59 protein-coding genes and 1 tRNA gene (1 of these 60 only partly in view) are annotated in these 55,800 nt (G+C 71.4%); 26 read left to right on the top strand and 34 right to left on the bottom strand.

What is annotated here, in order from left to right:
- From hisS to VEL82_07415, 5 genes are all read right to left on the bottom strand, one after another.
- Positions 1-44 carry the beginning of a histidine--tRNA ligase gene (gene hisS, locus VEL82_07435; GenBank protein HXW67688.1) on the bottom strand. 1,258 nt of this gene lie to the left of the window's left edge, so only the first 44 of its 1,302 coding nucleotides appear in the window; its start codon is at positions 42-44; its stop codon lies off the left edge, out of view.
- Between the two features lie 67 nt (positions 45-111).
- Positions 112-1,227 carry a hypothetical protein gene (locus VEL82_07430; GenBank protein HXW67687.1) on the bottom strand — a complete coding sequence of 372 codons (1,116 nt, stop codon included), beginning with the start codon at positions 1,225-1,227 and terminating at the stop codon, positions 112-114.
- Positions 1,228-1,351: 124 nt separating this feature from the next.
- Complete coding sequence (locus VEL82_07425) at positions 1,352-2,602, bottom strand: DUF1743 domain-containing protein (protein HXW67686.1); 1,251 nt, start codon at positions 2,600-2,602, stop codon at positions 1,352-1,354.
- 104 nt (positions 2,603-2,706) lie between these two features.
- The gene (locus VEL82_07420) at positions 2,707-3,573 is read right to left on the bottom strand and encodes a thiamine pyrophosphate-dependent enzyme (protein ID HXW67685.1); all 867 of its coding nucleotides are present in this window, start codon (positions 3,571-3,573) and stop codon (positions 2,707-2,709) included.
- Positions 3,574-3,575: 2 nt separating this feature from the next.
- Complete coding sequence (locus VEL82_07415; GenBank protein ID HXW67684.1) at positions 3,576-5,375, bottom strand: 2-oxoacid:acceptor oxidoreductase subunit alpha; 1,800 nt, start codon at positions 5,373-5,375, stop codon at positions 3,576-3,578.
- Between the two features lie 159 nt (positions 5,376-5,534).
- Here VEL82_07415 and aksA point away from each other — a divergent pair, with 159 nt between their 5' ends.
- The 11 genes from aksA to VEL82_07360 all read left to right on the top strand — a co-directional run bounded on the left by aksA (position 5,535) and on the right by VEL82_07360 (position 20,434).
- Positions 5,535-6,782: a homoaconitate hydratase gene (gene aksA / locus VEL82_07410; protein ID HXW67683.1), complete on the top strand. Its 1,248-nt coding sequence runs from the start codon at positions 5,535-5,537 to the stop codon at positions 6,780-6,782.
- Entirely contained in the window at positions 6,779-8,062 is a 1,284-nt protein-coding gene (locus VEL82_07405; protein HXW67682.1) for a 3-isopropylmalate dehydratase large subunit, read from the top strand. The genes aksA and VEL82_07405 overlap by 4 nt, the downstream gene beginning before the upstream one ends.
- Positions 8,063-8,072: 10 nt before the next feature.
- Positions 8,073-8,600, top strand: coding sequence for a 3-isopropylmalate dehydratase (locus VEL82_07400; protein HXW67681.1), 528 nt, complete (start codon positions 8,073-8,075; stop codon positions 8,598-8,600).
- On the top strand, positions 8,597-9,730 hold the full coding sequence (locus VEL82_07395; GenBank protein ID HXW67680.1) for an isocitrate/isopropylmalate dehydrogenase family protein: 1,134 nt from the start codon (positions 8,597-8,599) through the stop codon (positions 9,728-9,730). Before VEL82_07400 ends, VEL82_07395 begins: the two co-directional genes overlap by 4 nt.
- Complete coding sequence (locus tag VEL82_07390; protein ID HXW67679.1) at positions 9,727-10,911, top strand: 3-ketoacyl-CoA thiolase; 1,185 nt, start codon at positions 9,727-9,729, stop codon at positions 10,909-10,911. The genes VEL82_07395 and VEL82_07390 overlap by 4 nt, the downstream gene beginning before the upstream one ends.
- Positions 10,908-11,435 (top strand): OB-fold domain-containing protein, encoded by a 528-nt coding sequence (locus VEL82_07385; GenBank protein HXW67678.1) that lies wholly within the window; start codon positions 10,908-10,910, stop codon positions 11,433-11,435. Before VEL82_07390 ends, VEL82_07385 begins: the two co-directional genes overlap by 4 nt.
- A 113-nt stretch (positions 11,436-11,548) precedes the next feature.
- On the top strand, positions 11,549-18,142 hold the full coding sequence (locus VEL82_07380; GenBank protein ID HXW67677.1) for a carboxypeptidase regulatory-like domain-containing protein: 6,594 nt from the start codon (positions 11,549-11,551) through the stop codon (positions 18,140-18,142).
- A complete protein-coding gene (locus VEL82_07375) occupies positions 18,112-18,966 on the top strand; it encodes a hypothetical protein (GenBank protein HXW67676.1) in 855 nt (284 codons plus the stop codon). The genes VEL82_07380 and VEL82_07375 overlap by 31 nt, the downstream gene beginning before the upstream one ends.
- A 9-nt stretch (positions 18,967-18,975) precedes the next feature.
- Complete coding sequence (locus VEL82_07370) at positions 18,976-19,155, top strand: zinc finger domain-containing protein (protein HXW67675.1); 180 nt, start codon at positions 18,976-18,978, stop codon at positions 19,153-19,155.
- 10 nt (positions 19,156-19,165) lie between these two features.
- Entirely contained in the window at positions 19,166-19,432 is a 267-nt protein-coding gene (locus tag VEL82_07365) for an elongation factor 1-beta (protein HXW67674.1), read from the top strand.
- 18 nt (positions 19,433-19,450) lie between these two features.
- Positions 19,451-20,434: a metal-dependent hydrolase gene (locus VEL82_07360; protein HXW67673.1), complete on the top strand. Its 984-nt coding sequence runs from the start codon at positions 19,451-19,453 to the stop codon at positions 20,432-20,434.
- Positions 20,435-20,447: 13 nt separating this feature from the next.
- On the opposite strand, the gene VEL82_07355 is transcribed toward VEL82_07360, so the two are convergent.
- From VEL82_07355 to VEL82_07345, 3 genes are all read right to left on the bottom strand, one after another.
- Entirely contained in the window at positions 20,448-20,726 is a 279-nt protein-coding gene (locus VEL82_07355; protein HXW67672.1) for a 4Fe-4S dicluster domain-containing protein, read from the bottom strand.
- A 93-nt stretch (positions 20,727-20,819) separates the two neighbouring features.
- A complete protein-coding gene (locus tag VEL82_07350) occupies positions 20,820-21,611 on the bottom strand; it encodes an aldo/keto reductase (protein HXW67671.1) in 792 nt (263 codons plus the stop codon).
- Positions 21,612-21,667: 56 nt separating this feature from the next.
- Positions 21,668-21,928, bottom strand: coding sequence for a hypothetical protein (locus VEL82_07345; GenBank protein ID HXW67670.1), 261 nt, complete (start codon positions 21,926-21,928; stop codon positions 21,668-21,670).
- A gap of 155 nt (positions 21,929-22,083) precedes the next feature.
- On the opposite strand from VEL82_07345, the gene VEL82_07340 reads away from it, so the two are divergent.
- Positions 22,084-22,914, top strand: coding sequence for an alpha/beta hydrolase (locus tag VEL82_07340; protein ID HXW67669.1), 831 nt, complete (start codon positions 22,084-22,086; stop codon positions 22,912-22,914).
- Here VEL82_07340 and VEL82_07335 read toward each other — a convergent pair.
- Both VEL82_07335 and VEL82_07330 read right to left on the bottom strand, forming a co-directional pair.
- A complete protein-coding gene (locus VEL82_07335; GenBank protein HXW67668.1) occupies positions 22,907-23,767 on the bottom strand; it encodes an SDR family oxidoreductase in 861 nt (286 codons plus the stop codon). The two genes, VEL82_07340 and VEL82_07335, sit on opposite strands and share 8 nt — an antisense overlap.
- A 65-nt stretch (positions 23,768-23,832) precedes the next feature.
- Positions 23,833-24,171, bottom strand: a complete 339-nt coding sequence (locus tag VEL82_07330) for a thioredoxin family protein (GenBank protein ID HXW67667.1) — start codon at positions 24,169-24,171, stop codon at positions 23,833-23,835.
- Positions 24,172-24,249: 78 nt separating this feature from the next.
- On the opposite strand from VEL82_07330, the gene VEL82_07325 reads away from it, so the two are divergent.
- Together VEL82_07325 and VEL82_07320 are read left to right on the top strand one after the other, a co-directional pair.
- Positions 24,250-25,326 (top strand): alpha/beta hydrolase-fold protein, encoded by a 1,077-nt coding sequence (locus VEL82_07325; protein ID HXW67666.1) that lies wholly within the window; start codon positions 24,250-24,252, stop codon positions 25,324-25,326.
- A 44-nt stretch (positions 25,327-25,370) separates the two neighbouring features.
- Positions 25,371-25,517 carry a hypothetical protein gene (locus VEL82_07320; GenBank protein HXW67665.1) on the top strand — a complete coding sequence of 49 codons (147 nt, stop codon included), beginning with the start codon at positions 25,371-25,373 and terminating at the stop codon, positions 25,515-25,517.
- Between the two features lie 5 nt (positions 25,518-25,522).
- On the opposite strand, the gene VEL82_07315 is transcribed toward VEL82_07320, so the two are convergent.
- Together VEL82_07315 and VEL82_07310 are read right to left on the bottom strand one after the other, a co-directional pair.
- Positions 25,523-26,080 (bottom strand): hypothetical protein, encoded by a 558-nt coding sequence (locus VEL82_07315; GenBank protein ID HXW67664.1) that lies wholly within the window; start codon positions 26,078-26,080, stop codon positions 25,523-25,525.
- A 24-nt stretch (positions 26,081-26,104) separates the two neighbouring features.
- A complete protein-coding gene (locus VEL82_07310; GenBank protein ID HXW67663.1) occupies positions 26,105-26,638 on the bottom strand; it encodes a hypothetical protein in 534 nt (177 codons plus the stop codon).
- 149 nt (positions 26,639-26,787) lie between these two features.
- Between VEL82_07310 and VEL82_07305 the strand changes: the two genes are divergently transcribed.
- A complete protein-coding gene (locus VEL82_07305; GenBank protein HXW67662.1) occupies positions 26,788-27,426 on the top strand; it encodes a hypothetical protein in 639 nt (212 codons plus the stop codon).
- 37 nt (positions 27,427-27,463) lie between these two features.
- On the opposite strand, the gene VEL82_07300 is transcribed toward VEL82_07305, so the two are convergent.
- Positions 27,464-27,829, bottom strand: a complete 366-nt coding sequence (locus VEL82_07300) for a hypothetical protein (protein HXW67661.1) — start codon at positions 27,827-27,829, stop codon at positions 27,464-27,466.
- A gap of 106 nt (positions 27,830-27,935) precedes the next feature.
- Between VEL82_07300 and VEL82_07295 the strand changes: the two genes are divergently transcribed.
- The 3 genes from VEL82_07295 to VEL82_07285 all read left to right on the top strand — a co-directional run bounded on the left by VEL82_07295 (position 27,936) and on the right by VEL82_07285 (position 29,073).
- The gene (locus tag VEL82_07295) at positions 27,936-28,637 is read left to right on the top strand and encodes a class I SAM-dependent methyltransferase (GenBank protein ID HXW67660.1); all 702 of its coding nucleotides are present in this window, start codon (positions 27,936-27,938) and stop codon (positions 28,635-28,637) included.
- 40 nt (positions 28,638-28,677) lie between these two features.
- Entirely contained in the window at positions 28,678-28,923 is a 246-nt protein-coding gene (locus VEL82_07290) for a hypothetical protein (protein ID HXW67659.1), read from the top strand.
- A gap of 43 nt (positions 28,924-28,966) precedes the next feature.
- Positions 28,967-29,073: transfer RNA gene (locus VEL82_07285), tRNA-His, on the top strand.
- Here the strand turns inward: VEL82_07285 and VEL82_07280 are convergent.
- Complete coding sequence (locus VEL82_07280; GenBank protein ID HXW67658.1) at positions 29,074-29,958, bottom strand: HAD hydrolase-like protein; 885 nt, start codon at positions 29,956-29,958, stop codon at positions 29,074-29,076. It lies immediately after the preceding tRNA gene.
- Positions 29,959-30,052: 94 nt separating this feature from the next.
- Here VEL82_07280 and coaBC point away from each other — a divergent pair, with 94 nt between their 5' ends.
- From coaBC to VEL82_07250, 6 genes are all read left to right on the top strand, one after another.
- The gene (coaBC, locus tag VEL82_07275) at positions 30,053-31,366 is read left to right on the top strand and encodes a bifunctional phosphopantothenoylcysteine decarboxylase/phosphopantothenate--cysteine ligase CoaBC (protein HXW67657.1); all 1,314 of its coding nucleotides are present in this window, start codon (positions 30,053-30,055) and stop codon (positions 31,364-31,366) included.
- Positions 31,367-31,428: 62 nt separating this feature from the next.
- Complete coding sequence (gene sucC / locus VEL82_07270; protein HXW67656.1) at positions 31,429-32,562, top strand: ADP-forming succinate--CoA ligase subunit beta; 1,134 nt, start codon at positions 31,429-31,431, stop codon at positions 32,560-32,562.
- Positions 32,559-33,443, top strand: coding sequence for a succinate--CoA ligase subunit alpha (gene sucD, locus VEL82_07265; protein ID HXW67655.1), 885 nt, complete (start codon positions 32,559-32,561; stop codon positions 33,441-33,443). The genes sucC and sucD overlap by 4 nt, the downstream gene beginning before the upstream one ends.
- Positions 33,440-33,667 (top strand): hypothetical protein, encoded by a 228-nt coding sequence (locus VEL82_07260; protein HXW67654.1) that lies wholly within the window; start codon positions 33,440-33,442, stop codon positions 33,665-33,667. Before sucD ends, VEL82_07260 begins: the two co-directional genes overlap by 4 nt.
- Before the next feature lie 3 nt (positions 33,668-33,670).
- A complete protein-coding gene (locus VEL82_07255; protein ID HXW67653.1) occupies positions 33,671-34,333 on the top strand; it encodes a DUF998 domain-containing protein in 663 nt (220 codons plus the stop codon).
- A gap of 238 nt (positions 34,334-34,571) precedes the next feature.
- Positions 34,572-34,988, top strand: a complete 417-nt coding sequence (locus tag VEL82_07250; GenBank protein ID HXW67652.1) for a hypothetical protein — start codon at positions 34,572-34,574, stop codon at positions 34,986-34,988.
- Positions 34,989-34,994: 6 nt separating this feature from the next.
- Here VEL82_07250 and VEL82_07245 read toward each other — a convergent pair whose 3' ends face one another.
- From VEL82_07245 to ndhC, 18 genes are all read right to left on the bottom strand, one after another.
- Positions 34,995-35,741, bottom strand: a complete 747-nt coding sequence (locus VEL82_07245; protein ID HXW67651.1) for an aquaporin — start codon at positions 35,739-35,741, stop codon at positions 34,995-34,997.
- A 58-nt stretch (positions 35,742-35,799) separates the two neighbouring features.
- Positions 35,800-36,942 (bottom strand): DNA topoisomerase IV subunit A, encoded by a 1,143-nt coding sequence (locus tag VEL82_07240; GenBank protein ID HXW67650.1) that lies wholly within the window; start codon positions 36,940-36,942, stop codon positions 35,800-35,802.
- Positions 36,902-38,920 (bottom strand): DNA topoisomerase VI subunit B, encoded by a 2,019-nt coding sequence (locus VEL82_07235; GenBank protein ID HXW67649.1) that lies wholly within the window; start codon positions 38,918-38,920, stop codon positions 36,902-36,904. Before VEL82_07235 ends, VEL82_07240 begins: the two co-directional genes overlap by 41 nt.
- A 63-nt stretch (positions 38,921-38,983) precedes the next feature.
- Positions 38,984-39,802 (bottom strand): nitrilase-related carbon-nitrogen hydrolase, encoded by an 819-nt coding sequence (locus VEL82_07230; GenBank protein HXW67648.1) that lies wholly within the window; start codon positions 39,800-39,802, stop codon positions 38,984-38,986.
- Positions 39,802-40,239 carry a hypothetical protein gene (locus VEL82_07225; protein ID HXW67647.1) on the bottom strand — a complete coding sequence of 146 codons (438 nt, stop codon included), beginning with the start codon at positions 40,237-40,239 and terminating at the stop codon, positions 39,802-39,804. The genes VEL82_07230 and VEL82_07225 overlap by 1 nt, the downstream gene beginning before the upstream one ends.
- 61 nt (positions 40,240-40,300) lie before the next feature.
- Positions 40,301-41,356, bottom strand: coding sequence for a polyprenyl synthetase family protein (locus VEL82_07220; protein ID HXW67646.1), 1,056 nt, complete (start codon positions 41,354-41,356; stop codon positions 40,301-40,303).
- Positions 41,353-42,453 (bottom strand): geranylgeranyl reductase family protein, encoded by a 1,101-nt coding sequence (locus VEL82_07215; protein ID HXW67645.1) that lies wholly within the window; start codon positions 42,451-42,453, stop codon positions 41,353-41,355. The genes VEL82_07220 and VEL82_07215 overlap by 4 nt, the downstream gene beginning before the upstream one ends.
- A 4-nt stretch (positions 42,454-42,457) precedes the next feature.
- Positions 42,458-44,053, bottom strand: a complete 1,596-nt coding sequence (locus tag VEL82_07210; GenBank protein HXW67644.1) for an NADH-quinone oxidoreductase subunit N — start codon at positions 44,051-44,053, stop codon at positions 42,458-42,460.
- A gap of 4 nt (positions 44,054-44,057) precedes the next feature.
- The gene (locus tag VEL82_07205; GenBank protein HXW67643.1) at positions 44,058-45,533 is read right to left on the bottom strand and encodes an NADH-quinone oxidoreductase subunit M; all 1,476 of its coding nucleotides are present in this window, start codon (positions 45,531-45,533) and stop codon (positions 44,058-44,060) included.
- Positions 45,534-47,489 carry an NADH-quinone oxidoreductase subunit L gene (gene nuoL / locus VEL82_07200; protein HXW67642.1) on the bottom strand — a complete coding sequence of 652 codons (1,956 nt, stop codon included), beginning with the start codon at positions 47,487-47,489 and terminating at the stop codon, positions 45,534-45,536.
- A gap of 48 nt (positions 47,490-47,537) precedes the next feature.
- Positions 47,538-47,858, bottom strand: coding sequence for an NADH-quinone oxidoreductase subunit NuoK (nuoK, locus tag VEL82_07195; GenBank protein ID HXW67641.1), 321 nt, complete (start codon positions 47,856-47,858; stop codon positions 47,538-47,540).
- Positions 47,855-48,343, bottom strand: a complete 489-nt coding sequence (locus tag VEL82_07190) for an NADH-quinone oxidoreductase subunit J (GenBank protein HXW67640.1) — start codon at positions 48,341-48,343, stop codon at positions 47,855-47,857. Before VEL82_07190 ends, nuoK begins: the two co-directional genes overlap by 4 nt.
- Positions 48,340-49,119, bottom strand: coding sequence for a 4Fe-4S binding protein (locus VEL82_07185; GenBank protein HXW67639.1), 780 nt, complete (start codon positions 49,117-49,119; stop codon positions 48,340-48,342). Before VEL82_07185 ends, VEL82_07190 begins: the two co-directional genes overlap by 4 nt.
- Before the next feature lie 10 nt (positions 49,120-49,129).
- The gene (locus tag VEL82_07180; GenBank protein HXW67638.1) at positions 49,130-50,260 is read right to left on the bottom strand and encodes a complex I subunit 1 family protein; all 1,131 of its coding nucleotides are present in this window, start codon (positions 50,258-50,260) and stop codon (positions 49,130-49,132) included.
- A 6-nt stretch (positions 50,261-50,266) separates the two neighbouring features.
- Complete coding sequence (locus VEL82_07175; GenBank protein HXW67637.1) at positions 50,267-51,403, bottom strand: NADH-quinone oxidoreductase subunit D; 1,137 nt, start codon at positions 51,401-51,403, stop codon at positions 50,267-50,269.
- Between the two features lies 1 nt (position 51,404).
- Positions 51,405-51,791 (bottom strand): NADH-quinone oxidoreductase subunit C, encoded by a 387-nt coding sequence (locus tag VEL82_07170; protein ID HXW67636.1) that lies wholly within the window; start codon positions 51,789-51,791, stop codon positions 51,405-51,407.
- A gap of 125 nt (positions 51,792-51,916) precedes the next feature.
- Entirely contained in the window at positions 51,917-52,537 is a 621-nt protein-coding gene (locus VEL82_07165) for an NADH-quinone oxidoreductase subunit B family protein (protein HXW67635.1), read from the bottom strand.
- Positions 52,534-52,899, bottom strand: coding sequence for an NADH-quinone oxidoreductase subunit A (gene ndhC, locus VEL82_07160; GenBank protein HXW67634.1), 366 nt, complete (start codon positions 52,897-52,899; stop codon positions 52,534-52,536). The genes VEL82_07165 and ndhC overlap by 4 nt, the downstream gene beginning before the upstream one ends.
- 138 nt (positions 52,900-53,037) lie before the next feature.
- Here ndhC and VEL82_07155 point away from each other — a divergent pair, with 138 nt between their 5' ends.
- Positions 53,038-53,661 carry a GNAT family protein gene (locus VEL82_07155; GenBank protein HXW67633.1) on the top strand — a complete coding sequence of 208 codons (624 nt, stop codon included), beginning with the start codon at positions 53,038-53,040 and terminating at the stop codon, positions 53,659-53,661.
- Here the strand turns inward: VEL82_07155 and VEL82_07150 are convergent.
- Positions 53,658-54,449: an enoyl-CoA hydratase-related protein gene (locus VEL82_07150; GenBank protein HXW67632.1), complete on the bottom strand. Its 792-nt coding sequence runs from the start codon at positions 54,447-54,449 to the stop codon at positions 53,658-53,660. The genes VEL82_07155 and VEL82_07150 overlap by 4 nt on opposite strands.
- Before the next feature lie 105 nt (positions 54,450-54,554).
- On the opposite strand from VEL82_07150, the gene VEL82_07145 reads away from it, so the two are divergent.
- Positions 54,555-55,328, top strand: a complete 774-nt coding sequence (locus tag VEL82_07145) for a glycosyltransferase family 2 protein (protein ID HXW67631.1) — start codon at positions 54,555-54,557, stop codon at positions 55,326-55,328.
- Here VEL82_07145 and VEL82_07140 read toward each other — a convergent pair.
- Positions 55,325-55,555 (bottom strand): hypothetical protein, encoded by a 231-nt coding sequence (locus VEL82_07140; GenBank protein HXW67630.1) that lies wholly within the window; start codon positions 55,553-55,555, stop codon positions 55,325-55,327. The two genes, VEL82_07145 and VEL82_07140, sit on opposite strands and share 4 nt — an antisense overlap.
- Between the last annotated feature and the right edge of the window lie 245 nt (positions 55,556-55,800).

The following is a 55,800-nucleotide window of genomic DNA, read 5'->3' as shown; positions in this document are numbered from 1 at the left end:
GGGGGAGGGTAGTCGCGGAACCCTCGGAGCGGTTGGAGGCCCATGCGCGGGGCAGAAGGGTCCGTCCCTTTAGCGCTTCTTCGTTTCGGCGAGACGGGTCGCTCGCGCCGGTCAGGCCGGGCGGACCCGGCCCGACTCGGGCGCGCCGAGCCCGGCGGCGAGGGCCTCGACGCCGGCCGGGGCGATGCGCTCGACGGTCGAGCGGAGACGCCGGTAGGCGATGACCGTCCCCGCGAAGTTGCGGTGGCTCAGCTCGATCGAGAGCGCCTTGAGCTCGCGGAGCGCCGGATCGATGTCGAGGCCCGCCGCGCGCTCCTCGACCATCCGGTCGCGCAGCCGCTTCAGGTCCGCCATCAGCCGCGGCTCGAGCACCGTCCACAGGGCGATCGCCGCCCGCGCGAGCACTCGCTCGGCGTCGGCGCGTCGGCCCCGGGCGAAGAGCCGCCGGCCCTCCTCGATCGGACCAGCGGCGGGCGACGGATCCCCGCCGAGGTCCCGGATCGCCTCGCTCATCATCTCGCCTTCGGTGACCAGGATCCGCCCGACCTCCCACTCCTCCTCGATGCGGGCGAGGGCGTCCCGGACGTGGGCAAGGCGCCGCTGCGCGCCGGCGAGGTCGCCGACCCCGATCGCGCGGCGCACCGCGGTCAGCTCGACGTCGGCGCTGGGCGTGCGCACCGTCTGCGCGAGCTCGTTGCGGCGGGCGAGGCACGCCTCGTACTCCTCGGCGATCGAGCTGGAGAGGTGGACGAACATCTCGCGCGCCAGGACCTCGAGCGAGTCGACGTCGTCGACGAGCGCTGCGGAGTTGGCGCGCGAGGAGAAGTCCGTGAAGTCGAGCCCGAGCCGGCGACCGAGCTCGAAGTAGTCGCCGACGCGCCGCTTCAACTCGGTGACCGCGGACGGCACGGTCGGCACCGCGGGCAGCTCCAGGGAAGCCGAGATCGGGGGACTCGAGCGCGTCGCGCCCGTGACGCGCGCGTCGACGACCACGCCCCGGCTCGCGCCCGGGCCGGCCGCTCGGTCGGAGCCCGTCGGCGCGATCCCGGCGGCCCCGGGGTCGAGCGTCCCGAGCAGCTCGCCGATCGTGCGCAGGTAGGTCGCGTCGGACGTCGCGTTCGGCCCGGCGGCCTCGCGGACGGCGTCGAACAGGGCCGCCGAAAGGTGGCAGTCGGGGCAGTCGGCGGCGCCATCGGTCTCGGCGCCGCACGCCGGGCACGTTGCCATCCGCCGCCTCCGCCTCCCCGGATCCGTCGACGGCCCGCTCCGCGGGAGGGTAGCGGACGATCGCTCGGTACGTCGGTAGATAGCGAGGGGTGGGTTCAAAAGACCTCGGGCGCGCTCTCGCGCCTCAGGGCTCGGGGCCCCGCGGGGCGAGATGGCGGCGCGCGGACGGGGTGGGGTGGTAAACCCCGGGGGCGAACCGCGCGGCGAGCGGCCGCGGGATGGCGGCCTCCGGGGGCCAGCGTCGATGGCAGCCCGGGCACCGGAATCCGCGCTGCCGGCCGAGCGACGTGGAGGTCCGTTCGCAGTCCGCGCAACGGGGCGGCCGGGGGCGACCGAAGCGGGGCGCCCGGCGAACGATCTCGATCCCCTCGAGCCGGAAGGCGGTGTCGGCGCCTCGGCTGCCCCAGACCCGGACCGAGTCGCCCGCGACGAGGTCGCGCGCGACCGGCGGCAGCGTCTTGGTCGGCTCGAACGCGAGGCAATCGAGGGCGGTCCCGCTCGCGTCCACGATCGCGAAGCGCACGTGGCCCCCGGGGAGTCGCGCCGGCGGCGCCGAGACCCGGCCTCGGACGATGCCCGAGCGGTACGGGCCGAGCGCGCCGGCCGCGCGGATCCGCAGATGATCGCCCGAGCCCTGGTTGGTGCGGAAGAGGGTCCACCGGTCCACCGGCTCGGACTGGACGAGCCGCCGCGCGGCGAGCGGCGATCCTCGCCGGGTCCCGCGGAGCCCGAAGAGGATGGGGCACGCGGTGTGCGGAGCCACCATCAGGCGCCGGGTCCGCGGGTCCTCGCACAAGAACAGGCCCGGGACCTCGCGCACCGCCCGCCGGACGCTCTCCCGGCTGACCGAGCGTGGTCGTCCGTAGCGCGCGGGGGATCGGTAGGCGATCAGCTCCCACGTCGGATGCCGACCCCGCCAGGCGATCGCGGCGGCGGCGCCGACGATGCCGCGATCCGAGCCGAGCGTCCGTACGATCGCTCCCGAGCGCTCGAGGGCGGCACGGACCGCGCCGACGGATACGACCTCCCGAACGGCGTCCCAGTAGAGTTCGGAAGGAAGGAGTCGGCGGCTGGCGACCAGCGCGGGGTCCGTGCCCGGCGCCCCGGACTCGGCGGCCTCGCGGACGATGCGCCAGGCGCGGTCGGCCCACGCGTCGGCGACGGCGAGCGGGGCTCCCGCCGGGAACGACCACACCGGCGCACCGTCGATCTCGCCCAGGCGGCGGCGCGGCCCGGTACCGTGCCCGAAGCGCGCCGCCAGCGCCGCGTTCCCGCGCGTCTTCCACGGGATGTTCGGGTTGAGCCGGACCAGCCGCGGCTCGCCGAGGAGATCGATTCCCTCCGCCCGGGCGCCGCGCAGGAGCTCGGTGAGCACCCAGGTCGTGCAGCCGCCCCGGGGGCTATCGGTGTCGTCGATCCCGATCCAGATCGTCCCACCCGGCGCGAGCAGCCGGCAGGCTTAGATGAGTCGAACGGCGCCTAGGTCACGCCGGCGAGGAGCTTCTGGTACGCCGGAAGGTTCGGCTCGAGCGCGATCTCGGCGCGCGCGGGCCCGACCGCCTCGCCGAGGAGCTTCGCCTCGAGACCGGCCTTGGCAGAGTCCCTGGGACGGTGCATCACGCCGATCGGGATCTTCCCCGCGTCGACGGTGTCGAGGTAGAGCCGGAACATCGCGGTGCGGTCGGTCGGGTCGTAGCCGGGGAGCTTGGAGAGGTCCTGGACCTTCTCGCGCCAGAGCTTGTACGTGTCGTTGTAGGTCACGCACGGCGAGAGGTCCTCGACGAAGGCGAATCCACGGTTCTCGTGGTTGAAGCGGATCGCCTCCTCGAGCACCTGGGTCATCGTCTTCGGGTCGCCGGAGAACGTCCGCGCGATGAAGTTCGGCGCGGGGATGGAGAGGGCGCTCAGGATCGCATCGAACGGCTGCTCGATGTTCCCCTCGAAGCCGATCTGGCTCGTCGGCGACGGCTGGCCCTTCGTCAGTCCGTAGGTCTCGTTGTTCATGACGAGGTAGAGGATCGAGGCGTTCTTCTTGAACGCGTGCATGAAGTGGCCCATCCCGATCGCGTAACCGTCGCCGTCGCCGCCGGCCGCGACGACGGTGAGGTGCGGGTTCGCCAGCTTCACGGCGACCGCTTGCGCCAGCAGGCGCCCGTGCAGGGCGTGGATGCCGTTGACCTCGAGGAAGTTGTGGATGGAGCCCGAGCAGCCGATCCCACCGACCAGCACGAGGTCGTGGGCGGGCACCTTGAGGTCGGCCGCGGCGCGCTTGACCGCGGCGAGCAGGCCGAAGTCGCCGCAGCCCGGGCACCAGATCGGCGGGACGGGCTTGGCGGACTGGACCATCCTCAGGCCGCCTCCTTCAGCTCGGCGACGATCTGCGGCGCGCGGAACGACGCCCCATCGTACTTCAGGATCGAGCGCAGCTTCGTGTGGTGCCAGGGCAGGTGCTCGCGGATCAGCCTCGCGAACTGGCCGGTGTAGTTGTGCTCGACGACGTAGGCGACGTCCACCGAGGAAAGGAATGGGTCGAGCTCGTGGACGGGGACCGGGAAGAGCGTGCGCGCCTGGAAGTAGCGGGTGGCGAGCCCCCGGGTCGACAGGATCGACTGCACCTCGCGGATCGGCCCGGAGGTGGAGCCGTAGCCGATCAGGCCCAGCTTCGCGGCGGGATCGCCGAAGAGGCGGCCCGCGGGGAGCTCGTCGCGCGCACGGACGAGCTTTTCCATGCGCTTTTTCATCATGCGGACCCGGTTCGTCGGGTTCACCGAGACGTGGCCCCACTCGTCGTGCTCGTTACCGGTGATCTCGGCCCACACGCCGGGGGTGCCCGGGGGAGCGTAGGGGCTCACCCCCGTGTCGGTGAACTTGTAGGCCCGGTACTCGGTCATCTGGGCCAGCTCGTCCCCGGTCACGCGGGCCCCGCGCTCGACGCGGACCCGGGCGAGGTCGAACGGCGGGCTCGTCGTCGTGTTCTGGCAGAGCGCCTGGTCGAGCAGGAGGATGACCGGAAGGCGCCAGCGGTCGGCGAGGTTGAGCGCGTCGACCGTCATGGAGAAGCAATCCTCGGGCGTGGCCGGTGCGATCACGAACCGCGGGTACTCGCCGTGGCCCAGGTTGGCGAGGTGGGAGAGATCCGACTGCTCGTGGCGCGTCGGCTGTCCCGTGCTCGGGCCGACGCGCTGGCAGTCCGCGACCACCACCGGGATCTCGGCGGTGCCCGCGTGGCCGATCCCCTCGGTCATGAGCGACAGGCCCGGCCCGCTCGTGGACGTCATCGAGCGGGCGCCGGCGTACGAAGCGCCGATCACCATGTTGATCGCCGCGAGCTCGTCCTCGGCCTGCCGCACGACGCCCCCGAACGGCGGCAGGTAGCGCTGCAAGTACTCCATGACCTCGGTGGCCGGCGTGATCGGGTAACCGGCGAAGAACCGACCCCCGCCGACCACGAAGCCGAGCGCGACGGCCTGGTTCCCCGTCGTCAGGACCAGGTCGTTCGCCTCCCCCTCGACGACGCTGTAACGCTCGGGCACGCCGGGCGCCTCCAGCGCGGCCTTGCGGCCGATCTCGAGCGCCTTCAGGTTCTTCTCGAGCGCCTCCGCGCTCCGACGCTTGAAGCGCTCCTCGATGACCGCGCGCGTGCGCGTCGGATCGAAGCCGAGGAGCACCGAGAGCGCGCCGTAGGCGGCCGTGTTCTTGAAGATCGGCTGCCCGAGCGGCCCGCCCACGAGTGTCGCGAACGGGAAGCCCGCGGAGTTCGGCAGGTCGGTGTGGAAGCCCGTCGAGTCGTAGAGGACGAAGCCGTGGCCGGCGAGCTCAGGGCGTCCCATCTCGATGGCTTCGTTGTCGAAGGCGACGAGCACGTCCACCTGGGGCTTCACCGCGGCGACCGGGTCGCGGGAGGCCCGGACCGAGGCGTCCGCGTGGCCACCGCGGATGCGCGAGAGCACGTTGCGCGAGGTATACACGTAGAGACCGCACTTGCGGAAGTAGCGGCCCAGGAGGTCCGAGACGGTCAGGGTTCCGTCGCCGCCCTGGCCGCCGATCATGACGGAGAGGTCGGTGAGCTCGAGCGGTCGATGGCGTTCGCCCGGGCCGGCGTCTCCGGCGATGGGCGCGGGTGTGGTGCGAGCGGCGGGTGTGGTCATCTCCCTCTCGAGCGAAGCCGGGCGCTACTTGTATCCGTTCGAGGACTGGGGCCTATTTAAGAGGTCATCCACGCGACGTGGCGGCCGGCACGGGAGTCCGGTGCGACGGCGCCCTCGGGCGCCTAAATCCTAAAGGCCCGCCGACGGGTAGAAGCCGGGATGGCCGAGCCGCGCCTGGTCGAGAACTTCCATTCGGAGACCGCGCGGGAGCGGCACGTCCCGGAATCCGTTGTCCTGTGGGACGAGACGCTCCGCGATGGGGAGCAGACGCCCGGGGTTCACTTCACCCCCGAGGAAAAGCTCCGCGTGGCCACGCTGCTCGCCGAGATCGGCGTGCCGCTCATCAACGCCGGGATCCCGGTCGTCTCGGACGAGGAGGCCCGGGCGGTCCGACTCATCGCGGGCGCCGGCCTTAAGTCGAAGATCCTGGCGGCGGCGCGGACCGTGCCTGCGGACGTCGACGCGGTCATCGGTAGCGGCGCGACGCACATCGCGATCTTCGTCGCGGCGAGCCAGGTCCACCTGCGCTTCAAGCTCAAGATGACCCCGGACCAGGTGCGCGAGGCCTCGATCGCCAGCGTCCGTCGGGCGAAGGACGCGGGCCTTCACGTCGCGTTCGTGACCGAGGACACGGTCCGCGCCCCCTTCGACTTCGTTGAGCGGCTCTACCGGGAGGTACAGGAGGCGGGTGCGGATCGGCTGGTCGTCGCGGACACGGTCGGGATCATGACGCCGCTCACGTTCCGGTGGTACCTCGGGGAGTTCCAGCGTCGCGTCCAGCCCCACGACCTTTCGGTGCACTGTCACAACGACTTCGGGCTCGCGACCGCCAACACGCTCACGGCGCTGGAGTGCGGGGCCCGGGCCCCCCACGTCTGCGTCAACGGCCTCGGGGAGCGCGCCGGGAACGCTTCCCTGGAGGAGGTCGTGATGCTGCTCGAAGCGCTCTACGGCGTCCGGACCGGCATCCAGACCGAGCGGTTGACCGAGCTCTCGCGGCTCGTCGAGGAGCTCTCCGGGATCCCCGTCGCCGCGAACAAGGCGCTGGTCGGCTACAACGCCTTCTCCCACGAGGCCGGCATCCACACGCACGGGATCCTCGCCCACACGCTGACCTACGAACCGCTGCAGCCGAGCCTCGTCGGCGCCCGGCGCCACATGATCCTCGGCAAGCACACGGGCAAGGCCGCCGTCGTCGAGAAGCTGAAGGAGCGCGGGCTCAGCGCTCCCGATCCCCTCCTGCTCGAGCTACTGCGCCGGATCAAGGCCGAGACCGAGGCCCGGTCCAAGGAGGACCTCCACCGCTTCCTTATGGAGTACCGCCGTCTGTTCGAGCGACCGGGGCTCTCCGACGACGAGTTCTGGGCGATGGTCGATGCCCTCGGGATCACGGCGGTGAGCGCATGAGCCCCGCCAACGGCCACGGCATGACCCTCGCCGAGAAGATCCTGGCCCGGGCGTCCGGTAACGAGCGCGTCGTCCCCGGTGAGATCATCGACGGTCACGTCGATCTCGCGATGATGCACGAGCAGGGGGCGCAGACCGTCGCGCCGTTCCATCAGATGGGCGCCGAGCGGGTCTGGGACCCGGACCGGGTCGTGATCGCGATCGACCACTGGGTGCCCGCGCCGACCGAGACCGCGGCGATCCTGCATCGGATCCTGCGCAAGTTCGCGGCCGAGACGCATCTGGAGCACTTCTACGACGTGGGCCAGCACGGGATCTGCCACCAGATCCTCGCGGAGAACGGCTGGGTGGTCCCGGGAGACCTCGCGGTCGCCACCGACTCGCACACGAACATGCTCGGGGCGATGGGCGCGGTCGCGGCCGGCATCGGGCCGACCGAGATGGCCGCCGTGCTGGCGCTCGGTCGGCTCTGGCTCAAGGTTCCGTCGACGCTCCAGGTCCGGGTCCGGGGCCGTTTCGGTCGCGGCGTGACGGCGAAGGACCTCGTCCTCCGCGTGCTCGGGGAGATCAAGACGACCGGGGCGACCTACAAGTCGGTCGAGTTCACCGGCCCGACGATCGCAGGCCTGTCCATGCCCGAGCGCTTCACGATCTGCAACATGACCACGGAGATGGGCGCGAAGTGCGGCATGGTCGCGCCCGACCAGACGACGTACGACTACCTCGCCGGGATCGCCAAGCACCCGATGCACCCGCTGGCGCCGGACCCCGACGCCGAGTACGAGCGCGTGATCGACATCGACGTCGACGGCATGCCCCCCATGGTCGCGTGCCCCTACTCCCCCGACAACGTGCGACCCCTCACCGACGTCGTGCACGAGCACGTCAAGGTCGACCAGGTGTTCCTCGGCTCCTGCACCAACGCGCGGATCGAGGACCTGCGCGAGGGGGCCGCGCTGATGAGGGGCCGCAAGGTCGCCCGGGGCGTCCGGTTCATCGTTTCGCCGGCGTCCACGAAGATCTACGAGCAGTGCCTGCGCGAGGGGATCATCGAGACGTTCACGCAGGCGGGGGCCGTTTTCACGAACTCTAGCTGTTCCGCGTGCTTCGGGGGCAACATGGGCCTCCTGGCGCCCGACGAGGTGTGCGCCTCCTCCTCCAACCGCAACTTCCCCGGCCGCATGGGCGCGAAGCAGGCGCGCATCTACCTCATGTCCCCGGCCGCGACGGTGGCCGCGGCGATCGAGGGCGAGATCGCCGACCCGCGACCGTACCTGTAACGGAGGCAGCGTGCAGGAGGTGATCGAGGGCCGCGTCTGGACGCTCGGCCGCGACGTCGATACCGACCAGATCATCTCGGGCAAGTACCTCACGATCATCGACCCCGAGGAACTGAAGAATCACGTCTTCGAGATCGCGCTGCCCGAATTCGCCGCCGAGTCCCGGCCCGGTGACATCCTGATCGCGGGGGAGAACTTCGGCTCGGGCTCGAGCCGGGAACACGCACCGGCCGCGATGCGGGCCGCCGGCGTCAGCGCGATCGTCGCCGACTCGTTCGCCCGTATCTTCTTCCGCAACGCGATCAACCTCGGACTGACCACGATCGAAGCGCGGGGGGTGCGTGCGATCTTCGAGCGGGGCGACCGCGCCCGGATCGAGATGCGTCGCGGCCAGATCACGAACCTCCGGACGGAGGCCTCGGTGCCCTTCCCGCCGATCCCGCCCCACCTATTGCGCATCCTCGAGGCCGGCGGGCTCGTCGAGCACGTCCGGCGCGAGCTCGAGGGGACGACGACCCCCGGCGGGACGCGCGGATGAAGGACGCCGGGTACGAGATCGCGGTCTTCGCGGGCGACGGCACCGGACCCGAGGTCGTGCGGGAAGGCCTCAAGGTGCTCGGGGCGCTCGCCGAGGGCGGCCCCGCGCCCTGGCACGTCGAGGAACATCCCGGCGGCGCGCAGTACTACCAGCGGACCGGTCGGGAATGGGAGCCGGACGGCGAGGCGGCGGCCCGTCACGCCGACGCGGTCCTGCTCGGGGCGGTCGGCTGGCCGGGCGTGACGCTGCCGAACGGGGACCTCGCCGGCCGCGCGCTTGTCCTCGGGCTCCGCGAGTCGCTCGATCTCTTCGCGAACGTGCGCCCCTGCCGGCTGTACCCGGGCGTTCAGCACCGCATCAGCGGCGAGTACCGCGAGGTCTGGTCGCCGCGCAACGTCGATCTGGTGATCGTCCGGGAGAACACCGAGGATCTGTACACGCCCGCGCGCGGTCGCCTGCGCCGGGCCGGCGAGACCGAGGTCGCGATCGATACCCGGATCGTCACGCGAAAAGGCTCCGAGCGCGTGATCCGCTATGCGTTCGAGCTCGCCCGCTCCCGGGAGCGCGGCGCGCCGGCCGATGGCATCAAGCGGGTCACGTGCATCGACAAGTCGAACGTCATGGAGGGCTGCCGCTTCTTCCGCGAGACGTTCGACCGGATCGGCGCCGAGTTCCCCGAGATCGAACGCGACTACGCGTACGTTGACGCCTTCACCCAGTGGCTCGTCCGCAATCCCGAGCGCTACGACGTGGCCGTGGCGACGAACATGATGGGCGACATCGTGACCGACCTCGCGGCCGTCCTCCAGGGAGGCATGGGCTTCGCCGCCGGCGGGAACATCGGCGCGGAGCACGCGATGTTCGAACCGGTCCACGGGAGCGCCCCCAAGTACGCCGGCAAGAACCAGGTCAATCCGATGGCGACGTTCCTGGCGGTCGAGCAGATGCTGCGCTGGCTCGGCGACCGCCACTCCGACGGTCGCTTGACCCGGCAGGCCGAGCGTCTCGACCGGGCGATCGCCCATGTGCTGCGCGAGGGGCATGTGCGGACCTACGATCAGGGCGGGACGGCGTCGACCGCCGCTGCCGGGGACGCGGTCGCGGACGCGGTCCGCGGGGAGGTCCGATGAGCGGTCGTCCGGTCGCGCTCGTCGGCGGAACGACGACTCCCTTCGGGGTGCGGCCGACGACCTGGGCGGAGATGGCCCAGGAGGTCGGCGCCGCGCTGTTCCGCGCCGTACCGGCGCTGCGGGCGGAGGACGTCGATTCGCTGTTCGTCGGCGCGGCCGAGCCCGAGCGCTTCGCCTTCCAGTCGCACGTCGCCCCGCTCGCGGCCGAGCAGATGGGCCTCGCCCCGCGGCGGATCCTGCAACGCACCGAGCTCGCGTGTGCCTCGGGCCAATCGGCGATCCGCTCGGCGTACGCGGCGATCGCGGTCGGGCTCAGCGACGTCGCCGTCGCCGTCGGGATCGAGAAGATGAACCTTCCCTCGATGGCCGAGGCGAACAGCGCCATGGGCTGCGTGATGGACCGTCCGTGGGACGGCCCGCACGGCGCGACCGCCCCGCCGTTCTTCGCGATGGTCGCCCAGCGTCACATGCTCGAGTTCGGCACCACGCCCGAGGCGCTCGCGTCCGTCTCCGAGAAGAACCATCGCTTCGCGAACTCGAACCCGCACGCTCAGTTCTACTCCAAGCGCTTCGCGCGCGACAAGCTCCTCGGGCTCCCGCTCGTGGCCCCGCCGCTGCGCCTCGGCGACTGCTCCTCGATGACGGACGGCGCGGCCGCGGTCGTGCTCGTCGCCGGCGACCGGGCCGCGCAGTACACCGACGCGCCGGCCTGGGTCCGGGGCTCCGGTCAGTTCTCGAACTTCCACAATCTCGCTCACGCCGGCTCGCTCTCGGAGTGGCCGGGCCTCACCCGGGCGGCGCGCGAGGCGATGGGGCAGGCGGGGATCGAGGCCCGCGACCTCGACCTGGCCGAGGTCCACGACTGTTTCTCGATCTCGGAGATCCTCGAGTACGAGGCGCTCGGGCTGTGCGGCCGCGGCGAGGGCGGGCGGTTCGCGACCGACGGCCGGGGCGATGTGGGGGGGGACCTCGTCGTCAACCCGCGGGGCGGTCTGCTCGGCTGCGGCCACCCGCTCGGGGCGACCGGCATCGCCCAGGCGGTCGAGATCCAGGCGCAGTTCGCCCACGCGGTCCCGCCGAGCCGCCAGGCGCCCGCGCCGAACTGGGCGCTCGTTCACAATCTCTCGGGCAGCGCGAACGTGCATTCGGTCATGGTCTACGGACGGGAGGCGGCCGCGTGAGCGCGGGCGTGCGCCCGCGCCGGGGAACGATGCCCGAGGAGCGGGTGGCCTCCCGGCCCGAGGTCGTCGCGCCGCCCGCGCCGAGCGAGCCGCGCCCGAAACGCCCGTTCCTGCTCGACTTCGTGCCGCTCGAGGGCCCGGACCAGACCCGGCTCGCCCGCTTCTTCGAGCGCTTGCGCGAGGGTCGCCTCGCGACGACCCGATGTCCGCGCGACGGCGAGCTCCACTGGCCGCCGCGTCTCGCCTGCCCGAAGTGCCACCAGGAGGAGCTCGTTTGGGTCGACCTTCCCGAGCAGGGCCGGATCTACGCCTTCAGTGCCGTGCTGGGCGGCGCCCCGCTCGGGATGGAGTCGGACGTCCCGTTCGCGGTCGGCCTCGTCGATCTCGATGGCGCTCCCCTGCGGCTGTTCGGGCGCATCGAGGGCCGGCCATGGTCGGAGCTGCGGATCGGCGACCGTGTCCGGGTCGAACCGTACGACGTCGGCGACGGGCGGTACTTCTACCGCTTCCGGGTCGTCGGCTGAGCCCGACGCGCCGGCCGAGCTGCTGACGGCGGCATCGGGCGTTTTTTTGGGGCAGCCTATTTATACACCCCCCCAGTCTCGCGCGCCGCCGGCTCGGGGGTGAGCCGGAGCGGATGCAGGGGTCGCAGCTCGGTTGGTGGCGCCGTCACGGCTGGACCGTGGCGATCCTGCTCGGCGCCTTCGGCATGGCCTTCGCGATCCGAACGATCTGGACCTATCCGATCATCCAGCAGTTCGGCCCGCTCTACACGTACGCGGGCGGCTCGGACTCCTACTACCACTCCCGCGTCACGACCTACATCATCCTGAACCACGCGAACCTCGTCTTCGACCCGCTGATTCACTTCCCGATCGGCGGCTACAACCCGCGCGAGCCGCTCTTCGACTGGATGAACGCCATCCTGGGGCTCGTCTTCGCGCCCGCCTTCGGCGGCAACGCCGTGGTGGCGGGCGCCTGGTTCCTCGACCTGCAAGCCCCGCTCTGGGCCGCCCTCGAGGTGTTCCCGATCTACCTGATCGGGCGCGAGGTTAGCTCCAAGCGCATGGGGCTCATCGCGGCCCTCATCTTCCCGTTCCTGAGCGCGAGCATCGACTCCTCGATCTTCGGCTACGCGAACTACCTGTCGTTCTACACGTTCGTCATCCTGGTGACGATCTATGCGTACCTACGGACCGTCAAGGCGGTCGGGACCCGACGGTGGGTCGCGAGCTACCGGGACCCCAAGCAGTACCTGCCCGGGCTGCGTGGGTTCTGGCGCACGGAGCGCACCGCGATCAAATGGGCCGTCTTCACCGGCGTCTCCCTCGGCGCGCTCGCGCTCGCCTGGCAGGGCTACACCTACGCGATCGTCGTGATCGGGATCTCCCTCGTGATCCTGATGGTCGTCGAGCGGATCCGCCGCGTCGACTCCTTCGGACTCTACGTCGCGACGGCGATCACCGGGCTCATCGCCTTCCCGATGGCGGCTCCCTACTACATCGTCCAGCACCAGTTCAGCGCCTGGTTCGACCTGCCCCTGATCCTGTTCTTCGGGACGCTCGGGCTGATGCTCCCGTTCCTGCTCCTGCGGGACGTCCCGTGGATCTTCTCGATCCCGGCGCTGGTCGGCCTCGTCGGGCTCGCGGCGCTGTTCCTGTTCGTCTTCGAGCCCCGCTACTTCACCAGCATCGTCACGGGACAGGGCTACTTCGTCAAGACGCTGATCTACTCGACCGTCGCCGAGGCCCAGGCCCCGTCGTTCGACCAGCTCGTCGTCGGCTACGGGATCGTGACGTTCTTCCTCGCCTTCGCCGGCATCGGGCTGTTCGTCTGGAAGCTGATCCGGGGACGCTTCCGACGCCAGCACGTCGTCTTCCTCGTGTTCGGTGTCCTGTCGATCTACCTGCCGATCTCGGCCGCCAAGTTCTTCCTCCTCGGCAGTCCGGCCTTCGCCCTCCTGCCCGCGGAGGCGATCGAGCGCGCGCTGGACGTCGCCGGCTACCCCGCCCTTCGGCGCACGGTCGCCTCGCTCTCCGACCGGGGAAGCCAGTTCGCCGCGTTCCGCAAGGCGTTCAAGGCCCGCCACGTGCTGATCTTCCTGCTGATCCTCGTCATCGTGCTCCCCAACGTCTGGGTGGGGATCGACGCCGGGATCCCCAGCAACACGAAGGCCCAGGCCTCCGAACAGGTCTACGACTCCCTGCCGTCCTGGCTGAAGGGAAACGCGACGACCGACCAGAACTACTTCGGCGCCGCCGGCACATCGCTCGACACCTCGAACCAGTACGACAGCGCCGGCTACAACTGGCTCGCGACCCAGGATACGAGCGCCGCCCCGCAGGACCGTCCGGCCTTCGTGAGCTGGTGGGACTACGGCTTCCAGGCGATCGACCAGGGCCAGCATCCCAGCGTCGCCGACAACTTCCAGAACGGGATCGATCCGGCCGGCCAGTTCCTGCTCGCGCAGAACGAGTCGAGCGCCATCGCGGTCCTCGCGACGACGCTGCTGCAGGCCGAGCAACTGAAGACCGGGCTATCCTACCTGCCCGCGGCGCTGAACACGATCCTCGCGCGGGATGGCCTCAACGTCACGCAGCTGCACAACTACCTCGTCAACGAGTCGATGGACTACGCGCTCGTCGTCGCGCACCCCGAGCGCTACCTGCCGGTCGACCCGACGACGCTCACGCTCGACAACGCGATGTACATGGCGGTCTCCTACTTCATCGCCTCCTCGCTGCCCCTCTCGGGGGTCGCGTCGCTCTACAACGACATCCAGGCCTACACGGGCTGGTCGATCCGCTACGACATGGCGGACAGCCGGCTGATCCCGTTCAGCGGCCAGGACACGGGAATCTACTACGCGCCGGCGGACCTCACCGGTCGCATCATCAACGCGGCGGGCGATCCCCAGACGTACTTCAACGTCACCGTCCTGGGCTCCGACGGCAACACCTACCCGCTCGGCGACGTGCCGGCGGACGTCGCCGCCGTGAGCTACACGGTCAACTACTTCGCCCCGTTCTTCAACTCGATCATCTACCGCACCTACTTCGGCTACAACGGGACGGACATCGGACAGGGGTTCGGCATCCCGGGCCTCGAGGGCGCCGTGGCGAGCGACCCGGTCGAGCCGGGATGGATGCTGCAGCACTTCATGGTCGTCTACAAGACGGCCTACTACTGCCCCTCCGCCGCCGAGGCCGCGGTGAACTCGGGCTGCTACACGGCGATGAACCAGCCGAGCGCGCTCAACCTGCAGAAGACCGTCGGCGGCATCGCGAACACCAGCGCCTACCGCTACTTCTCCGGCGGCGAGTCGATCCTGGAGTACTACCCCGGCCAGACCGTGCTGGGCAACCTCGTGCTCCCGAACGGCGCACCCGTCGGCGGCGCGCGGGTGACCGTCTTCGATCAGTGGGGCATCCCGCACATGAGCGTCACGACCGCGCCGGACGGATCCTTCTCGATCGTGCTGCCGCCGGGGAACGACACGCTCAACGTCACGACCGGGGCCCTTCAGGGGCTCACGCAGCAGGGCGCGACGCTCCTCCAGTCGATCCCGATCACGGTGCCCAGCGCCCTCGCGCTGTCGTTCACCCCGCCGAACCTCCCGATGACGATCACGCTGCGCGGCGGGACGGTGTCGGGACTCGTCTACTGGAACACCGCGAACTCGACCACCTACGAGCCGTCGACCGACCGGGTCGTCCCGGGCGCGCAGGTGGTCCTCTGGGGCGCCGGCAACCTGTCGAAGATCACGGCGACGACGGACGCGAGCGGGTCCTTCGATCTCGCGAACGTGCCGCCGGGCATCTACGACTACGACGTCCTCTACGCCGGCCACAACTTCACGCAGTCGGCGCTCACGATCACGCCAGGCGGCGCGACCAACGCGAGCGCCGGTCTTGCGGTCGGAGCGATCAAGGGGACCGTCCTCGACCCCCTCGGCAACACGGTCTCGGGGGCGTTCGTCACGCTCGGCAACGCGTCGGGGACCGTCGCCTCCGAGACCACGAACTCCTCCGGCGGCTTCTCGTTCACCGCCTACGCGCCCGGCAACTACACGCTCAGCGCGGCGGTCCCCGGGACGGCGAACGTCTCGGCCGGGGTACCGGTCGTGATCGCGAACGCCGGGTCGGGCTTCGCGGGCAACCTCACCGTGCGCCCGACGGTCTCCGTCGCGGTGACCGTCAGCGCCGCGGGCACACCGATCGCCGGCCTTCCCGTCCGGTTCACGCCGGTGCCGGTGTTCACGAACACCACGATCTCCCCCCTCACGATCGCCGGCCGAGCGGCCACGAACGGGACGGTCGTGCTGACGGGGGCCGACGGCGTCGCGACCGCGCGCCTACCGTTCGGGAACTACTCGGTCTCGGTGATCGGCTACGTGGGGACGACGCTCGATAGCGGGCTGGCGAGCGTGACGACCAGCGCGCTCAGCCCGAGCGTCGGGCTCGCGGTCCCCCTGTCCCGGGCGATCCGACTCGCGGGGGCGATCGTGCCGGTCGGACCGGTGACCAACCAGACGACGTTCTTCGTCAGCGCGACCAGCGCCGCCGGAGCCCCGTCCTACACGTGGGCGGTCAACGGGACGTACGCGTTCTACCTGCCCAGCGGCAGCTACAGCGTCCTCGGCCTCGGTGGGACCACGACCGCCGGCTCGACCGTCTACGCCGCGCTGACCTCCGTGAGCCTGAGCGCCCCGACCAACCTGCCGCTCGTCCCGTCCGTGGCGGTCGCCGCGCACTTTTCGATCGGCAGCCGCCTGGCGAACGGCAAGCTCTTCCACCCGGCGGCCGCGACCGCCACGGTGTCGGCCGGCTCCGGCGGCGCCAACGCGACCGCCCTCAGCACGGCCTCCGGCACGCTCATCGCCTACGTCCCGTCGGTGGTCCCGGCCCCGGCGACCACGTACTGCCTGACCGTCGCCGCCGCTGGCTTTGCGACCACGAGCGAGTGCGGGCTCTCGCCCAACGGGCTCGGCGCGATCACCGTCTACCCGGTCGCGCTGAGCCCGGTCACCGTCAACCTGCGCATCGTCGGGGGCCCGCCGGGCGGCATCCGGGTCAACTTCACCGCGACGACCGAGACCGGGACGAACACGAGCCTGGTCGGCGGCCCCTCGTTCACGACCGGCCTGTCGCCGGGCCTCTACTCGGTGACCGGCTGGGCTCCGACGGGGAACGGGTCGACGCTCTACCTCCCGTCGCGGACACTGAACGTCGCGCTCGGGATCGGCGCGGCGTCGGCGAACCTGACGATGCTGCTGGTCAACGCCCGCAACTCGACCGGGACCCTCGCGCTGCCGAGCGGCGGCGCGGCGGCGAACGTCACGGTCGCGCTCTCCTCCCCGCTGTTCAACGCCACCGTCAACGGGACGGCCTTCACCCACGGCTTCTACGCGCCCGCCGGTCGCTACAGCGCGCTGGCCACGCTCTCCGCCGGCGGCGTCCAGTACGCGAGCCTCGTCCCGCTGACGATCGGCGCCGGGGGAACCGCGACGCCCACGCTGAGCGTCACGGGCCGCGGCGTCGAGGTAACGGGCTCGCTGCAGCGCTCGACGAACACGACGCTCCTGGTCGCGGTGCCGCTCACGCTCACGTCGACCAGCGGCGCGACCGTCGCGCTCACGACGGCGAGCGGCACGTTCTCGGCGGATCTGCCCACGAACACCACGTTCAGCGTCGGCGCGAGCGCGCTCACCTCGGAGCTCTCGAGCGCGGGGGCCTACACCGTCTCCTGGACCGCGCGTCCCGGCACGACGTGCAGCATCGGCACGAACTCGACCCGCTGCCCGGTACCGATGGTGCCGACGACCGATCTCGTCTGGCTCAACGGCACGCTGTCGGCGACCGGCGTCCCGGGCCTGGTGAGCGGGACGGTCCGGCTCCTCGGTCCCTTCCCCTACGACAACCTGACGATCGTCGCCGCGCCGAGCGGCACGTTCTCGACGCAGGTGCTGCCGGGCACCTACTCGATCTACGCGTCGGGGGGCGGCGGCTCGGAGCCCCTCGCCGGGTTCGCGAGCGCACCGGCCTCGCTGAGCGCGCCGTCCAGCCTCGCGCTCGCGTTGACCCCGACGTGGACGGCGACGGTCCTGGTCGTCTCACCGAGCGCCGCCGCCCCGCTCCTGGGGCCGGCGAACGTCACCCTCACGAACTCCTTCGGGGTCTCGGTCGTCTATCCGGGCGTCGCGCCGGGCGTCCCGTTCACGGTCGCGTTGCCCGCCGGGACCTACAGCGCGCGCGCGAGTTCCTTCGGCGTGCCCTACGGCGTCGCGACGACCGCGACCGCGCTCGTCTCCTTCTCGGTCTCGAACGGCAACGTGGGGGTGACGCTGGCGCTCGCCTACGAGAGCGTCCTCACGGCGGCCGTCACGCCCGTGGGATCGTCGACCGCCACGATCACCTCGCCGGGGACCGCGGTCTTCGCCTTCGCCATGGTCAACACCGGCAACGCCCCCCTGCTCGTGCACCCGGTCGGCAGCCCGTCGACCTGGGGCTTCACCTTCTCGTTCGCGAACGCGACGCTCGCGCCCGGGGCCGGCGCCGGCACGACGAGCGCTGCGGTCTCGATCGCGGTCCCGGGCGCGACCAGCACGCTCCACCCGCCGGTCGTCATCGAACTCGCCCTCGCTAACGGCACCGTCGTCGGTGCGTTCTCCCCGACCGTGCGGATCGTTCCCACCTTCGGCGTCGCCGTGGGCGCGGCCGTGGCGAGCCGGCCGACCGTGGGTCCGACGAGCGCGCTCGTGCCGTTCTACCTGGCCAACACCGGCAACAGCCTCGAGACCGTCCGGCTCTCGATCGTCGACCTGCCGCGCCTCGAGGCCTACGGCTGGAGCGCGACGTTCCTCTCGGCGAGCGGCCCGCTCGGGGCGAACGTCTCGCTCGATCCGTTCGAGAACGCGAGCTACAACGTGAGCCTGAGCGCGAGCGCCGCCGTCTTCGTCCCCGCCGGCTTCGTGACCGTGCAGGCCTCGGTCGTCAACGAGAGCGGGGCCTACCAGGCCGCGGCCGCGCTCAACGTGCCGCTCGCGAGCGTCAAGGCGTCGACGACGAACGGCACCGCCCCGATCCTCGTCACCGGGCCGGGCGTCACCTCGCCGCCGAGCGGCTTGCCCGACTGGTTCGTGCCGCTCGTGAGCTTCGTGCCGGCGATCGCGCTCGTCGTCGGAGTGCTCGCCTACCGGTGGTGGCGGACCCGGAGGTGGACGCGCCGGTGACGACCCCACTGCGCCGGGCCCCCGTGGTGCTCGTCCTCCTCGCTCTCGCGCTCGCCCTCGGCCCGGTCGGGAGCGGGGCCGCGAGCGCGCACCCGGTCGCGTTCGCGACGACGCCGGTGCGGGGGAACGTCACCGGCCCGTCGCTGATCTCGACGCAGTCGAACGCCTCCTACGCGGTCAACGGCACCGGCGGCCCGGCGTTCAGCGCGAACGGCACGCTGATCGGGAACGTGACCTGGTGGGCGTCGACCAGCGAGACGAACACGACCGGCATCTCGCTGAGCCCGACGACCGGAACGATCACGAACGGCATCGCCGGCACGACGAAGCTCACCGTCGGGTCGATCGCCGAGCTGGTGACGATCCTCGTGATGATCAGCTCGCGCAACGCGACGCTGAACCAGACGCTGAACGTCACGCTGCGGGTGAACGTCGCGCAGCCGTTCGTGCTCACGCTGTTCTTGGTGGCGGGCTCGAACGCGGCCGTCGCGCCGTTCAACCTCACGATCGACCTCGACGGCGCGCCGGTGGGGACGCTCGCCATCCCGAGGCTCGCGGCCGGCGCGAACTACACCGCGACCTTCCGCTACCCGACGCTCGGGCTCGCCTCGGGCGACCACACGTTCACGGCCTCGCTTTCGGACCAGCACGGTCTCGTCACGTTCGCCGGCGGCGCGACGTCGTACTCGGTCACGTTCTACGTCGCCGGCCCCGCGCCGGACGACACGGTCTGGTACATCGCCGGCGCGATCGCCTTCTTCGGGGCACTCTTTATATTCGCCACCCGGGTGGCCGCGCGCCGTCGGCCGACGGCGAGGAAGTGAGTCGTTCGCGTGGCCTCCGCCGCGGTGGTCGTGGTGCACTGCACCTCGTGCGGTCGGGTCGTGCCGGCGCCGGGCGCGACGCAGTTCTCCTGTCCCAGTTGCGGCGAGGTGACGATCGCCCGGTGCGCGCGCTGCCGCGACCAGAGCGTCGGCTACCACTGCCCGAAGTGCGACTTCCACGGTCCCTAGAGGAGGGTGCATGGGCAAGGTCGCCGTCCTGTTCCGCCTGATGCCCCACGGCGTCGAGACCGATCTCGCCGCGGTCGCGCGGGCGATCCCGGCGTCGATCCCGGCCGGCGTCACGATCCGGGGGATGCAGGCGAAGGACATCGCCTACGGGCTGCGCTCGCTGCTCGTCTCGGTCGTGATGGACGACGCCGGCGGCGTCCTCGAGTCGACCGAGCACGCCCTCGCCAAGGTCCCCGGCGTCGAGTCGGTCGAGGTCATGGAAGAGGGGCTCCTGTAGTAAGCGCCCCCGGCGACCGTGGACCTGTTCACCCACATCCTGGTCGCCTACCTCGTCACCTACGGGCTGGTCGGCTTCCAGCCGCAGTACCTCGCCGCCGGCGCGCTCGCGGGCGGCCTGCCGGACGCGGACGCCCTGTTCCTCCCGATCGCGCGGCGCTTCCCGATCCTGCGCCACCACGGCATCACCCACTCGCTGACCGGCATCACCGTCCTCGCGGTCGCCGGCGCGCTGGTCGCGCCGCTCCTCGCCCCGGGCTCGCCGTGGATCTACTTCGCGGTGATGTGGATCGGCGGGCTCTGCCACGTGCTCCAGGACGCGTTCACGAACTTCGCCGTCCCGCCGCTGCTCCCGTTCTCCCGGCGCGAGGTGCACCTCGATGCGGACCGGGCGATCAACTTCGCGACGCTGATCGTGTCGGTCGCCTCGTTCTACCTTCTCCTCGGGGTCGAGCGCAACCACGTTCCCTTCGCCTGGTACCTCGGGACGCTCTGGGCGATCACCGCGTTCTTCGCCGCGTACTTCGCGATCCGCGTCGCCGGGCGCCTCGTCGTCGGCCGGCGCGGGACGCGCCTCGGGGAGTACGGGGCGGTCGTGCCGACGGGGAACCCGTTCTCCTGGGTCCTCCTCAACGAGACGGCCCGGGACGGCCGGGTCCGCACGACCTGGGCGCGGTACCGGCTCGGCCGGGGGATCGTCGACGGGCCGAACTCGATCGAGGCCCCGCTCGACCCTCCCCCCCACTCCGGCGCCCCGAGCTCGGCCGGCGAGGCGCTCGACTGGTCGTACGGGCTCGCGCGTCGATTCAGCCGCGTGCTGGACGGGACGTACCACTTCGGCGAGGCGTTCCGCTCGGCCGCCGGCGACTGGGTGGCGGTCTGGTACTCGCTGGAGTTCACCGCGTTCGGGCGCTCGAGCGCGGTGCGCGTCCGCTTCCCGGCGGACGGGCATCCCCCGGAGGTGCGCAGCGCCTTCTACCGGCCGAAGCACCCCGCGTTCTAGCGGGCGGGTCGCCCTACTTGTACGTCGAGTGGTGGACGGTCCCTTCGTCGTCGACGATCGTGATGCACTCGCCCTCGCACTCGAACAGGCAGGCCTCGCACATGATGCAGTCCGGCCCGTGGATCACCGCCGACTTCTCCGCCCGGAACTGGAACTTCGCCGCCACCTGGGGATCGTCGACGACGTTCGGCCAGTTCTCGCGAGGCTGCATCTCGAAGACGGTGACCGGGCAGACGTCGCGGCAGTGGGTGCACCCGGTGCACTTCTCGTGGGCGACCTCAACGCTGACCATGGGCGCGCTCGGTACGACTGACCGAGGCAGGGTATATTAAGTCTGGTCGCCACGACCGCGCCCGGCGGGCGGAACGCCCCGCGCGGGCTCCGGTCAGGGGATCTCCTCCGGGTTCCACTGCGTGACGCGACGGCGGTCCGCGAGCGCGTCGAGCGCCGCGCGTTGCGCCCCGGAGAGCGCGAAGTCGAAGACCCGGGCGTTCTCTTCGATCCGTTCGCGGTGCGTCGACTTCGGGATCTCGACGACGCCGTGCTCGAGACCCCAGCGGACGAGGACCTGCGCCGGCGTCCGTCCGACCTCCTCAGCGATGGCGGCGATCCGGGGGTCATCGAGCCGCCGGTTGCGGGTCAGGGGGCTGTACGCCTGCACCCGGATCCCGTGCTCGGCGGCGTAGCGGAGTACGGTCGGGTCGTACAGGAACGGGTGGAACTCGACCTGGTTCACCGCCGGGACGAGGTGGGAGCGGTGGACGATCTCCTCGAGGTGCCGGATCGCATAGTTGCTGACGCCGACCGCGCGCGCGAGGCCCTCCGCGTGGATCTCCTCGAGCGCCTCCCAGGACGCGAGGCGCGCCTCGGGCGTCTCGGCCCGCGGCCAGTGGATGAGGTAGAGGTCGACGTAATCGAGACCGAGCCGCTCCCGGCTTGCCGCGAAGGCGCGTCGCGCGCGGTCGCGACCGTGCTCGGTGTGCCAGAGCTTCGTGGTGACGAAGATCTCCTCGCGGGGGATCCCGCTCTCGCGGACCGCCGCCCCGACGTCGGCCTCGTTGCCGTAGAGCGCCGCGGTGTCGATGAGCCGGTAGCCGGCCGCGAGGGCCCAGGCGACGGCGTGCCGGGTCGTCGGGCCGGGCTCGGTCTGGAAGACCCCGAGCCCGAGAACGGGCATCTCCGGCCCCTGGTTCAGCCGGACCCGGCTCTGGAGTCCGTCGAGCGGCAGGTCGGTCACCGCGCCCCCTGCGGCGGCGACGCGGCCCGGAACCGGCTCGCGCTTCCCCGCGCGACGAGCCGGCCGTCGTAGACGCGCAGCTGGGCCTCGTGCTCGGGGCAGAGCGAGAACGCGCGCCAGGCGGCGTCCGTCGCCCCCGGCTCGGCGGTCGCCGCGAACAGCTCCACCCGGTGCGGACGGTCGTCGCACGGACCGCCGGCCCCGGTGTCGGCGTCCCCGACTCGCGGCCGGAACGCAAAGTCGTACGCGGCCCCCATGTCGCACAGCGGCCGCTGGAAGATCGCGCTCAGGATTGCTCCTCGGGCGCAAGAGGCCCTCGCGGGATATAGGCCGCCGGGCCGCCACCGCGAAGCTATCTCGCGACGCGGTCTCGGCAGGGGCCGACGGCGCCCGTCGCCCTCGGAGGGCGACGATGCCGAGCGCGCAGGCGAACGGGACGCAGCTCTACTACGAGCTGCACGGGACCTCCGGGGACCCGGTCGTCCTCGTGCACGGTTCCTGGGTCGACCATTCTAGCTGGTCGGAGGTCGTGCCGGGCTTCGAGCAGTCGATGCAGGTCGTCGCCTACGATCGGCGCGGCCACGGGGCGAGTCCTGCGGTGCCGAGGACGCGCCCGGTCCACGACGACGCGGCGGACCTCGCCGGGCTGCTCGAGGCGCTCGACCTGTACCCCGCCCACGTCGTCGCCCACTCCTACGGCGCGGCGGTCGCGCTCCGGCTCGCCGTCGATCGGCCGGAGATGGTCCGCAGCGTGGTCGCCCACGAGCCCACGTACGTCGGGCTGCTCGCGGGTGACGCGGCGACCGCGCCCGAGGCGGAACGGCTGCTCGACGGGATTCGGGCGCTCCAGCGGCTGGTCCGCGCCGGGGACGTGGAGACCGCCGCGGCCCAGTTCGTCGACCAGTTCTCGAGCGAGCCCGGCGCCTGGGACCGACTCCCCGAGCTCGTCCGCGCCCGCTTCCGGGCGAACGCACCGCGCTGGGTCGAGGAGTTCGACGACCCCGAGACCCTCTCACCGGCGCCCGCGCCGCTCGCCGAGCTCCTGATCCCAGTGCTACTCACCGAGGGAAGCCAGAGCCCGCCGTTTCTCCACCGGATCACCGCGGCGCTGGCGCGGCTGTTGCGGAACGGCCAGGTACGCGAGCTGCCGGACGTGGGCCACGTGCCCCACCTGACGCGACCCCAGCAGTTCGTCGGGGTGGTGCTCACCTACTTGCTCGAGCGGAACGTTCCGGTCACCTGACGGGTTCGTCGCCCCCGCGCCGATCGGGCCCGGCACGCGCGAGCTGCTCGAGCTCATCGACGAGCGGGAGCACGCCCTTGCCCAGCCACTGGCCGCCGTCCACCGCGAGGACCTGCCCGGTGATGTAGCTCGCGCGGGGGCTCGCGAGGAAGCGCACGGCGTCCGCGATCTCGTCGACCGTCCCGAAGCGAGCGAGCGGGATCGCCTGCCGGATCGCCTCGACGAGGGGTTCGGAGAGCCAGAGCTGGCGGTCGGTGCCCTCCGTGCGCACCGGCCCCGGCGCGACCGCGTTCACCCGGATGCCGTGGCGGGCCCATTCGACCGCGAGCGTGCGCGTGAGCGCGAGCACGCCGGCCTTCGCGGCGGCCGAATGCGCGGTGCCGGGACCGGCCATCCAGGCGTAGGCGGCAACGATGTTGACGATCGAGGGACGCGGCGCGCGGGCGAGCTGCGGGAACGCGGCCCGCGAGCACAGGAACGTTCCGTCCAGCACGATGCCGACGACCGCGCGCCAGCCGTTCGGGGAGATCTTCTCGGCGGGGGCGAGGAAGTTGCCGGCCGCATTGTTCACGAGCAGGTCAAGCCGACCATACTCGGCCCGGACCGCGTCGACCATCCGGTCGACCTGCTCGGCAACGCGCACGTCCGTCGGGATCGCCAGCACGCGGGCCCCGCCCTTCCGCAGCTCGCCGGCGCCGTCCGCGAGGTGGGTGGGCGAGCGGCTTGCGATGGCGAGATCGTAGCCGTCGGCGGCCAGGCCGGCGGCGATCGCGCGGCCGATGCCGGTCCCGCCACCGGTCACGAGGGCCACCGGTCGGCCGGCGTCGGGCGGGGGCGCGGGCCCAGTCGTCACGCCCGCGCCAGTCCGCGCCGCCTTTTACCCGCGCGCCCTCCCTCGGCGCGCCCGGCCGCCCTAGCCTAGGCGCGCTCGAGTTCCGCGCGGAGGGCGGCGAGGTCGGCATCCGCGAGACCGCGACCGAGGACCCCATCCCGTCGCGCGGTGCTCGCGCCGTCGCGAAAGACGATCACGGTCGGAACGACGTCGATGTGGAACGTCTCCCAGCGGGGGTCGTCCACCTCCGAGATGTCCGCGATCGCCAGCCGGTGGGCCCCCGGGCCTCCCAGCCCCTCGAACTCCGGCCCGAACGATCGGCAAAACGGGCACCAGTCCGCGAGGAACGCCACCGCCCAGGTTCCCGGTCGCTGCAGGCGCTCTCCCTCGAACGCCGAGCGGCCCAGGCGCTCCACGTCGGTCATTCCCGCGTCCGGGCCCCTCCTCGCCACGTCGCATCAACCGCACGGACTTTAACTCGCGGGGAGTCGATAACCCGCGAGATGCCGGCCTGGCGCGTCCCCGTCGAGGCCCGCAGCGAGGTGCAGTTCCCCCGTCGCCTGGCGGGCACGGTCGAGATCCACCGCCACGCGAGCGCCGTCCTGCGCGGCAACCCGTGGGACGATCCGACCGACCGCGACCTGCCCGTCTACCTCCCGCCGGGAGGGGCGCGCGACGGACTGCCGCTGCTGGTGCTCCTGAGCGGCTACTCCGGCTCGGGCCACCAGCACTTCCAGCGCGGCAAGTTCCTCGACGACTCTCTCGTCGGCCGACTCGACCGGTTGATCCGCACCGGGGCGGCGCCTCCGGCGCTCATGGTCGGCCCGGACTGCCTGACCTCGCTCGGGGGCAGCCAGTACCTCAACTCCTCCGCGACCGGTCGCTACGCCGACTACGTGACCGACGAGATTGTTCCGTGGGTCCGGCGACGGTACGGGACGGGTCCGACCGCCGTGCTCGGCACCTCGAGCGGAGGATACGGGGCGATCTCGCTAGGGCTGGGATTCCCCGAGGTCTTCGGCGCGCTCGCGTCGAACGCGGGGGACGCGTACTTCGAGTACTGCTATCCTCCCGACTTTCCGATCGCCTTCCGGGTCATCCGCCGAGCCGGCGGACCCGAGGCGTTCCTTCGCCAGGCCTTCGAAGGTTCGCTCGGGCCGTTCGTCCCCTCCAACCCGCGCGCTCGCGCGCTCTCCACGATGGCCTACGCCTCCGCCTACTCTCCCATCGAGGACGAGCCCGGACGCTTCGACCTCCCGTTCGACCTGGAGACCGGCGCGCTACGGCCCGAGGTCTGGGCGCGGTGGCTCGCGCGCGATCCCGTGCGCTTCGTCGCCGAGCCCCGCTTCGCCAGCGCGGCCCGCCGGATCCGCCTCCTCTACGTCGACGCCGGCGCGCAGGACGAGTTCGGCCTGGACGTGAGCGCCCGGATCTTCGCCGCCGCGGTTCGCCAGCAGGGCGCCGCCGTCGACTTCGAGGAGTACGAGGGGACCCACTTCGATCGCGGCCACCGCTACGACCTCATGTTCCCGCGGCTCCTCAGCGCGCTCGGCTTCCCCGCGCCCGGCCCTCCCCTTTAGTAGGGGTTCGGACTGGCCGAGCCGCCCGAACCGGGGCGCGCTCGATGATCCGCGACGGCAAGCTCGTCTGCGACCAGTGCGGGACGCCAATCTCGCGCATCACCGACGTTCCCGCCGAGGGCTGGGAGCGCCTGCACAACCTCTGCTCGGCCTGCTTCGCGCAGCTGCGCTCGACGTCGGTCCAGCGCTGACGAGGTCAGCCGGCGCCCGCGGGGGCGTCGGGGCCCTCGAACGGAACGAGTGCCTCGTCCTCGAACCACGCCAACACGATCACGTACCAGCTCACGATCGCGAGCAGCGGGAGCTCCGGGGCGCGGGCGCCGGCGTCGCTCGCGATCACGGCCCCGCCGACGAGGCGGCGCCCCTCGCGGACCGGCTCCACGTGGAGAAGCTCCGCCCCATCCTCCGTGCTGACCTTCCAGGCCGGGACGAGGAGGCCTGCGCGATGGAACCGAAACGCGCCGCCGTCGGCGAGCTCGATGCGGTGGTAGTTCAAGTGGATCGATACCCGGGCGACGTCCGGGCCGCCCGGGGCGGCGCGCACGGTCAGTCGGGGGTGGAGGAAGCCGATCCGCTTGAGCGTCCAGGCCGCATCGGCGGTCCGACCGCTCGCCAGGCTCCCGTCGACCCGGCTCCACTCGAGCTCCGCGACCGCCGACTCGCCCGCGAGCAGCGCGAAGGCCGCCGGCCGCTCGGTCCGGCGGAGCCAGCGCAGGGTGGTGCGATCGACACCGGCGAGCGGGACCAGCGCCATCGACGGAGCGAGGGCCCGTCGTTCTTAAGCGCGTCCGTTCGGCTCGCCGCGCGGCCGCTTCGGTTCGGGCCGCCGGGAGAGCTGCTCCTCGATACGGTCGATCTCGTTGAGCGCGCGATCGACCTCTTCCTCCGACAGCGCGGGCGGGGGCCGGACGACCCGCGGGCTCACGGCCGGCGCCACGAGAAGGGTCTCGTCCCACGCCCCGGCTCCCGCCGCCCCGTCGTCTGCCCGACGGGCCTCGGGGACGGGCCGGCCTCCCTCGCCCGCCGGCGCACGGCGGGTCGCGCCGGCGAGCTCGGCCTTCGGCGCGGCCACCTCCGGGGCGACGGTCGTCGCGCTCGTCGCGTAGAACCAGGAGAGCGTGGCGCCGATGCCCGCGATGAACCCGAGCGCGATCAGCAGGCCCCAGAGCGGAAAGTCGCTCGGGCCCACGTGCGGGGCCCGCTCGAAGACGACCGCGGCCCCGACGAACAGGCCCGCGGCAGCGGCGAGAAGGGGCCAGCTCGCGGCGAGGCCGTCGCCCAACGACTCCGCGGGGGCCGCCTCAGTCGGCATACGGGCCCGAGCCGTCGCACGGAGGTGCGCCGTGTCGGCCATCGACCCGCGGTTCGCTCGTGCCGGAGCGCCTCCGACCGTACCCACGGACGCAATACGTATAAATACGTAGTTCGAGAATTCATTCCCTACCGAGAGGGTTGGCGACGATGTCCGGCAAAATGGAGAGAAGGACCGTCTATGCGATCACGATCGTCTCGCTGCTCGCGATCTCTGCCAGCTGGGCGTTCGCTGCGACGTTCGTCAACCAAAGTCCGCCGCCCCAGAGTTCCGGGATCACCGTCGTCACTCCGGGCAACGCGCTCGAGACGGTGCAGTCGACCACGCTCGTGACCCCCTCGAGCGAGCTGATGGGTGCCCTCTCGGTCGCGGGGACTCAGAACACGGGCTCCGGCGGCTCGGACGCCGGGACCAACGCGATGATCAACCAGTGCGCGACCAGCGCCTGCGCCGACTACTTCTCTGCGGTCGACCCGACCTACGCGGTGGTCGCGGAGGACGCGGCCCTCCAGCTGGTACTCAATGCGACGCAGGGCCAGCACGCCACGGGATTCTACGTCCAGGTCGAGACCGTCTTCACCCTGCCGACGAGCGGATCGCCGGCCACGGTCTACTACGCGTTCGGCACGGGTTACTTCGACACCTCTACGACCCTGCTCTCGAGCGGAACCTCCGCGATCTCCGTCTTCCTCTACATCGGCCTCGGGACGCCGTCGACGATCCCGCCGTCGGTTTCGAACGTCATCGTGACGATCAACGACTGCACGACGGCCACCACCTGCCCGTAGGTCCCCCGACGGGACGCATCCGCGGCGCCGCTCGGCGCTAGCGTCCCGCGACCACGAAGAGGATCCCGGCCACCAGCGCCAGCACCGCGGCCAGGAGGGCGAGGATGCTGCCGGCGAATCCGAGACCGAGCCAGCCCACGATCGCCAGCACGATCAGGACCACCCCGACCGCGAGGCTGCGCTCGGCGCCCCGGCTGCGCCCCAGGATGGCAAAGAAGCCGACGAGCAGTCCGAGCACGATGAAGACGAGCGCGCTGCCCAGCTCCCCGAGGCCGAGGTGCGGAGTCCCGGTTGCGAGGAACGCGAAGCCAAGCACGAGACGCAGGCCCCCGGCGAGGATCAGGAGGAGCGCGGCGAGCGCTCCCAGGATGAACGCGATGTCTCGGTCTCCGCGAGCGCTCACGGGGTCCTCGTGCCGGGGCGCCCTCCGGGACGGGGAGCGTCATTAGCGTTGCGACGCGCTGGACGGGACCCGAGAAACCTAAGCCCCGAACCCGCTGCCGGGGGCGATGGCCCGACGCGCGACGGCGAGCGGCATGCGCCGCGAGTTCGATCGGGAGGCGCGCGAGTACGACCGCGCCGCGCGGGCGTCGATGCCCGCCTACAGCGACCTCCACCGGACGCTCCTGTGGGGGATCCCGTTCGTGGCGACGCGCTCGTTCCGCATCCTCGAGCTGGGCGTCGGCACGGGGACCCTCACCGCGCAGCTCCTCGGCGGCTTTCCGCACGCGCGCCTGACGGGCATCGACCTGTCCCCCCGGATGATCCAGCGCGCTCGGGCGAAGCTACGTCCCTACCGGGAGCGCGTCGAGCTGATCGCCGGGGACCTGGGTCGGTTCCCGCTTCGGGGCTACGATGCGGTCGTCTCCGCGCTCGCGATCCACCACCTGACGGAGCCGGAAAAGCGGCGGCTGTTCCGCCGCATCTACCGGTGTCTTCCTCCCGGTGGGTACTTCGGGGACGCGGACGACCACCTGCCCGAGGACCCCGTCTTCGACAGTCGGTACGCCGAGATCGCGCTGCGCTTCCAGGGCGCGCACGTGCGGGCCCGCAGCTGGTCGAGCCCCCAGCAGGTATGGCACGATCACGAGCGGTTCGACCGTCCCTCCACCTTGACGGCGGAGGTCGCCGCGCTGGAGCGCGCGGGATTCCCCCACGTCGGGGTCCCCTGGCGGTTCTTCGGCCAGGCCGTCGTGTGGGCCTACCGATGAGCGCGGGGCGCGCGCGGGCGCGCCGGTCGAGGCATCGGACATGATGCGGGACACGACGTTCCTCGTGGGCGGAGCGCTCGTCGTCGGGCTCGGGGCCGCCCTCGCCGTGGGGCTCGCTTGGGCCGGTGCGGGGTGGTACTACGCCGGCGCCTGGTTCGCCTCGGCGCTCGCCATCGGCTTCGGAGCCTTCTTCGTCTACGTCGGGACCGAGGAGCGCCGGTCGCGGCGTCGCTGGCTGGCCGGCTACGATCCCAACCGGCCAGGCGCCGGCGACCCGCCGCCGTGAGCGGGGAAACCTTTTCGTACCGCTCCGACCTCCAACGGTCGCGGCCGGGATGGGGTAGCTTGGCCTATCCTGGGGGACTGTGGATCCCTCGACCCGGGTTCAAAGCGGCGCGGGGACGACCCCCGGGCCGTGAGAGTCTCGGTCCCGGCCCTAACGCGCCCGTCGGGGCCCGCGTGAGCGCGTCGGCGATGCCCGCCGCGTCCGCGGGGCGCGGGGTCGCGCGAGCCGTGCGAGCGCCGCAGGGAGTGCGGAGAGCGAGTAGTCGGCCCAGCGCGCCCCCCAGCGGCGAAGGTCGAGCGGCGTGAGGGTCCAACCGGGCAGCTTCGACGCCCGCCCCATCGCGATGACCCCGTCGGTCGACGCCGCGGCCTCCATGTCGAAGCGCGAATCGCCGACGAGGAAGATCGGGACGCCGGGGTAGCGACGACGATATTCGGTCAGGTGCTCGCGCTTGGTGCCGTCGGCCGAGCCGAGTACCTCGTCGAACCAGTAGCGCAGGCCCTCCCGTTCGAGCAAGAGCTCCGCCATCTCGGTCTCGGCACCCGTGGAGATCGCGAGCGTCCAACTCTCGGCATCGAGGCGCTTCAACAGCTTCGAGACCTCGCCGAATGGTTTCGCCTTCGCGTACGCCTCGGCGACCTTGCGCTGGTGGAACGTGCGCGCGGTGGCGGCGCGCAGCGCCGCCGGGGCCGACGGGTAGAGCTGGGCCAGCTGGGCCTCGAACGGCATCCCGGTCGTCGCGAGGTAGTGCACCCGCGCCTCGTCCCGCGGGGTGCCGAAGGCGGTCCGCATCACGTCGGCCGCTACCTCGCTGATCCGGTGCAGGTCATCGAGGATCGTGCCATCGAGATCGAACACGACCACCCCTCGACGCACGGCCCGCGGCGCCACCGGTGCCCTGGGTCGACCGACCCCGCGGCCCACTTCCGCGAACTGGCTCGTCGCGGTGAGAACGGGTAGCTCGAGCCCCTCGAGCAACGGGAGGTCGGGTGGCGCCGAGGGCGGGTCCTCCCCGGACGGCCGGTGCTCGCCCATGCGGCGCTCGAAGTCCGCGGGGAGATAAAGGACCGCGGCGCCCCGGGGCGCTCTTTTACGGGCGGGCATCCTCGCGGGGGTCCTACCGGGGGCGATGGCGGTGCATCCGAGTCGGGTCATCCGTGGCCGGACAACGCGCCTTCTCGAGGGGCGCCGGGTCCTCGTCGGCGTGTCGGGCTCGATCGCCGCGGTCGAGGTCCCGAAGATCGTTCGGGAGCTGATCCGCCACGGCGCCGACGTGAACGCGGTCATGAGCGCCGAGGCGACCCGCATCGTGACTCCCGAGGCGCTCGAGTTCGCCACGGGCCACCCGGCGGTCACGCAGCTGACCGGCAATGTCGAGCACGTGACCCTGCTCGGGCCCGGGGAGGACCGGGTCAGCCTCTACCTGATCGCCCCGGCCACCGCGAACACGATCAGCAAGGTCGCGCACGGCATTGACGACACCCCGGTGACCTCGTGCGCGTCGGTGGCGCTCGGCGGCGGGGTGCCGATCCTGATCGCCCCGGCGATGCACGCGCACATGGCGCAGAACCCGGCGGTCGCCGAGAGCCTCGACAAGCTCCGCCGCTGGGGCGTCGGGATCATCCCGGGCGCGAGCGCCGAGGGAGAGGAGAAGATCGCGAGCCCCGAGGAGGTCGCGGCCGCGGTGCTGCACCGGCTGGGCCGGGGTCCGTGGACCGGCCGATCGGTGGTCGTGATCGGTGGAGCGTCGCGCGAGCCGCTGGACGCCGTCCGGTCGATCACCAACGAGAGTTCGGGAACGACGGCGGTCGCCCTCGCGACCCAGGCACACTTCCGCGGCGCCGAGGTCGAGCTCTGGGCCGGCGCGATGCAGGTGCCGGTCCCGCCATACCTGGCCCGGCGCTCGTGGAGAAGCGTCGGGGATCTCGTCGCGCTCGCGCGCGAGCACCGTTCGGCCCTCGCCTCGGCCGCGGCGATCTTCGTGCCGGCAGCGCTCTCCGACTTCACTCTCGAGCCCCGCTCCGGCAAGATCGCCTCCCGGGGCCAGCCGCAGCTGGCCCTCACGCTCACGCGAGCGCCCAAGGTTCTCACCGAACTGCGCCGGTGGGCCCCGCCCCCGACCCGGCTGGTCGGCTTCAAGCTGCTCGCGGGGGAGGCCGCCCGCCGGCTCGAGGAGGAGGGCGAGGCGTTGCGGGCGGAGTCCGGGGTCGACTGGGTCGTGGCGAACGACATCGCCTCGATGGGGAGCACGAGCACCGAGGCGCTCGTGATCGGGCGGGGCACGGTCCCCCACTGGATCCGCGGGCCGAAGATCGAGTTTGCCGGCCTCCTGCTCGACGAGGTCGGACGGGATCTCGCGAACCTGGACCCGGTGTCGCCGGCCACTCCGCGAGGGGCCGCTCCCCGCCACCGCACGGCGCGACGTCGCGTTCGGGGCCACTGAGTCGTTCGCCGGACCGCCGCTCTTATTATCGGCCCCGCATCGGCGCGCCGGAGCATCGGAGGATGGTCAAGCTCGCGGAGTGGCGAGGTAAGCGTCTCTTCCGGAACTACGGGATCGCGCTGCCCCGCGGCGAGGTCGCCCGCTCCGCCGAAGAGGCGGAGTCGCTGATCCGCCGCGGGGCCGTCCCGCTCCCCTGCGTGATCAAGGCGCAGGTGCTCGCCGGGGGCCGCGGCAAGGGCGGTGCGGTGAGGTTCGCGTCCACGCCCGAGGAGGCGCGGAACGCCGCGGCCGCCATCCTCGGCCTCGAGTTCAAGGGCGAGAAGGTCCGCGAGCTCCTCCTGGAGGAGAAGCTCGCGATCGGCAAGGAACTCTACCTCTCGATCACGCTGGATCGCTCACTGCGCGTTCCGATCGTCATCGCGAGCCCGCAGGGAGGCGTCGAGATCGAGTCGGTCGACGACGCGGCGATCGACCGGACCCCCGTCGACCCGTTCCCCGGGCTCGCCGCCTACGAGCGCCGGAAGATCGCTCGGTCGCTCGGGCTGTCGGGAGGTCCGGCGACGGTCCTCGACGCGCTGCTCTCGTCGCTGTGGCGGCTCTTCGTCGCGGAGGACGCGGAGCTCGTCGAGATCAATCCGCTCGCGGTCGTGGGGGAGGGACTCGTCGCGCTGGACGCGAAGGTGGTCATCGAGGACGACGCGGCGTTCCGCCATCCGGAGTACGCCGAGATCCGCGACGATCGGACGCCGCTCGAGGAGATCGCCCGCGAGAAGGAGATAGCGTTCGTACAGCTCGACGGCAACATCGGCGTGATCGCGAACGGTGCCGGTCTCACGATGGCGACCCTCGACGTGCTGAAGGAGTTCGGGGGCGAGCCCGGGGTCTTCCTCGACCTCGGGGGAACCGACGACCCCAAGAAGGTCACCGAGGCGTTCCTGCTGATGGCCCGGGCGCGGCCCAAGGCCGTCTTCCTCAACATCTTCGGCGGCGTCACGCGGTGCGACACGGTCGCGAACGGCCTGGTGGCCGCCATGCAGCAGGTACCGCCCGCGGACCGGTTCCCGCTCGTCGCGCGGATCCGCGGGAACAACGAGACCGAGGGCATCGAGATCCTGCGACGCAGCGGCATCACGTCGATCCCGAGCCTCAAGGAGTCCGCGCAGGCCGCGGTGGCGGCCGCGCGGGGGTCTGCATGACCGTCCTCGTCGACGCGAACACCCGGGTCGTGGTCCAGGGCATCACCGGCCACCAGGGCACCGTCCACACGCGGCAGATGAAGCTGTTCGGGACGGCCGTCGTCGCGGGGGTCACTCCGGGCAAGGCCGGCGCGGCGGTCGAGGGCGTCCCAGTGTTCGACTCGGTGGCGGACGCCGTTCGGGAGACGCACGCGAACGCCTCCTGCATCTTCGTGCCGGCGCCCTTCGCCAAGGATGCCCTGCTCGAGGCGGTCGACGCGGGCCTCCGACTCGCGGTGATCGTCACCGAGCACATCCCGTTCCACGATATGCTCGTGATGTACCACTACGCGCGCGCGAGGGGCGCGCGCATCATCGGGCCCAACTGCCCGGGGATCGCGGCCCCCGGTGCCTCCAAGGTCGGGATCATTCCCAACGTCGTCTTCCGTCCGGGCCGGGTCGGCGTGATCTCAAGGAGCGGGACCCTCACCTACGAGATCGTGAACGGGATCACCGAGCACGGGCTCGGCCAGTCGACCTGCATCGGCCTCGGCGGCGACCCGGTCGTCGGGACGTCGTTCGTCGACGCGCTCCCCCTGTTCCAGGCGGATCCCGAGACGGACCTCATCGTGATGGTCGGCGAGATCGGCGGCACCGCCGAGGAAGACGCCGCCGAGTACCTCCGCCACCACGTCACGAAGCCCGTGGTCGCCTACATCGCCGGGCGCAGCGCCCCGCCGGGCAAGCGGATGGGCCACGCCGGCGCGATCATCTCGCGCGGGCGCGGAACCGCGGCGACCAAGGTCGCCGCGCTCGAGGCCTCGGGGGCCCATGTGGCCCGCTTTCCCTACGAGATCCCCGAGATCGTCCAGGGGATCGCCGAGCGCTCGGGGCGCCGATGAGCGATCGGGAGGGCGGGCCCGACCCCGAGGCCGCCGCCGCGGAGCCGTGCCTGGTGCCGGGCTGCGGCGCGCCGTCCGTCCGCCGGCTCGCGCTCACGGAGGCGCGCAAGGCGTTCGCTCAGCTGCCCGAGCGAGGCCGGCGCGCCCCGCTCTGCCGCGACCACTACCGGGAGTGGAAGAAGACGACGAAGGCGGCCCGCCGGCTCGACCGGCTCGGCCGGTGAGCCGTGGCGGCGACGACGGTCCCGCTCTCCGCGCGCCGCGCCTTCGCCCTCGTCGCGCTGCTGGTCGCGGTCTACGCCGTGCTGGACATCGTCGTCCAGCTCTTGCCGCCGCACTACAGCGCGATCCAGGACGCCGAGAGCGATCTCGCGGTCGGCCCGTACGGCTGGATCATGACGATCAACTTCGTCGTGCGCGGCGCGCTCTCGCTGCTGTTCCTCTGGGCATTCTACCGCACGGTGCGTCCGGAGGGCCGGGGGTGGGGGGAGTACCGGGGAGGCGCGGTCGCGCTGGCGATCTGGGGGGTCGGGGCGATCCTCCTCGCGATCTTCCCGACGGACGTGCCGGCGACGCCGATCTCCTGGCACGGAGCGATCCACCTCGTCGTCGCGCTCCTCGCGTTCCTCGGCGGCGCGATCGGCGTCTACCTATTGTCCTCGCACTTTGCGTCCTCCCCCGTCCTGCGTCCGGCCCAGGGGTGGGCCACCCTGCTCGCGCTGTTGGTGATCGTGTTCGTCGTCGGCGAACTCGCCCTCGGGGTGTTCACGCCGCGGGTGAGCGCGGTCGCCGGCGGCCTGCTGGAACGGCTGTTCCTCGGCAGCGTGCTGCTGTGGATCCTGCTCGTCGCGCTCTTCCTCGCCCGAGAGCCCGGGCGCGCGACCGCCTAGCGACCGCCGCGCCTACTGCTGTCGCATCTTCTGGGCCCGCATGCGCCGTCGCATGCGCTTCTTGCGCCACTTCCAGCGCATGTGACCGCGCTTCTTCCAGACCCGCGACGAGCGTTTCATCCGAGAGCGTCCGAACCGGCGCGGGTACGGTCCGCGGTTTATAACGCTGCCCCGGCAAACGGCGGCGCGCCACGCGCGCGTCTCGCCCGCTTATGTACGCCGGGCCGCTCGGCGCGTCGTGCTCGACGCGGCCGACCTGGAGGTCAACGTCCTCGAGTTCCGCCAGCGCTCCTTCCAGTTCGAGCGGCTCGCGCCGGTCGACGGGGAGGAGGTCGCGCTGTTCTCGCGGACCGAGACCGAGTCCGAGAGCCAGTTCCGGCCGCGCCTCGTCCACCTCAAGCTCCTCGTCCCCCTTTCCTGGATCGTCCTCGACGAGCCCCACGAGGTCCTCGCGATCGCGCGCGACGGCGCGACCGTGCCGGTCCGGCTCAGCGAGCCCGTGGTGGAGGTCGGGGCCGAACGCGCCGAGTTCTCCGAGCAGGGGATCGCCTGGCGCCGGGTCGCGGGCCCGTCGGGCTCGCTCGTCTACGCTCCCCGCGAGCTCGCGGACCGTCTCCTCGCTCCCGCGGCCTTCGGGGCGTTCGGGATCGCCTAGCGCGGACTACCCGCCGCGGCCGGAGTAGTAGCGGTCGATCAGGGCCGCGAGCACGCCGCCCACGATCGGCGCGACCCAGAACAACCAGTCCTGCTGGATCGCCCAGCGGTCGCCGGGCCACATCGCCGACAGGAGCGCGGGCGCGAAGCTGCGGGCGGGGTTGACCGAGGCGCCGTCGATCGGGATCGCGACCAGGTTGGTCATGATCAGCGTGAGGCCGATCCCGACCGGGGCGAGGTTCTTCGAGAAGTTCTCGCGCTGGGTCGAGCGCAGGATCACGAGGACCAGGAACAGCGTGAGGACGACCTCGAGCAGGAAGACCGAGCCCACCGCGACGCCGTAGGGCGCGCCGTTCCCGCGGTAGCCCTGCGAGGCGAGCGCCGCCGACTGGGCCGCCGACCACAGCGGCGCCGAGCCGTAGGCGACGCCCGCGATCACGCCGACGGCGAGCAGGCCGCCCGCGAGCTGGGCCACGATGTACGGGACCACGTCGCCGGCCTTGGTCCGCCCGCTGACCCACATCGCGACCGTGACCGCGGGGTTGAGGTGGGCGCCCGAGACGTCGCCGAAGGCGTAGACCATGCCGATCACGCCGAGCCCGAGCGCGAGGCTGATCAGCAGCACGCGCGCGTCGGCCGAGTAGAAACCGGCGTCGACGTTGAGCGAGAGCAGGGCCGCTCCGGTGACCGACAGGAGCAGGCCGAACGTCCCGACGAACTCGGCCACGTAGCGCTGGGCGCGGGTCCACATCATCGCGGCCGCACCCAACCGGGGGGCCTTAAGGCTGCCGGACGGCGCCCGCGCGGGGGGCCTACAGGATCCCCATCTCGGTGAGCTTCTCGGGCAGGTAGTGGTCCGTCACGTAGTTGAGGCCGTACTTCGCGAGCGACTGCTGCTCGGCCTTCTTGCCGTTCTTGAGCATCAGCTCGATCTCCGAGCGCCACTCGGCCGTCGAGAAGCGCGGGTCGGTCCGCTCGGCCTCGAGCGCGCGGACGTCCTGCTCGCTGAGCCGGTCGGAGGGGAGGTCGTAGTTCTCGATGTCGCTCGCCGTGACGCCGAGGAACTCGGCGCTCGGGGTCGCGAGGTAGTTCGACAGGTGCGCCGTCTTGATCGCGCCGTACGCGACGCTCGCGTAGATGCGGAACGACCAGGGGTCGCCGTCGGTGAAGACCACGACGGGCAGGTGGAGCTCCTCGGTGATCCGGCGCAGGAACCGGCGGGTCGAGCGCGCCGGCTGGCCCTTGAGGTGGAGGAGGATCGCGTCCCGCTGCTCGTCGAAGTCGTTCTCGGCGAGGCGATCGACCATGCCGCCGCACTCGATCGCGATCACGAACTTCGCGTTCGTGCCGACGAACTCGATCTTCTCCTTCTCGACGTTGAACGGCAGCGAGTAGCCGCCGTCGCCGACGTCGTCGCGGCAGTTGATCGTCTTGACCACGCCCTTGCGGTTGCGCTCCTTGATCGTGAGGTCGCCGATCACGCTCGCCCCGTTCTCCTCCGGGTGCAGTCGGAAGTCCTCGCGCAGGCGCGTGCACATCACCTCGAGGTCCTCGATCAGGAGGTTCGACTCGTCCTCGCTGTGGAACTTCGCATCCTCCCACGCCTCGCTGATGTAGTAGAGCTCCCGCAGGGTCGAGGTCTTGCGGTCCCGGGCCATCTCGTTGATGAAGTCGACGAGGTAGAACGTGCGCAGCAGCATCAGCGCGCCGTCGAGCTTGCGCGCGCTGCGGGTGCCCATCGCCTTCCCGAGCCGCCAGACGCCCTCGCGCGACTGGAAGGCGAGGTTCTGCTTCGTGCGCAGCGGCAGGCGCATCCGCGGGATCTCGCCCGAGGCGAGCTGGCCGTAGATCTGCTCGGCGAGGCCGAGGGTCGGCGCGAGCGCGTCGGCCCGGATCGCGGGCAGGTCCGCCTCGTCAGTCGTCGTCGCTGCGCCCTTCGCCCGCTTCCGCGGCATCGTAGTCCACCTCCCCGTCCCCGTTCCCCGCCGCGCCCTCGGCGGCCGCCGCCTCGGCCGCCTCGACGATCGTGCGCGGCAGCCGGACGTCCCAGTCCCCGGGCAGCGGATCCGCCCCGAGGAGGTGGGCCTCGTCGATCCCGGCGACGTACCAGTCGAGGTCGGTCGCCTCGAGGTCGGTGGTGGGGGGGAACGTGAGGGCGAGGCGGGTCCGGCCGTTCGGGGCGAGCTTCTCGAGCGTCCACCACGCGCGGCCGAGCGCCGGCTCGGTGCCGTCGGGCGCTGGCGCGAAGCCGGCGAGCGCGAACGCCTCCGGCGGGACCTCGACGAACAGCTCGAGGATGCGGGCGCGGGGCGTGTAGTTGGTCACCTCGAGCTCGAGGCGCACGGCGTCGGGCGAGCGCGCGACGCGCGGCTCCAGGTTCACGACGTCCATGATCCGCGTGATCACCGGAGTGAGGTCGGGCGTCGGCCGACCGAGAAGGTGGCTCGTCTTCTCCGCGAGCTTGGGCAGGATGCGCTGGATGATCGCGAACTTCTCGCCGGCGAAGTCGCGCCGGCTCCGCCGGGACAGGTGGGTGCGCAGGTGGCGGGCGGCGACCTGCAGGGCGAGCGTCAGCTCCCGGTCGATCTCGGGGTCCTCGGCGACCGCCTCCTTCGCCTCGCTGGTGAACGGGACCTTCGTCGAGGCGAGGTGGACGAGGATCACCGCCGGGCCGACCGGCAGACCCGCCCCGCCCTTCTGCTCGAGGCCATAGCGCCGCCAGTCCATGCTCGCGATCGCGCTCGTGATCGCGCAGGCGCCCTGCTGGAAGAGCAACGGCACCCGGTTCGCGAACCGCAGGATCTGGACCGGCTGGTCGGCCGCCAGCCCGCCGCCGAAGACGAGGCCGACCTCGACCAGGAACGGGAAGCCGGCGTGGACCTTGGGCGGGCGGCTCACCGGCGGCGCGAAGAACTCGGGCTTGAGCTCGCCGAGCACGTTCTTGAGGCCGCGCTTGATCAGGAGCGATCCGATCGGCGACAGGCAGTCGGACGACGGGGCCACGAGCGGCGCCGCGTGCAGCGCGGCGAGCAGGCGCTCCTGCGCCTCGCCCTGGATGGACGCCGGGGCGACGCGCGCCGCCACGCCCGAGCGCGCGAGGACCTCCTTCGCCGCGCGCGGGCTCACCCCGGCGAGGTCCTTCGCGAGGAACTCGCCGAGGCTCGGACGCCGGCTCGCCTTGAGCAGGTAGCCGAGCTCGCCGAGCTCGAGGCCGTAGGGATGGGGCAGCGTCTCCTTCGCGAGCGGCGGCAGCTCCTGAGCGGCCCGCTCGAAGGTGACGCGGGCGCCGTCCGGCTCGACGAGGACGAGCCGGGCGTGGGGGTTCACGATGGCGGTGCCGCGCAGGTACTCGTAGGGCGACTGGCGGCCGCGCTGGTAGCGGGCCTTGAGGACGAGCTCCACGCGGGTCCCGTGCGGGCGGTCCCAGAGCACGAGGTCCTCGGCGGCGATCCGCGGCTGGTTCTTCTGGGTGTCGATGAACAGATCGAGGACGTGCGCCGCCTCCTCCTCCTCCACCTTGGAGACGATGTGGGCCGGGCGCGCGGTCGTCAGGTTCGCGTAGAGGACCGCCGCCGAGATCCCGATCCCCTGCTGGCCGCGGGCCTGCCGGTTGGAGTGGAAGCGCGAGCCGTAGAGGAGACGGGCGAAGACGTTGGGGATCTCCCGGCGCAGGATCCCGGGCCCGTTGTCCGTGACCGCGACCCGGAGCCGGTCCTCGCCCTCCTTCGCGATCTCGACCACGACCTCGGGCAGGAGGCGCGCCTCGTCGCCCACGTCGATCGCGTTGTCGACCGCTTCTTTCACGGTCGTGAGGAGCGCGCGCTGGGGATTGTCGAAGCCGAGGATCTGGCGGTTCCGCTCGAAGAACTCGGCGACGGAGATCTCCCGCTGCTTCGCGGCAAGCTGCTGGGCGATCGAGGCCGACGGCGCCACCGAGCGTTCTGCGGGTGCCGCAGCGCTATAAGGCCGACGTTCGAGTCGATGGGTGCGACCCCCCTAGGCCGACGGGGACGCGGCCGGACGGGTCGCGACGTCGCGCAGCACGGGCCGGAACGGCCGCCAGCGGGCCGACTCGGCGAGGTCGATCTCGGCGCGGGTCAGTGACTCGTCCGGCCCGAGCGCGACGCCGTCGACCGGCGCGCGGGCGATCGGTTCGCCGCGGGCGTCCCAAGCGCCGGACTCCCCGGCGAAGACGAGGCCGTCCTCGACCCCGACGCGGTTCACGAAGACGACCGGCACCGCGTTCTCGATCGCGCGGGCCGGCAGCAGGCGCTGGAACAGTCGGCCGCTGGTCACCGGCGAGGCGGACAGGACGACCAGGAGCTCGGCCCCGGCGAGCGCGAGGCCGCGCGACACCTCCGGGAAGAAGACGTCGTAGCAGATCTCGAGACCGACGGAGTGGGCCGCGAGGGGCATCGGCTCGCTCGCGTCGGTCGGGGTGAACTGGGCCCCTTCCTCGAACGGGCCGAACGTCGGCAGGTAGCGCTTGACCTGGACGTGGACGTCGCCGTCGGGCCGCACCGCGATCGCGGCGTTGTGGACCTCGCCGGCCCGCGCGGGCGAGGCGAACGGCGCCCCGACGACGAGCGTCGCCCGGGAGTCGTGCGCGATGGCGCGCAGGGCGGCCGCGCTCGCGTCCCCATCGCGCAGGGCGAGCCGATGGACGCGGTCGCCGATGCGGTAGCCCGAGAGGAACAGCTCCGGGAAGACCAGGAGATCGGCCGGGGTCGCGGCGGCGGCGACCGCGCGCACCCGATCCAGGTTCGAGGCGAGGTCGCCGGGCCGCGGGGCGAGCTCGGCGAGGACGACCCGCATCAGTAGAAGTATCGGCGCACCGAGATAAGGTAGACGAAGACGACGACGAGGACGAGCAGGAGCACGTTGATCGAGCCCGTGAAGAACAGGTAGGCCGTCGTCGCGAAGACGAGCACGACCGTCGTCCACAGGGCCCAGGTCTCCTGGCGCCAGAGCGAGGTCGCGATCCCGAGCAGCGCCGCGCCGAAGATCACGATGATCAGCGCGCCCCAGACGTCGATCGACGAGACCAGCACGAGCGACGCGGGAACGAACGGGCCGAGGTAGGCGCCGAGGAGGTAGAGCAGGCCGGCCAGGACCAGGACGAGCCCCAGCAGCGCGATCAGGACGCTGATCACCGCGACGCCGAGGGGGCGGCGCGGCACCACCGGGGTCGGTTCCCACGGCGGCGGCAGATGGTCGAAGGCGACCGGTTCGGAGGAGGACGCGGGGCTCATCGGTCGCGCGGTGGGGGCATCGAGCCGCGCGGTCGGTCTTGTAGCTTTCGTTCGACGGGCGCTAGAAGCGCCGCTCCGCCGCGCCCCGGGCGAGCAGCTCGAGCAGCTGGTGGTGCGGCCCCGGTGGCACGGGCTCGAGGGCGCGGACCGCCCGGTCGGCCCACTCGCGCGCCGCGAGCGCGACCGCGGGCGCCGCCTCGGCCAGGTCGCAGAGCTCGCGCAGCCGGAGCAGGTGCTTCGTGCGCTTGCGGCGGAGCTGGAAGAGCCCCTCGAACTCGGCCTGGTGGCGGGGGTCGAGGCGCGCGAACGCCTCCAGGCTCACGAGCGTCGGATTCCCCTCCCGGAGGTCGGTGTAGAGCGGCTTGCCGAGCAGGTCGGCGTCGCCGTAGACGTCGAGCAGGTCGTCCCGGATCTGGAAGGCGATGCCGAGCGCGCGGCCGTAGCTCGCGAGCGCGTCGGTCACCGGTGCGGCGGCCGCCTCGATCTCGCCGACCGAGGCGAGCGCCGCGGCGATGATCGCCGCCGTCTTGCGCTCGACGATGCGGAAGTAGTGCTCGCGGCCGGCCGAGAGGTCGAACCGGGACGACTCCTGGAGGACCTCCCCCTCGACCAGGTCGGCGCAGGCCTCGCCACAGCGCAGGATGATCGAGCGGGGGTACTCGGCCGCCAGCTCGAACGCCCGCACGAACAGGTAGTCGCCCGAGACGATCGCGAGCGGCACCCCGAAGGCGCGCGGCATCGACGGGCGCCCGCGCCGGGTCTCGGCGTGGTCGATGACGTCGTCGTGGACGAGCGTGGCCGTGTGGATCAGCTGGAAGGCCGCCGCGAGCGATTGGACCCGGCCGGTCGAGCTCGCCCCGAGGGCGCGCGCGGCGACCGCCATCAGGAGCGGGCGGACCCGCTTTCCGCCGGTCGCGCAGGCGTAGCGCGCGGCCTCCGTGAGCTGGGCGTACGTCGAGCCGAGCACCTCGTTCAGGCGCCAGTCGATGTCGGCCAGATCGCGCGCGAGCGCCGGGATCAGCTCGGCGACCTGTCCGAGCGCCTCGGCGCCGAACGTCTCGGTGACGAGCGCCTCGAGCGACGGCTCGAGCGGCTCCCGGGCCGCCGATGGGCTCACGATCGGCCTCCGAGTCGCCCCGGCCAGCGCAGCCGCATCATCGCATCGAGACCCGAGGAGCCGATAAAGCGCATGCCCAGGGCGAGCAGGGGATCGGGCCGGGCGAACCGCTCGCCGAGGCGCTCGATCCGCGCCGCGCGCGCGAGCGGCGCGTAGAGGGCGGTCCGCCACGCGGTGTCGTACTCGGCGAGCGGACGGCCCTCCCGGGCGAAGCGCGCCGCCGCGCGGCCCGCGAGCCAGCCGCTGAGCATGGCCGTCGGGATGCCGGCGCCGTTCGTGGACATGACGAGGTTCGCGGCGTCCCCGGCGAACAGCGCCCGACCGCGCACGAGACTCTCGGGCGGCGGCCCGATCGGGACCCACCAGTGCGTCCGCTCCCGGACCGGCCCGATCCCCTCCCGCGCGACGAACGCGTCGAGCAGGCCGTCCAGGGATCGGCCGGGCGACAGCGCGCTCACCCCGAGGCCGACGTTCAGGTCGTGCGCCCGCGGGAACGACCAGGCGTAGCCGCCGGGCGCGGCGCGGCCGAAGTGCAGATCGATGCCGTCGGAGAGCGGGCCGTCGCTGGTCGCCGTGACCATCCGGAACATCTCGCGGGCTGGGGAAAAGCCGAGCGCGCGGCCGATCGTGGAGAGCGGCCCGTCGGCCGCGACGACCGCGCCCGCCTGCACCGACGCGCCGCTCGCGAGGCGAAGCGTGTCGCCCCGCAGCCCTACGACGCCGGCGGGAAAGCGCAGTTGGGCGCCGGCCCCCTCGGCGCGGAAGGCGAGCGCCTTGTCGAAGGCCCGGCGCGAGAGCGTCATGCCCGCGAGCGGGAAGCGGAAGCGATGGCCGTAGGGCGACACGCAGGTCATCCAGCGCGTCGAGCGCAGGACCGTTCCCGGCGGGATCTCGTAGGCGTCCGCGATCAGTTCCCGCGCGCCGAACAGGTCGAGCAGCTCCTGGGGCGCCGGGACGAACTCGCCGCACTGGACCGGGTGACCGAGCTCGGGGCGGCGGTCCAGGACGAGCGTCGTCGCGCCCGCCTCGGCCGCCGCGCGCGCCGCGAGCGCGCCGGCCGGACCGGCCCCGACCACGACGACGTCGAACCGCTCCATGCCCTCACGCCCCCACCTGGACGAAGTGCGCCGCCGCGCTCTGGATCGCCCCGATCACCGGCTGCGGGTAGACGCCGAAGAGGACGATCAGCGCGGCGATCAGGCCGATCGAGGCGGCCCGGCCGTAGCCGAGGCCCCCCAGCGGCAGTATCGGCGGTCCGCTCGCGCCTTCGACCGCGCCGAGCGCGGCCGCCGGCGCGGCAGCCGCGTCGAAGAACATCACCTTCAGCACGCGCGCGTAGTAGAAGACGCTCAGCGCGCTGTTGAGCAGGCCCGCGACCGCGAGCCACAGGAACCAGCCCTTGGCCTCGACCGCGGCGCTGAACAGGATGAACTTGGAGACGAAGCCGACGGTGAGGGGGACGCCGGCGAGGCTCAGCAGCATGAGCCCGAAGGAGACGCCGAGCAGCGGTCGGCGAGCGCCGATCCCCCGCCAGTCCTCGATCAGCGGGCCGACCCCGAGCGCGGCGACCGCGCCGACCACGAGGAAGGCGCCGGTCTTCATCAGCACGTGGGCGAACACCTGGAGGGTCGCCCCGGCGAGCGCCGGCGCGGTGCCGATCGTGATGCCGATCAGCATGTAGCCGGCCTGGCTGATCGAGGAGTAGGCGAGCATCCGCTTCATCTCCTTCTGCAGGAGCGCGAGGACGTTGCCGAGGGTCATCGTGAGGACGGCGAGCACCCCGAGCGTCACCTGGACGCTGGGACCGAGCGCGACCGCGCCCCCGAAGAGACCGTAGCTGCTGCCGCTGCCCGCCTCGACCACGAGCACCGGGCCGAGGAAGACGAGGAAGAAGGCGAAGATCCCGATCTTCTTGGTCCCGCCGGCGAGGAAGGCGCTCACGTCGTTCGGCGCGCCGTCGTACACGTCGACGGCCCAGGCGTGGAACGGCACCAGCGTGACCTTGAATCCGAGGCCGGCGACGAGGAACGCGTAGCCGAGCAGCACCAGCGTCGGGTCGCCGACCGCGGAGCCCGCGGCGCGGATCAGATAGAGGTTCGTCGTGCCGTAGGCGCCGAAGAGCAGCGAGGCGCCGAAGAAGCTGAGCACGCTCGAGAGCGCGCCGATGATGAAGAACTTCATCGCGGCCTCCAGGCCGCGCACGTCCCGGCGGGTGTAGCCGGCGAGCAGGTAGCTCGGGATGCTGACGACCTCGATCGCGAGGAGGAGGAAGATGAGGTCGCTCGCCACGGCGACGAGCAGCATCCCGAGCGTGGCGAGCAGCAGCAGGCCGAAGAAGATCGGCGCGCCGCGCTCGCCCGAGGGGCGGCTCAGCGAGGCGAGCGCGACCAGGAGCGCCGCGAGGAGGAAGATCGCCTGGAAGATCAGGCCGAAGGAGGTGAACGCGTAGAGCGGGGCGCTGCCGACCGCGGGCGCCGCGTCGATCTGGCCCGCACCGATCGTCGCGAGCGCGCCGAGCGGGAAGGCGCCGAGGTCCGCGAGGACCAGCACGAGCGCGACGGCCGTCGCGCCGAGCGCGATCGCGCCCACGAGCTCCACGCGGCGGCGTCCCAGCACGTCGAGCAGGAAGACGAGGAGCGCCCCGGCGAGCAGGACGAGCTCGGGGAGGAACGGGGCGGCGAAGCCGAGGACGTTCACGCGATCACGTCCCGGGGAAGCCCTTCACCGGCGAGTTCACGATCACGTTCACGAGCAGGCCCGGCAGGATGCCGAACAGGACGGTCATCGCGACCAGGATGCCCATCGCGGCCCCCTCGTACCACGGTAGCGGATGGGACTCGACCGGGAGCCCGCGCGGGGGCCCGAAGAGCATGCGCTGCATCATCCACAGGTAGAACGCCGCGGTCACCACGAGGACGGCGAGCGGGATCAGCACCCAGTAGCCGAGCCCGTTGTACGTCGCCAAGAAGGCGGTGAACTCCGCCGGGAAGCCGATGAGCGCGGGGAGGCCCAGCGACGCGAGCGCGCCGGCCATGATCATCGTGGCGAGCGCCGGGCCGCTCGGCGTGATGCCGCCGAGGCTCTGGAGGTCCCGCGTGCCGTACTGGTGGTGCACGCTCCCGCTCGTCATGAACAGGAGCGCCGAGACGATCCCGTGCGCGAACATCAGCAGCACCGCGGCGAGGAGGCCGAGCGACGAGTCGAGGGCGATCGCGAGGAGCACGATGCCCATGTGGTTGATCGAGGAGAACGCAACGAGACGTTTGAGGTCCCGCTGCGCGAGCGCGACCAGCGAGCCCCAGAGGATCGAGACGAACGCGATCAGGAACAACAGCGGCTGCAGGGAGTGCACGGCCGAGGGCAGCACCTCGACCGCCCAGCGGATCAGCCCGTATCCGCCGAGCTTGAGCAAGAGGCCGGCGAGCAGCACCGAGCCTCCGGTCGGCGCCTCGACGTGCGCGTCGGGCAGCCAGGTGTGGAACGGGACGACCGGGAACTTGACGGAAAAGCCGAAGAAGAGGGCGAGGAACAGGAAGGTTTGGGTGACCGGCGCGAGCGACCGGGCCGCGGCGTAGACGCTCGAGAAGTCGAAGCTCGTCGCGCCGGAGTAGAAGGCGAGCGCCAGCAGCCCGACGAGCATCACGATCGACGCCACGTGGGTGTAGACGAAGAACTTCAGCGCCGCGTAGCGCCGGTTCGGCCCCCCCCAGTAACCGATGATGAAGAACATCGGCACGAGGACCGCTTCCCAGAACAGGAAGAACAGCAGGATGTCGAGCGCGACGAAGACGCCGAAGGAGCCGAGGCAGGTGAGCAGGACGAGCCCGAACCAGGCGCCCGGGCGACGTGACTCGCCCCAGGAGTAGACGACCGTGACGATCTGGAGGATCGCGGTCAGGAGGATCAGGACGAGCGAGATGCCGTCGACGCCGACCGAGTAGTTGATCGTGAGCCACGACAGGTGGATCCAGGTGTAGGTCTCGGTGTCGGAGAAGCCCGGCACCAGCGCGCTCGAGTAGCCCGGCCAGCCCGGATAGCCGAGGAACAAGAAGGCGACCTCGGCCAGGAACACGGCGGAGGTAGCGAGCGCCACCCAGCGGGCGCGCGTGCCCGCCGCGAAGGTGGCGAGCGTCCCCACGACGAGCGTGGCGAGGATGAGGCTGATCAGCGGCACCATCTAGGCGCCTCCGACCCGCGCGAGCAGGTACGGCCCGACGATGAGCAGCAGCACGAACACCGCGAGCAGGCCCGCGACGACGTAGGCCGCGTAGTCGCTGACGACCCCGGACTGCAGGCGGCGCAGCCGGTCGCTCGCGGCGGCGAACATCCGCTCGAGGCCCCGCACCGTGCCGTCGATCACGAACCGGTCGAAGAAGTCGGCCGCCCGCGCGGCCGAGTAGACGAGCCGCAGGCCGATCGCGTCGTAGGCGGCCTTGAAGTAGTAGCGGTTGAGGAGCAGCCGGCGGGCCGACTGCAGCGGGCTCGTCTCGCTCAGCACGAAGACGCGCCCGTTGCCCCACATCGACCAGGCGAGCAGGATCCCGCCCGCGCCGAGGGCGACGCTGATCCCCGAGAGGGTGAGGTCCGCGGGTCCGAGCGCGGGCGGGATGCCGGGGGCGCCGGTGACGAACAGCGCGTCGAAGCCGGGCACGAAGACGAACAGGCCGCCGACGACCGCGAAGGCCGAGAGCACGAGGAGCGGCACCCGCATCACCCAGGGCGCCTCGTGCGCCTCGGGGAGGCCCGGGTCCCGCCGCGCGGACCCGGAGAAGGCGAGGAACCAGGCCCGGAAGATGTAGTAGGCGGTCAGGAACACGGTGGCGAACGCGAGCAGGAAGAACGGCCAGTAGTCCGGATGCGCACCCAGCGTCCCGTAGACCGAACCGAGGATGTCGTCCTTGCTCCAGAAGCCCGCGAACGGGGGGATGCCGGCGAGGGCGAGCCCGCCGATCGCGAAGGCGATCGCGGTGAGCCGCATCGGCTTCTTCAGGCCGCCCATCCGGAACAGGTCCTGCGTGCCGACCGCGTGGATGACCGAGCCGGCGGCGAGGAACAGCAGGGCCTTGAAGAACGCGTGCGTGAACAGATGGTAGAGGCCGACCATGGCGAAGCCGGCGCCGACGGCGAGCACCATGTAGCCGAGCTGGCTGATCGTCGAGTAGGCGATCACCCGCTTGATGTCCGGATGGACGAGCGCCATCGTCGCCGCGAAGAACGTGGTGAAGCCGCCGACCGCGACGATGACGAGCTGGTCGGTCGCCGTGAACCCGATGAACACGCTGGTGACCGCGAGCAGGTAGACACCGGCGGCGACCATCGTCGCGGCGTGGATCAGCGCCGAGACCGTCGTCGGGCCCTCCATCGCGTCCGGCAGCCAGACGTGCAGTGGGAACTGCGCGCTCTTGCCCGCGGCCCCGCCGAGGATCAAGAGGCCGGCGATCGTGAGGATCGTCGGGTTCGCCCCGGTGACGGCGGGCAGGAACGGGGCGCTCCCGTTCGCGAAGACGAAGCCGTTCGCGGCCCAGCCCCCGTTCGGCCCGACCTGGCCCAGCGTCGCGAAGTAGAGGAAGATCCCGGCGAGGAACAGGATGTCGCCGACGCGCGTGACCAGGAACGCCTCCTTCGCGGCGCTCGCCGCGCTGGGCTTCTCATAGTAGAAGCCGATGAGGAAGTAGGAGCAGACCCCCACGAGCTCCCAGAACAGGAAGAACTCGAGCAGGTTGTTGGCGAGCACGAGCCCGCTCATCGACGCGAGGAACAGCGACAGCTCCGCGTAGTAGCGGGGCAGGCCGCGGTCGTGGTGCATGTACCCGATCGAGTACAGCAGCACGAGGAAGCCGACGACCGTCACGACGACGAGCATCAGCGAGCTCAGCGGGTCGACGAGGGTCCCCATCACGAGCGAGAAGCCGTGCGGGAACAGGCCCGGGGACGGCGGGAGGTGCAGCCAGGTGAACTGGACGTTCGCGTACGTCCCCGGGTTCAGCATCTCGCCGAGGGCGATCAGCACCCCGAGGACCATCGCGGCCCCCGCGAAGGCGACGGCGAGCCAGCCGCCCCATTCCAGGCGGGCGAGGCGCGGGCCGGCGAGCCCGACGGTGACGAACCCGGCGACCGAGAAGAGCGGGACCAGGAACGCCCAGTCGAACAGCGCGCTGAGTCCGACCGTCGCGCCTCCCCCCTACAGCCTGAGATCGGTCGCCTGGGCGACGTTGATGGTTCCCTTGAGCCGGTTGAGCGCGAGGACGATCGCGAGGCCGACCGCGACCTCGGTCGCCGCGAAGCCGACGAGCACGACCGCGATCGCCTGGCCGTTGAGGCCGCTCGTCCCGGACGCGGGGAACGCCGCGAAGTACACGAAGTTCAGGATCGCGGCGTTCATCGCGATCTCGACCGCGATCAGGAGCAGGATGAAGTTGCGGCGCGTCAGGATGCCGAAGAGGCCGATGCCGAGCAGGGCCGCGGAGAGGCCCAGGAAGCCGGTGAGCGCGAGGTCGGTCAATCGCGCCCCTCCCGGACGAGATAGATCGCCCCGCTCACGCCCGAGAGCATGATCAGCCCGAGCAGGATGAGCCAGGCGCCGTTCGGCCCGAACAGGTTGACGCTCAGCGCGCTCGGATCGTAGGTCTGGATCGCGAGCTCGTTCTGGGGGAGCTGGCCGACCGCGCTCACGAGGAAGATGAACGTCACGAGGGCGAGGGCGAGCGGGACGGGGCCGATCCCCGTCGCGGCCTCGCGCGAGAAGATCCGCTTGCGCGTGAGCATGATCCCGAACAGCAGCAGGACCGTGACCGCGCCGGCGTAGACGCCGAGCTGGAGCACGCCGAGGAACGGCGCCTCGAGCAGAAAGTAGATCGCCGACAGGTCCACGAAGAAGATCGCGATCCACAGGATCGTGTGGACGAGCTCGCGGACGAGGAGCGCGAGCAACGCCGTGACGATGGCGACGAGCGCCAGCGCGAGGAACGCGAGTTCCTCGAGGCTCACTTCCGCGTCCCCCAGAAGAGGCAGTCCTTGGGGCACACGCTGATGCACGTGCCGCAGCGGACGCAGTCCGAGTCGTTCACGACGGGCTCCTTCCAGATCCGCTTCGGGAGCTTCTCCCCGGGCTTCGCCTCCGGTCGGGGGATGTCGAGCATCGTGATGCACTGCGTCGGGCAATCGCGCGAGCAGGCGTTGCAGCCGATGCAGAGCGGCGGGTCGAGGAGGATCGCGTCCTCGTTCTCGGGCCGCTCCAGCCGGATCGGGTTCATCGGGAGCTTGTGCTGGAAGACGGCGTACAGCTTCTCGGGCGAGTAGACCATCTCCGAGCGCTTCGGCGTCGCGAGCTCGTAGCGCGTCGTCATGGTGAGGCACCCTTCGGGGCAGGCGTCGGAGCAGAAGCCGCAGTAGCTGCACTTGCCGTAGTCGATCTCCGGGCACTTCTTCGGGTGCTTCGGATCGCCACCGGGGACGCTCACCATCTCGATGCACAGGTCCGGGCAGGAGAACGCGCAGAGGTTGCAGCTGATGCAGGTAGCGATGTTCAGCGCGTGGACCCCGCGGTAGTTGTCCCAGACGTGGCCCACGCCGAGCGGCTTACCGGCCGCGACCCTCACCTCGTCGCGGAACTGGGGGTCCTCGAGCCGCTCGAACGGGTAGAGGATCGTCGAGGGACGCCGCAGGCTCTTTGCGAACTGCCGGGCCGCGGTCGCCATCGGGCGGGCGACGAACAGCACGGGGTTCTCGTCGGGCTTCTCCTTGGCGGTGATCGGAGCTGCCATCGACCCCTCCTCACATCCCCATCGAGGGGACGCAACCGAGCACCGGTACGCACTTCACGGTGACGAGGACCGCCGCGAGGAACACCGCGAGCAGGCTGAGCGGGATCATGCGGTTCCATCCGACCCGCAGGAGCTGGTCGGTCCGCACGCGGGGGAGCGCCGCGCGGACCCAGACGAACAGGCCGAAGACGAGGTAGGTCTTCACCATGAACCACACGATCCCGGCCAAGGGGAAGGAGGTCGCCGCGCTCGGGACCCACGAGGGCAACGTCCAGCCGCCGAGGAACAGGAGCACGACCAGGATGCTGCCGACCAGCGCCCGCAGGTAGTCGGCGAGCATGAAGAAGGCGAACAGCATCCCGCCGTACTCCGTGTTCCAGCCCTCGACCAGCTCGGCCTCCGCTTCCGGCAGGTCGAAGGGGATCCGCTCCATCTCGGCCAGCATCCCGGCGACGAAGACGACCAGCGCGACGACGAGCGGTCCCCAGAACCAGTAGTTCTGCTGCTCGTAGACGATCGTCGTGAGGTTGAAGCTCCCGGCGACGATCACGACCGCGACGACCGCGAGGAGGATCGGGACCTCGTAGGCGATCATCTGGGCGGCGGAGCGCATCCCGCCCATCAGCGAGTACTTGTTGTTGCTCGACCAGGCGCTGATGAAGATGAAGAGCGGGGCGAACGAGAAGATCGCGAGCGCGAGGAGGAGGGTGAGCGGGAGCGGCCCCGAATTCCAGCCGGTCGAGATGGGAAGGATCCCAAAGATGACGAGGCTCGTGACCAGATAGGCGTACGGGCCGCTGTAGAATCCGAGCGAGTCGGCCGCGCGCGGTTGGAACGTGTTCTTCCGGAACAGTTTGAGCCCGTCGGCGAAGTTCTGGAGCAACCCGGCGTACCCCACGTGCATCGCCCCGCGCCGGTCCATGAACCGGCCCAGGAGCTTGCGCTCGAACCAGATCAGTACGATCGTGTTCAGCATGCTCGCCGCGAGGAGGATGGCGGCGAAGATCAGGACCGAAAGACCGACGATCACGTCGGCGTTCGTGATCACGGCGCGGACCGGGCCCGGGAGGATCGAGCCGAGGCCGTTCAGGAGGACGCTCGAGAGGTCGAAGGAGACCGAGTAGAGAGTGACCACGGCCATGGGGGCTTACCGATCGACCTCCCCCACGCAGACGTCGACGCTGCCCATGATCGGCGGGATATCGGCGACGTGGTATCCCACGAGGTACTGTCGCGCCGCGCTGATGTTCGCGAAGACCGGGGATCGGAACTTCACCCGGTACGGGTGCTCGCCGCCCTCGTTGACGACGTACGCCAGCGCCTCCCCGTGCGGTTCCTCGACCGCGGAGAAGCCGACCCCCTTGGGGTAGCTGCGCTTGAGGAGGTACCCCTCGTTGCCGATCGGCGCGTACGGCGCCCCGAGCCAGCGCGGCAGGTGCTCGGCGATGACCGGTCCGGGGTTTCGCTCGAGCCAGTCCATGACCTGGCGCAGGATGCGCACCGACTGGCGCATCTCCTCCATCCGGACGAGGTAGCGCGCGGTGACGTCCGCGCCGTCCGCGACCGCGACGTCGAACTCGAGCCGGTCGTAGGCCGAGTACGGCCGGTCCTTGCGCAGGTCGCGCTTGAGGCCCGCGGCGCGCAGCATCGGGCCGGTGACCCCGTGGCGGACGCAGTCGGCCGCCTTCAGGATCCCCAGGTCATCGCACCGCTCGCGAAAGATGGTCGAGCCGACGCACAGCTGGTCGTACTCCTCGAAGCGGGCGGGCAGCCAGTTCAGCACCTCGCGGGCCTGCTCGATGAACCCGGGCGGGAGGTCGTTGCGCACGCCGCCGACCCGCATGTACTCGTACGTCATCCGGGCGCCGGTGTACGCCTGGAAGAGGTCGAGGACGAGGTCGCGGTCCCGCATCCCGTAGAGGAACGGGCTCATCAGCCCCAGGTCCTGGACGAACGCCGCGTACCACATGAGGTGCGAGCCGATCCGCTGGAACTCGTCGCACATCACGCGCAGGTACTCGGCCCGCTCGGGCGGGTCGACGTGGAGCGCCTCTTCCGCCCCGAGGATGTAGAGGTGCTCCCAGGAGAACCCGGCGACGTAGCAGCACCGGTCCATGAGCGTGATCACCTCGTTGTAGTGCCGGTCCTCGCTGATCTTCTCGATGCCGCGGTGGAGGTACCCCATCTCCGGGTCGACGTCGAGAATCATCTCGCCGTCGATCTTCACGCGCAGGTTCCACAGCCCGTGCGTCATGGGGTGCTGCGGCCCCATGTTGATCCACATCTCAGACACGGCGCTGCTTGACCTCCAGCTCCTCGGGCTCGTGGAGCTTGAACGAGCGGAGCAACGGATGGAACGTGTACCCGTCAGGCATCAGCAGGTGGCGGAGGTCGGGGTGATGGTCGAAAGCGATGTCGACCATCTCCCAGGTCTCGCGCTCGTGCCAGTTCGCGCTCGGCCAGACGGCCGAAGCGCTCTCAATGTGGGCGGATTCGGCGGGCAGGTCGGCGGAGAGCAGGAGGTACTGACGGGCGTCGTCGGACCAGGCGACGTAGAACACCTCGCGGTGGTCGACCCAGTCGATCCCGCCGACCGTGGAGAGGTGACCGAAGTGGAGGTCGTCCCGAACCGCGCGGAAGAGGTCGAGCGCGGCCTCGGGGCGGAATCGCACCCGCCCGGCGGTCCCGGGGAACGGTTCGATGCCCAGGATGCGGTCCCCGAGCTTGGGGACGAGTTCCCGGGAGAGGTCCTCCGGCTGCGTTGCCCTCCCTCCTCGCGCAGTCGGCGGGCGTCCGCCTACTCCTTCCGCTCCCGGATCAGTTCCTCGAGCTTCAGGATCCCGTCGAGCATCGCCTCAGGGCGGGGCGGGCAGCCGGCGATGTACACGTCCACGGGGACGAGCTTGTCGACGCCGGGGACGACCGAGTAGGCCGTCCGGAACGGCCCGCCGCCGGTCGCGCAGTTGCCCATCGCGATCACCCACTTGGGCTCGGGCATCTGCTCGTAGAGCGTGACGAGCTTGTGCGCGACCTTCCAGGTGACCGTCCCGTTCACGATCATGAGGTCGCATTGCCGGGGCGAGGAGCGCGGGACGATCCCGAAACGCTCGGCGTCCCACCGCGCCCCGAACGCCGCCGCGAACTCGATCGCGCAGCAGGCGAGCCCCCAGTGCAGGGGGAAGAGCGAGTTCCGCCCCGCCCAGTTGAACACGGGGCGGATCACCTTCGCGTGGCCCTGCTCGGCGATGAGGGAGGTCAGCGCCTCGCGCGCGGCGGGAACGAACTCCTTCGCCCGGAGCGTCTCGATCTCGATGAACGGCACCGCGGGCTGGCCGACGACCGGAAGTTCCCCGGAGAGCCGGAGGTCGTCGGGAGCCGCGGGCTTGCCGGACAGCACCTGCGTGGGAGGGGTCGTCAAATCACCCACTTCTTCTCCCCGCTCAACGCGTAGTAGATGCCGGTGATCGCGAGGGCGGTGAACCCGACCGCGATAAAGACAGGATACCAGGCGGAGTTCGCGCCGCGGAACGTCAGCGCCCAGAGGGCGAGGATGAACCCGAGCACGTCGACCGCGACGAAGACGATCGCGAACGTGTAATGCTGGGTCGGAAAATCGATCTGGGCCTCCCCCTCGGCCTCCTCGCCGCACTCGTAGGTCGTGAGTTGGAGGTACGACTGACGCCGCTTGGCTCCTAGCTGACGGTTCGCGAGGATCGATCCGCTGCCGAACGCGGCAGCGACGACAACGAAAACCAGGAACGTCGTGGTGCCCGCTTCCACCGAATCCTCCTGCCGCTCGCCGGTGACACCTCTGAGGACCGCTTGACGTTATTTAACCTCGACCGGCGCCGAACTCCGGCCGGTCGGTTTTCCGACGTTCGTTGGCGTTAAGGTGCCGCTCCGGCTGGTTCGCGCGGGATGGACGCATCGAGCTTTCGAACGCCGCTCACGCTGAGGGGGCGCTACACCGAGCTCAGCCCGCTCGCCGCGTCCGACCGGGATGCGCTGTTCGCCGCCTCGCGCGACCCCGAAGTGTTCCGCTACCTGCGCACGGGTCCCGTGGAAAACCCGTCCGAGCTCGACGTGATCATCTCGGGACTACTCGCGGCGCAAGCCGCCGGCACCGACCTCCCGTTCACCACCCGCCTCCTGCCGGACCGCCGGCCGATCGGCATGACCCGCTTCCTCCGGATCGACCGCGCCGACGAGTCGGTCGAGGTCGGGGGCACCTGGCTCGCTCGGGAGTTCTGGCGGACCCCGGTCAACACCGAAACGAAGCTGCTCCTGCTGCGCCACGCGTTCGAGGTCGAGCACGCGCATCGCGTGCAGCTCCAGACGGACCTGAGGAACGAGCGCTCCCAACGCGCGATCGCTCGACTGGGCGCCCAGCGCGAAGGCGTGCTCCGGGAGGACGTCCGGCTACCTGACGGATACCGACGATCGTCGGTGTACTTCAGCATCCTTGCGCCCGAATGGCCGGCGGTGCGTGATCGATTGACCCGTGCGCTCGAGCGTCCCTGGGGTGGGTCCGAAGCCCCCTAGGGACTCGGGAATCGCGGTGGTCGCTTCTCCCGGAACGCACGAATCCCTTCGGGGAGCTCCGGCCCTTCCGCCGCCTCGACCGCTCCCCGTCGCTCGAGCATCATCTGGCTCTCCAGGCTCTCGCTGAACGCCGCGGTCATGAGACGCTTCATCCACCCGTAGGCGAACGTCGGCCCGTTCGCGAGCTCCTCGGCGCGCGCCCATGCGCGGCCCTCGAGCTCGGCGCTGGGCACCACCTCGTGGACCAACCCCAGCTCCCGGGCCCGGGCGGCCGGGATCTTCGCGTTCGAGAAGAGGATCTCCTGGGCGAGTCCGATCCCGAGGAAGTGGGGAAGGAAGTACGTGAGCCCGCCGTCCGGGACCGCTCCCAGCCCGGGAAACGCGGGCACGAGCACGGCCTCCTCGGACGCGATGCGCCAGTCGGCCGCCAGCGCGAGGGAGAACCCTCCTCCCGCCGCGACCCCGGGGAGCGACGCGAGAACGGGCTTGCGCATCCCCACGATCTCCCGGACCGCGAGCTCCTGGCCGGCGGTCAGGTCGTGGAAGAGGAGCGGGAGCGTACCCTTCTGGCGGTGCTCCTCCATCGTTGCGACATCGCCGCCGGCGGAGAACGCGCGCCCCTCGCCGGTGAGGATGACGGCTCGGACCGCCCGGTCGAGCGCCGCCGCTTGCAGTTCGGAGCGGAATCGAACGAAGGTCGGCACGTCGATCGCGTTCAGCCGGTCCGGTCGGTCGATCCGGATCTCGAGCACGGCGCCCCGTCGCGCGGTACGGACCGTCTCCGCCATGGTCGAGGGCGGCGGAGCTCGTCGGGCCGCTTATAGCTGCCGCGCGCGAGCGGGCGCGAAGGCGTAAACGCCCGGGCTCCCTCGACGGGCCCGGGAAGTCGATCGATGCCGGCCCCCTCCGAGACGCTCCCGCCGGTGGACGTGCTCATGGCGACCTTCAACTCCGCCCGGGACCTGGACGAGTGTCTCACGGAGGCGCGCGCGCGGCTGCCGGTCGCCCGACTCATCGTCGTCGACCGCAACAGCACGGACGCGACGGTCGACATCGCCCGGCGGCACGGCGCCGAGGTACGGTTCGAGGAGGTTGGGCTCGGCTACGCGCGCTCGCTCGCTCTCTCGCTCGCCACGACGGAGAACGTCCTGTTCCTCGACAGCGACGTGATCCTGCGCCGCGCGGATTTCTACGAGCGCGCGCTCGGCGCGTTGCGGTCGCCCCGCGTCGCGGCGGTGGTGGGGTGCGGCGTCGGGCATCGCTTCCTCTACGGGCTTCCGCTGGGGCTCACCCTCCTCCGCCGCGCGTGGGCCCGGGGAGTCGCGATCGCCCCCACCGCGCAGGGGGCGGAGACGTACTACCTGCGGCGAGCTCTCCGCGCGCAGCATCTGAGGGTCGCCTACGTGCCGGACGCGATGGAGCACCGGTCGATCTACCGGGTACGGAACTGGCCCGAATGGCAGGGAGCGCAGCTCCGGCGTGCGGCGGGGTGGAGCCCCTACGAGCTCACGAACGCGCTCGCGGTCGTCCTCCTGATCGCGCTCAACACCCGTCGGCCCCGGAGCGTGCTCCTCGCCCCGGCGGTCTTCGGAAAACTGCTGCGCGGATACCTCGCACCGGATCGGTGGGGGACCATGGACCGCCGCGTGACCCGGCCGATCCCCTAGGGGCGGTCCGGCGGGGTCGCGTGCTCCGCGGCGAGCGCGCGGGCGATCGCGGGGATCTCGTAGTCCAGGTCCTCCACGACCCGGTCGCCGAGCGGCCGTCGCTCGAGCACGACGCCCGAACTCGATAGGAGGAAGAGATACGAGCGGTCCTTGAGGTCGACGCCGAGGCAGAGTCCGTGGTCCGAGAGGAGGTACTTGATCGCCCAGCGTTCGGACACGACCTTCATGGCGTCGGCGCGGGAGGGCCCCCTACGGATTCGGGGACGGGGACGCGTCGGGGTTCGGTCGGCGGCGGCGGGCGTCCGTTGGGGGCGCTCCCGGCGCGGGCGCGGTCCCCGGGGGCGTGGCGGGCTGATGCACGGGGGCGCTCGAGGTCGGAGGCGGAGCGATATCGTCCGCGGCCGGTAGGTCGGGGCCCGGGCCCGCCTTGCTCGATTTGCCGCCGAACGGTCCCACGATCGAGGTCGACTCG

Source organism: Thermoplasmata archaeon (assembly GCA_035622275.1).
Taxonomy (GTDB): domain Archaea; phylum Thermoplasmatota; class Thermoplasmata; order Lutacidiplasmatales; family UBA184; genus Lutacidiplasma.
The sequence above is the reverse complement of the archived record's forward strand: the minus strand, read 5'-3'. Positions and strand labels throughout refer to the sequence as shown.

Excerpts from the sequence above, each read along its gene's own strand:
- VEL82_07430 (HXW67687.1), bottom strand. The coding sequence starts at position 1,227 with ATGGCAACGTGCCCGGCGTGCGGCGCCGAGACCGATGGCGCCGCCGAC.
- VEL82_07420 (HXW67685.1), bottom strand. The coding sequence starts at position 3,573 with ATGGTCCAGTCCGCCAAGCCCGTCCCGCCGATCTGGTGCCCGGGCTGC.
- VEL82_07415 (HXW67684.1), bottom strand. The coding sequence starts at position 5,375 with ATGACCACACCCGCCGCTCGCACCACACCCGCGCCCATCGCCGGAGAC.
- aksA (HXW67683.1), top strand. The coding sequence starts at position 5,535 with ATGGCCGAGCCGCGCCTGGTCGAGAACTTCCATTCGGAGACCGCGCGG.
- VEL82_07405 (HXW67682.1), top strand. The coding sequence starts at position 6,779 with ATGAGCCCCGCCAACGGCCACGGCATGACCCTCGCCGAGAAGATCCTG.
- VEL82_07395 (HXW67680.1), top strand. The coding sequence starts at position 8,597 with ATGAAGGACGCCGGGTACGAGATCGCGGTCTTCGCGGGCGACGGCACC.
- VEL82_07390 (HXW67679.1), top strand. The coding sequence starts at position 9,727 with ATGAGCGGTCGTCCGGTCGCGCTCGTCGGCGGAACGACGACTCCCTTC.
- VEL82_07380 (HXW67677.1), top strand. The coding sequence starts at position 11,549 with ATGCAGGGGTCGCAGCTCGGTTGGTGGCGCCGTCACGGCTGGACCGTG.
- VEL82_07365 (HXW67674.1), top strand. The coding sequence starts at position 19,166 with ATGGGCAAGGTCGCCGTCCTGTTCCGCCTGATGCCCCACGGCGTCGAG.
- VEL82_07355 (HXW67672.1), bottom strand. The coding sequence starts at position 20,726 with ATGGTCAGCGTTGAGGTCGCCCACGAGAAGTGCACCGGGTGCACCCAC.
- VEL82_07350 (HXW67671.1), bottom strand. The coding sequence starts at position 21,611 with ATGCCCGTTCTCGGGCTCGGGGTCTTCCAGACCGAGCCCGGCCCGACG.
- VEL82_07345 (HXW67670.1), bottom strand. The coding sequence starts at position 21,928 with ATGGGGGCCGCGTACGACTTTGCGTTCCGGCCGCGAGTCGGGGACGCC.
- VEL82_07340 (HXW67669.1), top strand. The coding sequence starts at position 22,084 with ATGCCGAGCGCGCAGGCGAACGGGACGCAGCTCTACTACGAGCTGCAC.
- VEL82_07330 (HXW67667.1), bottom strand. The coding sequence starts at position 24,171 with ATGACCGACGTGGAGCGCCTGGGCCGCTCGGCGTTCGAGGGAGAGCGC.
- VEL82_07325 (HXW67666.1), top strand. The coding sequence starts at position 24,250 with ATGCCGGCCTGGCGCGTCCCCGTCGAGGCCCGCAGCGAGGTGCAGTTC.
- VEL82_07320 (HXW67665.1), top strand. The coding sequence starts at position 25,371 with ATGATCCGCGACGGCAAGCTCGTCTGCGACCAGTGCGGGACGCCAATC.
- VEL82_07315 (HXW67664.1), bottom strand. The coding sequence starts at position 26,080 with ATGGCGCTGGTCCCGCTCGCCGGTGTCGATCGCACCACCCTGCGCTGG.
- VEL82_07310 (HXW67663.1), bottom strand. The coding sequence starts at position 26,638 with ATGCCGACTGAGGCGGCCCCCGCGGAGTCGTTGGGCGACGGCCTCGCC.
- VEL82_07305 (HXW67662.1), top strand. The coding sequence starts at position 26,788 with ATGTCCGGCAAAATGGAGAGAAGGACCGTCTATGCGATCACGATCGTC.
- VEL82_07295 (HXW67660.1), top strand. The coding sequence starts at position 27,936 with ATGGCCCGACGCGCGACGGCGAGCGGCATGCGCCGCGAGTTCGATCGG.
- VEL82_07290 (HXW67659.1), top strand. The coding sequence starts at position 28,678 with ATGATGCGGGACACGACGTTCCTCGTGGGCGGAGCGCTCGTCGTCGGG.
- VEL82_07280 (HXW67658.1), bottom strand. The coding sequence starts at position 29,958 with ATGGGCGAGCACCGGCCGTCCGGGGAGGACCCGCCCTCGGCGCCACCC.
- coaBC (HXW67657.1), top strand. The coding sequence starts at position 30,053 with ATGGCGGTGCATCCGAGTCGGGTCATCCGTGGCCGGACAACGCGCCTT.
- sucC (HXW67656.1), top strand. The coding sequence starts at position 31,429 with ATGGTCAAGCTCGCGGAGTGGCGAGGTAAGCGTCTCTTCCGGAACTAC.
- sucD (HXW67655.1), top strand. The coding sequence starts at position 32,559 with ATGACCGTCCTCGTCGACGCGAACACCCGGGTCGTGGTCCAGGGCATC.
- VEL82_07260 (HXW67654.1), top strand. The coding sequence starts at position 33,440 with ATGAGCGATCGGGAGGGCGGGCCCGACCCCGAGGCCGCCGCCGCGGAG.
- VEL82_07245 (HXW67651.1), bottom strand. The coding sequence starts at position 35,741 with ATGATGTGGACCCGCGCCCAGCGCTACGTGGCCGAGTTCGTCGGGACG.
- VEL82_07240 (HXW67650.1), bottom strand. The coding sequence starts at position 36,942 with ATGCCGCGGAAGCGGGCGAAGGGCGCAGCGACGACGACTGACGAGGCG.
- VEL82_07230 (HXW67648.1), bottom strand. The coding sequence starts at position 39,802 with ATGCGGGTCGTCCTCGCCGAGCTCGCCCCGCGGCCCGGCGACCTCGCC.
- VEL82_07225 (HXW67647.1), bottom strand. The coding sequence starts at position 40,239 with ATGAGCCCCGCGTCCTCCTCCGAACCGGTCGCCTTCGACCATCTGCCG.
- VEL82_07215 (HXW67645.1), bottom strand. The coding sequence starts at position 42,453 with ATGGAGCGGTTCGACGTCGTCGTGGTCGGGGCCGGTCCGGCCGGCGCG.
- VEL82_07205 (HXW67643.1), bottom strand. The coding sequence starts at position 45,533 with ATGGTGCCGCTGATCAGCCTCATCCTCGCCACGCTCGTCGTGGGGACG.
- VEL82_07185 (HXW67639.1), bottom strand. The coding sequence starts at position 49,119 with ATGGCAGCTCCGATCACCGCCAAGGAGAAGCCCGACGAGAACCCCGTG.
- VEL82_07180 (HXW67638.1), bottom strand. The coding sequence starts at position 50,260 with ATGGCCGTGGTCACTCTCTACTCGGTCTCCTTCGACCTCTCGAGCGTC.
- VEL82_07175 (HXW67637.1), bottom strand. The coding sequence starts at position 51,403 with ATGTGGATCAACATGGGGCCGCAGCACCCCATGACGCACGGGCTGTGG.
- VEL82_07155 (HXW67633.1), top strand. The coding sequence starts at position 53,038 with ATGGACGCATCGAGCTTTCGAACGCCGCTCACGCTGAGGGGGCGCTAC.
- VEL82_07150 (HXW67632.1), bottom strand. The coding sequence starts at position 54,449 with ATGGCGGAGACGGTCCGTACCGCGCGACGGGGCGCCGTGCTCGAGATC.
- VEL82_07145 (HXW67631.1), top strand. The coding sequence starts at position 54,555 with ATGCCGGCCCCCTCCGAGACGCTCCCGCCGGTGGACGTGCTCATGGCG.
- VEL82_07140 (HXW67630.1), bottom strand. The coding sequence starts at position 55,555 with ATGAAGGTCGTGTCCGAACGCTGGGCGATCAAGTACCTCCTCTCGGAC.